General features: G+C 49.5%; 52 protein-coding genes, 2 tRNA genes and 1 other RNA gene (2 of these 55 cut by a window edge). 12 read left to right on the top strand and 43 right to left on the bottom strand.

All coding sequences use genetic code 11. The features are described 5' to 3' along the window. Positions 1-318: the 5' end (the start) of a M48 family metallopeptidase gene (locus FT643_RS00525; protein ID WP_156868738.1), read on the bottom strand. It extends 375 nt beyond the left edge of the window; the window shows 318 of its 693 coding nt (coding positions 1-318); the start codon lies at positions 316-318; its stop codon lies beyond the left edge, outside the window. Between the two features lie 188 nt (positions 319-506). Here FT643_RS00525 and FT643_RS00530 point away from each other — a divergent pair, with 188 nt between their 5' ends. Together FT643_RS00530 and FT643_RS00535 are read left to right on the top strand one after the other, a co-directional pair. After that, positions 507-1,466 carry a hypothetical protein gene (locus tag FT643_RS00530; RefSeq protein ID WP_198043224.1) on the top strand — a complete coding sequence of 320 codons (960 nt, stop codon included), beginning with the start codon at positions 507-509 and terminating at the stop codon, positions 1,464-1,466. A gap of 5 nt (positions 1,467-1,471) precedes the next feature. Next, the gene (locus FT643_RS00535; protein WP_156868740.1) at positions 1,472-1,879 is read left to right on the top strand and encodes a YbaN family protein; all 408 of its coding nucleotides are present in this window, start codon (positions 1,472-1,474) and stop codon (positions 1,877-1,879) included. Between the two features lie 12 nt (positions 1,880-1,891). On the opposite strand, the gene FT643_RS00540 is transcribed toward FT643_RS00535, so the two are convergent. After that, positions 1,892-2,227, bottom strand: a complete 336-nt coding sequence (locus tag FT643_RS00540) for a BolA family protein (RefSeq protein WP_156868741.1) — start codon at positions 2,225-2,227, stop codon at positions 1,892-1,894. A 47-nt stretch (positions 2,228-2,274) separates the two neighbouring features. Next, on the bottom strand, positions 2,275-4,878 hold the full coding sequence (locus tag FT643_RS00545) for an EAL domain-containing protein (RefSeq protein WP_156868742.1): 2,604 nt from the start codon (positions 4,876-4,878) through the stop codon (positions 2,275-2,277). 370 nt (positions 4,879-5,248) lie between these two features. On the opposite strand from FT643_RS00545, the gene FT643_RS00550 reads away from it, so the two are divergent. Both FT643_RS00550 and FT643_RS00555 read left to right on the top strand, forming a co-directional pair. Then, entirely contained in the window at positions 5,249-5,560 is a 312-nt protein-coding gene (locus FT643_RS00550) for a hypothetical protein (protein WP_156868743.1), read from the top strand. A 158-nt stretch (positions 5,561-5,718) separates the two neighbouring features. After that, positions 5,719-6,699 (top strand): malate dehydrogenase, encoded by a 981-nt coding sequence (locus FT643_RS00555; RefSeq protein ID WP_156868744.1) that lies wholly within the window; start codon positions 5,719-5,721, stop codon positions 6,697-6,699. 125 nt (positions 6,700-6,824) lie between these two features. Here FT643_RS00555 and rraA read toward each other — a convergent pair whose 3' ends face one another. From rraA to gltX, 9 genes are all read right to left on the bottom strand, one after another. After that, positions 6,825-7,310, bottom strand: a complete 486-nt coding sequence (gene rraA / locus FT643_RS00560; RefSeq protein WP_317621900.1) for a ribonuclease E activity regulator RraA — start codon at positions 7,308-7,310, stop codon at positions 6,825-6,827. A gap of 26 nt (positions 7,311-7,336) precedes the next feature. After that, positions 7,337-8,008: an NAD-dependent epimerase/dehydratase family protein gene (locus FT643_RS00565; RefSeq protein WP_156868746.1), complete on the bottom strand. Its 672-nt coding sequence runs from the start codon at positions 8,006-8,008 to the stop codon at positions 7,337-7,339. Positions 8,009-8,021: 13 nt separating this feature from the next. After that, positions 8,022-10,259, bottom strand: a complete 2,238-nt coding sequence (locus FT643_RS00570) for a response regulator (protein ID WP_156868747.1) — start codon at positions 10,257-10,259, stop codon at positions 8,022-8,024. 169 nt (positions 10,260-10,428) lie between these two features. Continuing rightward, positions 10,429-11,832: a hypothetical protein gene (locus FT643_RS00575; RefSeq protein ID WP_156868748.1), complete on the bottom strand. Its 1,404-nt coding sequence runs from the start codon at positions 11,830-11,832 to the stop codon at positions 10,429-10,431. Between the two features lie 103 nt (positions 11,833-11,935). Further along, positions 11,936-12,736 carry an outer membrane lipoprotein-sorting protein gene (locus tag FT643_RS00580; RefSeq protein WP_156868749.1) on the bottom strand — a complete coding sequence of 267 codons (801 nt, stop codon included), beginning with the start codon at positions 12,734-12,736 and terminating at the stop codon, positions 11,936-11,938. A 144-nt stretch (positions 12,737-12,880) separates the two neighbouring features. Beyond that, a complete protein-coding gene (locus FT643_RS00585) occupies positions 12,881-13,078 on the bottom strand; it encodes a hypothetical protein (protein ID WP_156868750.1) in 198 nt (65 codons plus the stop codon). A 642-nt stretch (positions 13,079-13,720) separates the two neighbouring features. Next, positions 13,721-13,796, bottom strand: a tRNA-Glu gene (locus FT643_RS00590). 25 nt (positions 13,797-13,821) lie between these two features. Continuing rightward, a tRNA-Ala gene (locus tag FT643_RS00595) sits at positions 13,822-13,897 on the bottom strand. Positions 13,898-14,051: 154 nt separating this feature from the next. Next, positions 14,052-15,536 (bottom strand): glutamate--tRNA ligase, encoded by a 1,485-nt coding sequence (gene gltX / locus FT643_RS00600; RefSeq protein WP_156868751.1) that lies wholly within the window; start codon positions 15,534-15,536, stop codon positions 14,052-14,054. Positions 15,537-16,170: 634 nt separating this feature from the next. Between gltX and FT643_RS00605 the strand changes: the two genes are divergently transcribed. From FT643_RS00605 to tal, 3 genes are all read left to right on the top strand, one after another. Beyond that, positions 16,171-16,515, top strand: a complete 345-nt coding sequence (locus FT643_RS00605) for a hypothetical protein (protein WP_156868752.1) — start codon at positions 16,171-16,173, stop codon at positions 16,513-16,515. 327 nt (positions 16,516-16,842) lie between these two features. Beyond that, complete coding sequence (gene dusA / locus FT643_RS00610; RefSeq protein WP_156868753.1) at positions 16,843-17,844, top strand: tRNA dihydrouridine(20/20a) synthase DusA; 1,002 nt, start codon at positions 16,843-16,845, stop codon at positions 17,842-17,844. Between the two features lie 62 nt (positions 17,845-17,906). Next, on the top strand, positions 17,907-18,848 hold the full coding sequence (tal, locus tag FT643_RS00615) for a transaldolase (RefSeq protein ID WP_156868754.1): 942 nt from the start codon (positions 17,907-17,909) through the stop codon (positions 18,846-18,848). On the opposite strand, the gene FT643_RS00620 is transcribed toward tal, so the two are convergent. Continuing rightward, entirely contained in the window at positions 18,841-19,401 is a 561-nt protein-coding gene (locus tag FT643_RS00620) for an STAS domain-containing protein (protein ID WP_232339804.1), read from the bottom strand. The genes tal and FT643_RS00620 overlap by 8 nt on opposite strands. Before the next feature lie 51 nt (positions 19,402-19,452). Next, on the bottom strand, positions 19,453-20,658 hold the full coding sequence (locus tag FT643_RS00625) for a SpoIIE family protein phosphatase (RefSeq protein WP_156868755.1): 1,206 nt from the start codon (positions 20,656-20,658) through the stop codon (positions 19,453-19,455). Between the two features lie 247 nt (positions 20,659-20,905). On the opposite strand from FT643_RS00625, the gene FT643_RS00630 reads away from it, so the two are divergent. Continuing rightward, positions 20,906-21,211: a PilZ domain-containing protein gene (locus FT643_RS00630; RefSeq protein ID WP_198043225.1), complete on the top strand. Its 306-nt coding sequence runs from the start codon at positions 20,906-20,908 to the stop codon at positions 21,209-21,211. 59 nt (positions 21,212-21,270) lie between these two features. Here the strand turns inward: FT643_RS00630 and FT643_RS00635 are convergent, their stop codons facing one another. From FT643_RS00635 to FT643_RS00685, 11 genes are all read right to left on the bottom strand, one after another. After that, the gene (locus FT643_RS00635) at positions 21,271-22,839 is read right to left on the bottom strand and encodes a hypothetical protein (RefSeq protein WP_156868757.1); all 1,569 of its coding nucleotides are present in this window, start codon (positions 22,837-22,839) and stop codon (positions 21,271-21,273) included. A 148-nt stretch (positions 22,840-22,987) separates the two neighbouring features. Beyond that, complete coding sequence (locus tag FT643_RS00640) at positions 22,988-23,752, bottom strand: MlaA family lipoprotein (RefSeq protein WP_156868758.1); 765 nt, start codon at positions 23,750-23,752, stop codon at positions 22,988-22,990. A gap of 71 nt (positions 23,753-23,823) precedes the next feature. Then, on the bottom strand, positions 23,824-24,477 hold the full coding sequence (locus tag FT643_RS00645) for an HvfX family Cu-binding RiPP maturation protein (protein ID WP_156868759.1): 654 nt from the start codon (positions 24,475-24,477) through the stop codon (positions 23,824-23,826). Between the two features lie 99 nt (positions 24,478-24,576). Beyond that, a complete protein-coding gene (locus tag FT643_RS00650) occupies positions 24,577-25,356 on the bottom strand; it encodes an HvfC family RiPP maturation protein (RefSeq protein ID WP_156868760.1) in 780 nt (259 codons plus the stop codon). 19 nt (positions 25,357-25,375) lie between these two features. Continuing rightward, positions 25,376-26,260: an HvfB family MNIO-type RiPP peptide maturase gene (locus FT643_RS00655; protein WP_156868761.1), complete on the bottom strand. Its 885-nt coding sequence runs from the start codon at positions 26,258-26,260 to the stop codon at positions 25,376-25,378. A gap of 3 nt (positions 26,261-26,263) precedes the next feature. Then, a complete protein-coding gene (locus FT643_RS00660) occupies positions 26,264-26,632 on the bottom strand; it encodes an HvfA family oxazolone/thioamide-modified RiPP metallophore (protein ID WP_156868762.1) in 369 nt (122 codons plus the stop codon). Positions 26,633-26,945: 313 nt separating this feature from the next. Next, positions 26,946-28,085: a beta-ketoacyl-ACP synthase III gene (locus tag FT643_RS00665; protein WP_156868763.1), complete on the bottom strand. Its 1,140-nt coding sequence runs from the start codon at positions 28,083-28,085 to the stop codon at positions 26,946-26,948. Positions 28,086-28,126: 41 nt separating this feature from the next. Beyond that, the gene (locus FT643_RS00670) at positions 28,127-29,110 is read right to left on the bottom strand and encodes an alpha/beta fold hydrolase (protein WP_156868764.1); all 984 of its coding nucleotides are present in this window, start codon (positions 29,108-29,110) and stop codon (positions 28,127-28,129) included. Between the two features lie 41 nt (positions 29,111-29,151). After that, positions 29,152-33,078, bottom strand: a complete 3,927-nt coding sequence (gene hrpA, locus FT643_RS00675; RefSeq protein ID WP_198043226.1) for an ATP-dependent RNA helicase HrpA — start codon at positions 33,076-33,078, stop codon at positions 29,152-29,154. Positions 33,079-33,188: 110 nt separating this feature from the next. Next, positions 33,189-34,853 carry an AMP-binding protein gene (locus FT643_RS00680; protein WP_156868765.1) on the bottom strand — a complete coding sequence of 555 codons (1,665 nt, stop codon included), beginning with the start codon at positions 34,851-34,853 and terminating at the stop codon, positions 33,189-33,191. 223 nt (positions 34,854-35,076) lie between these two features. Further along, positions 35,077-35,904, bottom strand: coding sequence for a DUF547 domain-containing protein (locus FT643_RS00685; RefSeq protein ID WP_156868766.1), 828 nt, complete (start codon positions 35,902-35,904; stop codon positions 35,077-35,079). 197 nt (positions 35,905-36,101) lie between these two features. On the opposite strand from FT643_RS00685, the gene FT643_RS00690 reads away from it, so the two are divergent. Further along, positions 36,102-37,076 carry an alpha/beta hydrolase gene (locus FT643_RS00690; protein ID WP_198043227.1) on the top strand — a complete coding sequence of 325 codons (975 nt, stop codon included), beginning with the start codon at positions 36,102-36,104 and terminating at the stop codon, positions 37,074-37,076. A gap of 94 nt (positions 37,077-37,170) precedes the next feature. Beyond that, the gene (locus tag FT643_RS00695; RefSeq protein WP_156868768.1) at positions 37,171-37,647 is read left to right on the top strand and encodes a MaoC/PaaZ C-terminal domain-containing protein; all 477 of its coding nucleotides are present in this window, start codon (positions 37,171-37,173) and stop codon (positions 37,645-37,647) included. A 104-nt stretch (positions 37,648-37,751) separates the two neighbouring features. On the opposite strand, the gene FT643_RS00700 is transcribed toward FT643_RS00695, so the two are convergent. The 3 genes from FT643_RS00700 to FT643_RS00710 all read right to left on the bottom strand — a co-directional run bounded on the left by FT643_RS00700 (position 37,752) and on the right by FT643_RS00710 (position 41,003). Further along, positions 37,752-38,927 carry a vWA domain-containing protein gene (locus FT643_RS00700; protein WP_156868769.1) on the bottom strand — a complete coding sequence of 392 codons (1,176 nt, stop codon included), beginning with the start codon at positions 38,925-38,927 and terminating at the stop codon, positions 37,752-37,754. Positions 38,928-38,929: 2 nt separating this feature from the next. After that, entirely contained in the window at positions 38,930-39,772 is an 843-nt protein-coding gene (locus FT643_RS00705) for an AAA family ATPase (RefSeq protein ID WP_156868770.1), read from the bottom strand. A 220-nt stretch (positions 39,773-39,992) separates the two neighbouring features. Next, on the bottom strand, positions 39,993-41,003 hold the full coding sequence (locus FT643_RS00710; protein WP_156868771.1) for a hypothetical protein: 1,011 nt from the start codon (positions 41,001-41,003) through the stop codon (positions 39,993-39,995). Between the two features lie 263 nt (positions 41,004-41,266). Between FT643_RS00710 and cysK the strand changes: the two genes are divergently transcribed. Further along, positions 41,267-42,235, top strand: a complete 969-nt coding sequence (cysK, locus tag FT643_RS00715) for a cysteine synthase A (protein ID WP_156868772.1) — start codon at positions 41,267-41,269, stop codon at positions 42,233-42,235. A gap of 59 nt (positions 42,236-42,294) precedes the next feature. Here the strand turns inward: cysK and FT643_RS00720 are convergent, their stop codons facing one another. The 14 genes from FT643_RS00720 to ffs form a co-directional block, all read right to left on the bottom strand. Next, positions 42,295-42,666, bottom strand: coding sequence for a PilZ domain-containing protein (locus tag FT643_RS00720; RefSeq protein ID WP_156868773.1), 372 nt, complete (start codon positions 42,664-42,666; stop codon positions 42,295-42,297). An 8-nt stretch (positions 42,667-42,674) separates the two neighbouring features. Then, positions 42,675-44,627 (bottom strand): DUF1631 family protein, encoded by a 1,953-nt coding sequence (locus tag FT643_RS00725; RefSeq protein ID WP_156868774.1) that lies wholly within the window; start codon positions 44,625-44,627, stop codon positions 42,675-42,677. Positions 44,628-44,643: 16 nt separating this feature from the next. Continuing rightward, positions 44,644-45,435, bottom strand: coding sequence for a class II glutamine amidotransferase (locus FT643_RS00730; protein ID WP_156868775.1), 792 nt, complete (start codon positions 45,433-45,435; stop codon positions 44,644-44,646). Between the two features lie 46 nt (positions 45,436-45,481). Next, complete coding sequence (locus tag FT643_RS00735; protein ID WP_156868776.1) at positions 45,482-47,743, bottom strand: VWA domain-containing protein; 2,262 nt, start codon at positions 47,741-47,743, stop codon at positions 45,482-45,484. 121 nt (positions 47,744-47,864) lie between these two features. Continuing rightward, positions 47,865-48,260 carry a hypothetical protein gene (locus FT643_RS00740; RefSeq protein ID WP_156868777.1) on the bottom strand — a complete coding sequence of 132 codons (396 nt, stop codon included), beginning with the start codon at positions 48,258-48,260 and terminating at the stop codon, positions 47,865-47,867. Between the two features lie 15 nt (positions 48,261-48,275). Beyond that, positions 48,276-48,719 carry a YcgN family cysteine cluster protein gene (locus tag FT643_RS00745; protein WP_156868778.1) on the bottom strand — a complete coding sequence of 148 codons (444 nt, stop codon included), beginning with the start codon at positions 48,717-48,719 and terminating at the stop codon, positions 48,276-48,278. A 26-nt stretch (positions 48,720-48,745) separates the two neighbouring features. Continuing rightward, positions 48,746-49,009: a YcgL domain-containing protein gene (locus FT643_RS00750; protein ID WP_156868779.1), complete on the bottom strand. Its 264-nt coding sequence runs from the start codon at positions 49,007-49,009 to the stop codon at positions 48,746-48,748. Next, positions 49,002-50,150, bottom strand: coding sequence for a ribonuclease D (locus FT643_RS00755; RefSeq protein WP_156868780.1), 1,149 nt, complete (start codon positions 50,148-50,150; stop codon positions 49,002-49,004). Before FT643_RS00755 ends, FT643_RS00750 begins: the two co-directional genes overlap by 8 nt. Positions 50,151-50,225: 75 nt before the next feature. After that, positions 50,226-51,371 (bottom strand): acyl-CoA dehydrogenase family protein, encoded by a 1,146-nt coding sequence (locus tag FT643_RS00760; protein WP_156868781.1) that lies wholly within the window; start codon positions 51,369-51,371, stop codon positions 50,226-50,228. Positions 51,372-51,488: 117 nt separating this feature from the next. Beyond that, complete coding sequence (locus FT643_RS00765) at positions 51,489-52,202, bottom strand: ZIP family metal transporter (protein ID WP_156868782.1); 714 nt, start codon at positions 52,200-52,202, stop codon at positions 51,489-51,491. 7 nt (positions 52,203-52,209) lie between these two features. After that, entirely contained in the window at positions 52,210-52,809 is a 600-nt protein-coding gene (gene recR, locus FT643_RS00770) for a recombination mediator RecR (RefSeq protein WP_156868783.1), read from the bottom strand. Between the two features lie 10 nt (positions 52,810-52,819). After that, positions 52,820-53,143 carry a YbaB/EbfC family nucleoid-associated protein gene (locus FT643_RS00775; protein WP_156868784.1) on the bottom strand — a complete coding sequence of 108 codons (324 nt, stop codon included), beginning with the start codon at positions 53,141-53,143 and terminating at the stop codon, positions 52,820-52,822. A gap of 32 nt (positions 53,144-53,175) precedes the next feature. After that, positions 53,176-55,074, bottom strand: coding sequence for a DNA polymerase III subunit gamma/tau (gene dnaX, locus FT643_RS00780; protein WP_156868785.1), 1,899 nt, complete (start codon positions 55,072-55,074; stop codon positions 53,176-53,178). Positions 55,075-55,208: 134 nt separating this feature from the next. Continuing rightward, positions 55,209-55,305: signal recognition particle sRNA small type (ffs, locus tag FT643_RS00785), an RNA gene on the bottom strand. Positions 55,306-55,476: 171 nt separating this feature from the next. On the opposite strand from ffs, the gene FT643_RS00790 reads away from it, so the two are divergent. Further along, on the top strand, positions 55,477-55,977 hold the full coding sequence (locus FT643_RS00790; RefSeq protein ID WP_156868786.1) for a hypothetical protein: 501 nt from the start codon (positions 55,477-55,479) through the stop codon (positions 55,975-55,977). A gap of 43 nt (positions 55,978-56,020) precedes the next feature. Here the strand turns inward: FT643_RS00790 and FT643_RS00795 are convergent, their stop codons facing one another. Beyond that, positions 56,021-57,671, bottom strand: partial view of a hypothetical protein gene (locus FT643_RS00795; RefSeq protein WP_156868787.1) — the 3' portion only. Its footprint extends 230 nt past the window's final position; only the last 1,651 of its 1,881 coding nucleotides appear in the window; its start codon lies beyond the right edge, outside the window; the stop codon is at positions 56,021-56,023.

Below are 57,671 nucleotides of genomic sequence, written 5' to 3' on the forward strand. Positions count from 1 at the left end.
GCCGGGCACCACATATTCCACTGCGGGGGCCGTATCATAGCCGATTACCTGCTTTTCTCCCAGGAAGTAAAACTGATTCCCCCACTGAAGTTGTGGTTCATAGGGTTTCGGACGGCGCTCTAACTCTGCGAGTTGTTTCTCAATCCAAACGCGCTTGGAATAGACGAAGCTCATTGCTTCCTTGCGCGACACGAAATAAGGCACCCGCACTTCGATACCATGCTCAGCACTGACATAAATACCGATACTTTTCCGTTTGCCATAGGTGAGTTGAAATTCCGTGTCATTCCCACTGGCTAAATCACTTTGATGCGCCAACTTATTGTCACCCTGAGTAAGAAAATTAATTTGAAATGTAAGCCATTGAAGAGGCTGATGTTATGCATTCATCCTGGTTACATATCTTTACATTTTGAATTTTCGACTAGTCTGAAAGTAATACCGGGCCGCTTTACGGGCAGTCCGGCGGTCAATCTCCCGAATTATATATTGCTGGTCGCTGCTACATGGATACACATACCCTGACGAAGTTCTTGCGCATAGTAAGCTGCTCATTGCTTTCAATCTGCACATTACCTGCGTGGGCATTTGGCCCAGACACAGCGCCTGCTGAAGTAAAATTTAACACTAGTTATGGCAATACCCAAGGCACTCTTAACTGGCAGATTGCAGGCGGCAACGGAGGCCCGAACATACTGTCTGAATTGACCTACCGGAATGTACAATTCAAACAATTCCAGATGTCGGGTAGCACCCTATTCAAACGCGGGCCACTGACCAACGCCGAGTTGTTTGTGGATTATAAAACCGGAATTGCGAGCGACGGTAGTGTGCAGGATTCTGACTACCAGACCGATAACCGAGGCCAGGAGTACAGTCGCAGTCACTCTTCAGCAAACGGCTCTCGGATGCAGGATATTACCCTGGGAGCCGCTTACCACTTTCAGATCAATACCTATCAATCATTGATACCGATGCTGGCTTACACCCGCAAGACTCAAAAAATGCTAATGACCGAAGGACTTCAGGTCGTGGACATATACAACCCCTATAATCTGGGGCCCTTCCGTAACACGCTGAACAGCTCCTATATCACAAGCTGGGATTCCATAGTTATGGGAATGGGCTGGAAAATGGAAACCCAAAACCATGAATTACTGCTGAACGCAAAATTTCATTTACTGGATTATCATGCTGAAGCGGACTGGAACCTGCGCAGTGATTTCGCCCATCCTAAGAGTTTCGAGCACTGGGCCGGTGGCAACGGATTTGGGCTGCAACTTTCTTACGCATACCGCTTTTCAGAATTATTCAGCTTGTGGCTTAACTGGTATCGAGAAGATTGGCGCACCAATCCGGGTACCGACGTTGTCTATCTGGCGGATGGGTCACGTGGTACAACTACGTTAAATGAGGTAACCTGGGAAGCGACTGGATTTGCAACAGGGCTGCTTTTTCGCTTCTAAACTCAATGGACCCACAAAATCTTCATAACCCGGTGATTCGATACGTTCTGATTGCCATAGGCTGGCTGGCTGTGGTTTTGGGCGTGATCGGCATCTTCCTGCCTCTGATACCCACCACCCCGTTTCTGTTACTGGCGGCCAGCTGCTTTGCGAAAAGCTCTACCCGCTTTCATGATTGGCTGCTGAATCAACCCCACCTCGGCCCCTATATTCAAATGTATCTCAATGGCAAGGGGATTCCGACGCGAGCGAAGATTAGCATACTGGTAGTAATGTGGTTATCTATGACCGTGTCAGCCCTGCTTTTCGGCAAGTATCTGGCGGTGAGGATAATCATGTTTATCATTGCCTGCGGGGTAACCATTTATATCGTGAGGCTGCCCACTCTCACCCTTGTTGAAAAAACCGACTAGATTCAGCGCATGCTAAAGTCGATCGGCTTTGCTACCGCCCAGACACTGCGGCGATGCAGGTGCACTCGCGTTCGCTTGGTTCCATTCGGCAGGCGTGTACGTATGTAAAGCAAGAGCGTGCACAGGCCCGGCCAAATCATCTGCCAGAATTTTGTATACAATCTGATGACGAGCGACTGAACGCTTCCCTTCAAATGCATCGGTAACCACCACTAATTTAAAGTGGGTTTCCGAATTGGGCGGTACGCTGTGCATATGACTTTCGTTAATCACCTCAAGATGTGAAAGCACAAGCTGGGCATTCATTTTAGTTTCAATCGAAGTCTGAACCGGATGGCTGACGGACATAATTCTTTTCCTGTTCTCTATAACCCATAAATATACCACTATACAGTTTAATGCTGAACCTGCTTCTTATTTCGGTACCGAGGCAAACGAAAATCAGCTGCTTTCACCGGCGCTGCCAGATAATGGCCCTGAGCAAAGCAACAGCCTAACTTCTCAAGTTTGGTGAATGCAGTTTCATCTTCGATCCCATGCACTACCAATTTAATATCCTGTGCCCGACACAAGGTCACTATTTCAGTCAAGGATTCCCGGTCATAGTGGCTATCCAGATTGCCGATCAACCGTTGATCCAGCTTAACCTCGGTAACCGGCAAATTGCTCATATACGAGGGCTTACCGTAGGACACTCCAAACTCATCAATGGTTAGCCCAATACCCGTGGCGCGGATACGGTTTAGCACTTCCCGGGTGATATTGGGATCTTCAATGATAGCCGCTTCCTTGATCTCAAAAGAAAGCACCTGCGCTGGAATGTGATTCTTTTGCAGTAGGAAACCCACCTCTTCAATAAAGCCGGACTCCCGCAAACACTTGGGCGACAAACTAATAGATAATTTAAGCGGGGTTTGGTGGGGATCAACCGCGACCAAATAATGGTGAATGGCTTTATCGATCATTTTCAACGTCAGTTCGGAAACAAAGCCTCCCACCTCTGCCAGATAAAAAATCTCGCTGGGGTTCACACTGTGTTCCAGGGCGCTGTTCCAGCGAACGAGCACCTCTATACCGCACACTTTATTACTGCGCAAATCGTAAATAGCCTGGAAGTACAATGCAAGTTGATCATCCTGAATACTGGCACGCAGTTCGTTGATCAGGCTGATATTACGCGGGTTATATTGATTTACCGTTTCCAGGTGATAACCTTTACTCAGGTTTTTGGTTTTATCGGCAGAAAGTGCCGTCAGGCTTTGCTCCAAAAGGCCGTTAAATTGAGTCACTACTTCGCTTAATTTTGAGACTCCGAACGAAACGCCCGGCTGCAATGCGACACCCTGATAGAAGAATGGTCGCTGCATAGCGGACTCGACCTCCTCTACTGCGATATTAACCGCACAGTCATCCATTGACTGCAATAAAAACGCGTATTCGCCGTTACCCATTACCGCCATAGGGGCATATTGATCCTTAAACTCCGATAGCGGAACGACCCCGGCAATGCTGCGCAAAATAATGCTTAAACGCTTGGTTGCACGAGTAAGCAGTTCATTTTTTGCCGCGTGTCCCAGATGGTTTTCTACCTGGATAAGGTGATGCAGTTCCACTAAAACCAGAGTAACGGACTCTTCGTCCGAGGCCCGTGATGCAATCATTTTCTGAGCCACACCCGCTAATACATCCAGTTCCGGAAAATGGTGCAACGTATCCCGCAATACTTTTTTCTGTAATTGCTCTTCTGCATACTTGAGTTCCAGCATCGTGTCATTTTGCAAACTGACATCCTTCCTTTTCTCAAATCGCTCACGCTGGATCCGGGCAGCTATACCTAAGGACAGGGTGATGCCTAAAAAGCAAAGTGCAACTTCCTTGAATCGAATAGTGAAGCCATTCACTGGAATTATACCGATCTCGCTTAACTGGAAAATAACATAGCCAAGCATGAATACAGACCACCCAGCCAGGAAGTAACGTGTCGCGCGTTGCGACACATTCAGACACGCAACAATGGCCGGCACAAAGAACAACGCGCTACACGCAATAAACAACAATACAAACAAAGGCTGATTCAACACACCGACCGCGACAAAAAGCGCCAATAATAAAGCACCTAATGCTGCACCTAACAGCATTCTATCCATCAAGGGGTAATCAATTTTGGTACCGAGATAACTGCGCGTAAACGCTACCGCACAAACCAGGGCCAGACACTGAATATAAGCGCTGAAATTGAAGGTCTGCATAAACGCAAATTCAAAACTATAGCGACTGAAAAAGCCTTCACCGGAAGCGGCCACCAATGTGCTGCTAACTAAAAATGCCGCCAAATAAAAATAAGTACCTTCAGATAGGGAAACACTAAGGAACAGGTTATAGAGTATGAGCGCAAGTAAACCGCCAAAAAACAACCCCCAGGCGGGCAGCGTTTTACGCTTATATAACTGGTAGGCTTCAGCATTCCACAAGGTCACCGGCAGGTTGAATGCGCCAATCACCTTTGTTTTAAAATACACTTCAGTGGCTTTGTCAGGATCGATGGGGACCGAGTATTCCAAATGGCGCCCGTCGCCGGCGATGATGCGTTGAAAACCCGACTCATCCTTAAAATACAGCTCCGACCCCCTCAGTTCGGTCGATTCAACCACCAACTTCCATTTTTGGGCAAGGAGCGCAACTGCGGCACTTTCGCGTAACCTGACTCGCATCCAGAAAGTATGCTCTCCTAGCGGGAGGAGGTGCCTGTACTCATCCGCCGGACGAAAGGAATCATCAGCCTGTGTGGTTATTTCCTCAAGAGTAAGAGCATCACTCTCGTCCAGAAACAGCTCGATATGGCTGGAAAGATCCAATTTAACTAAATTCACATTATTGATCAGAATAGACAGCTGGGCGTCGGATGCGAAAGCACTGACATTCAACATTAAGCCAAGGCAAAGCACCACTCGGAACCGAAGTGGCTGCATATTGTGCAGTAAAAAAAAGAAGCGCTTCATAAACCGGGCGGCTTAATCGGGCGTTCGGGACAATATTGAAGTGGCTATCCAGAAATTCGGACGGTCGAAAGGGGCTTTCAACTTGTTGTTCATTGCGAACCTCAGTAAATCTGGCCGCCCGCTCCCTGGGTTATGATTGGTTTCTGGTGAACCTAACTAAGTCCTTGTTAAAACTGAAAATAGACCCGACACAGCGATTTGTCTAACAATTTCCTGCATTTAATTCAACAACTTAGCAAAATTGATTGATTACTGATCAGGCCGGAGTGATCTTGAGCGCATTAACGTTTCCCTAAAGCACTCCCCAAATTGGCCGATATTATAAATATAAGGTAATTTACTGAGTATAAACGTCAAAAAAGAGTCAGCCATGTTGTTAATGCCGATGATACATAACCGTCAAATTGAGCGATTAAAATCAAATCGCTCGATTCGGGTGTATTCCTCTGAAGCGACCAAACAGTCCGACCCCCAACAGCTCCCTAAATTTTCTGAACGCCGCGCCCGCAGTAAGGACCGGCGAAAAAATTCTGTTCCGGTGAGCCTGGACCGACGGCGGGGAGATCGGCGCAACGCCCATCAAGCACTGCGCCCTGAATTGAAGACGCTACTTCAAAACGCCGGTAGCAATAATCCGGCAACGGTACGCCGAGAAGGGGTCTATATTAACGAAGACGTTTAGCCTTCTCTGGCTAACTTCCACTCTCCCGCCCCCAATCAGTCCCAAAATGGTTCGGAAATGAACCAGATTGTCTGCCGCCCTCAAATAAATTGGTATTTAGTTCTTCAGATGAATAGAATTGTGCCGTCTTAAAACAGGATGACAGGAGATCAAAACCAATGAAACAACCTGTACGCGTAGTCGTTACCGGTGCCGCCGGTCAAATCAGCTATTCATTATTGTTCCGTATTGCAGCAGGCGAAATGTTAGGCCCGGATCAACCGGTCATTTTGCAGATGCTGGAAATCACCCCTGCCTTGGGCGCCCTGCAAGGGGTAGCGATGGAGTTGGACGATTGTGCTTTTCCGCTTCTGCACAGCATGGTGATCACCGACGATCCTAACGTTGCTTACAAAGATGCTGATTATGCTCTTCTGGTTGGTGCCCGCCCCCGCGGACCCGGCATGGAGCGCAAGGATCTTCTGGAAGCCAACGCCGCCATCTTTTCCGTTCAGGGCAAAGCGATCAACGATCATGCCAGCCGCGATATCAAAGTATTGGTAGTTGGGAACCCTGCAAATACCAATGCGCTGATTGCTCAACGCAACGCTCCGGATATTAACCCCCGTCAGTTCACCGCTATGACCCGCCTGGACCACAATCGCGCCCTCACGCAACTGGCTCAGAAAACCGGTAGCTCGATCAACGACATCACCAAGATGACCATCTGGGGCAACCACTCTTCTACTCAGTATCCTGATATTTCGAAAGCTTTGATCTCTGGCGAAGCGGCCGAACCCAAAATTGAGCAAGACTGGTACCGCAACGAGTTTATCCCTGTCGTGCAACAACGTGGCGCAGCCATCATTAAAGCTCGTGGCGCATCCAGTGCCGCTTCCGCTGCCAACGCGGCTATCTTCCATGTACGAGACTGGGCACTCGGCACTGCCGAAGGTGACTGGGCCAGCATGGGCGTTTATAGCGACGGTAGCTACGGCATAGCGGAAGGATTGATTTACTCTTTCCCTTGCGTGTGCAAAAACGGTGACTGGGAAATTGTTCAAGGCCTGGACATCAGTGACTTCAGCCGTGAAAAAATGCAAGCTACAGAAACCGAACTAGCAGAAGAACGTGATGCGGTCTCACACTTGCTGCCATAACATCGGCACACCAGCGTCAGTATTTTGGTAAAAACAGGCAGTAGCTAAAAATTATTGTTCTGAAAAAGCCCGCGGTGCTTCCTGAGCATCGCGGGCTTTTTAATGATCGGGAAAATTAATAAATGTCAGGGCATCTCGAGCGCTTTCTGGGACACAATCACACCATTATTATCGGCATAGACAAACTCACCGGGTAAGAAAGTTACACCGCCGAAGCTCACTGGGATATCAAGATCCCCTCTTCCCTGCCGGTTGCTTTTTATAGGAATAGTGCGCAACGCCTGAACCCCCAGGTCGGTTTTTCCAATCTCGTCCACGTCACGAATACATCCGTAAATAATCAAACCTGCCCAGCCGTTTACCGCTGCTTTTTCTGCCAGCATATCGCCGAGCAGCGCACACCGCAATGAGCCTCCGCCATCCACTACCAATACCCTGCCGTTGCCGGATGTACCCACCTGCTCTTTCACAACCGAATTATCTTCATGGCATTTGATCGTCACGATAGGGCCGCCAAATGCGACTTTACCACCATAATTGGTAAATATGGGCTCCACAATACGAACACTTTCGGGATGGGCGTCACACAAATCAGGGGTAAGAATCTGCACAGTAGTTACCTCGTAAATGTTGAGAATCAGACGTCTGCCAGTTTAACAATCTGTTGATGGGTGTACAGGTTTACCTTGGCCATTTTCGGACTAGGATCCAACTGCACACATTCATTAACCATCGCACGGGCGACGGTGTCCGCCGATATAGACCGATACCGGGTCATAGAGCCGACCATCAAAGGATTCAGGAGCGACATCACCTTCGCACCCAGCTCTTCCCCTAGTCGATTTTGTTGACGGTCGCCCAATAGTAACGAAGGCCGGTAAATTGACAACACCGGATACTCTAACGCACGCAGGTAGGTTTCCAGCTTCCCTTTCACGCGAGAATAAAACACCATGGATTGAGCAGATGCACCCACCGCAGAAACCAGCAGGAATGCCTTCGCACAACGAGCCCGCCCAAGTTCAGCAGCTTCTATGCAATATTCGTAATCCACCTTCTTAAACTGGGCACGACTACCTGCTTGTTTAATAGTGGTCCCCAGGCAACATAAAATAACATCCGCATCGAACAATTCCGGATATTCATCCAAACGCTCAAAATCCACCAACACATTGTAAAGCTTGCGATCCCTTACTGGCAGTGAACGGCGTGTCGGGGCAATCACCTCATTTACAACGGAGGAACTCAGCAAATGAGTAAGACAAGACTGGCCCACTAAGCCGGTCGCCCCCAACAGCAGCACTTTCATTCTGATTCCTTTTTTATGCGGTTTTTCTATCGGATTCGGTCGGACTCGAGACGTCGTCTTTTGCACCCAGCCATTGCCGGATTTTAGCACTGAGCTCCTCGACATTAACAGGCTTGGAAAGATAATCATCCATACCGCAGGACAGGCAACGCTGCTGCTCACCCTCTACCACGCTGGCGGTCATTGCAATAATCGGCACCCGATTGCCCGATGCCACTTCCGTTTCACGCCAGGCCTGTGTTGTTTCATAACCATCCAGCACCGGCATAACGCAATCCATTAGAATGAGATCGAACACTTTTTCTTCCAGTATACCGAGCGCTTCCTTGCCGTTCACTACCGAAGTCACGGCGTAACCCAGCTTATTTAGCATGCCCTTGGCGACCAACTGACTAACGGCATTATCTTCCACCAGCAATATACGACGTCCATCTACTTCGGTTTCACCTGGTTCGTTACGTTCACTTGTTTCCGGCAGCGGCTGATCCAGTCCGAAACTTTCGATTAAAGCCCTGCAAAGCTTTTCCTGCGTTACCGGCTTGCTTAACCAATGCAGATGATGGCTATGCTCAATATCAATTCTGAGCGCATCCGCCCGTTGCGCCAATGACGACAGCACCACTAGATGTACGCTGTCTAATTCCGGTTCATGGCGTATTTGTTCAACAAGCTGCAAATCAATAGCCTGAGTCACAGGAAGGTCTATTAAAACCAGATGGTAACCCCTATCGGCCTGTTGATCAGCTTTCAACAATTTGACTACGGAATCTCGGTCGATAACGGATTCCACAACCATTTCCCAATCTACCAACTGAGAAACCAACGAATCCAACACGCCCTCGCCGGCGCCTACAATCAACACCCGCTTACCTACCAGCTCTCTGACCGCGGCGGGTTTTTGGGCTTGCTGAGTGGAGAGTTGTAAATGGGCAGTAAACCAGAACTCCGAGCCGGTCTCCGGCTTCGATTCAAATCCGATCTGGCCATGCATGCATTCTGCCAACCCTTTACTGATCGCCAAACCCAGGCCAGTTCCACCCTGAGCATAATTTACCTTTTTCGAAAATGCATCAAATAGGCGATCCTGCAGCTCTGCATCAATGCCCTTGCCGTTATCTTTTACCAGCACTTTGAGCTCGGCTTCTGCTTCAGACAACTTTGTAAGGTCAACATGTAATGTAATCTCGGTGCCGGCACTGTATTTAATCGCGTTGGATACCAGATTATTTACCAGTTGCATCAAACGATTCTGGTCGCCCTTAACACGCACCGGAATATCCGCTTGATAGGCACAACTAATCTCCATTCCTTGCTCGTGTGCTCTTGGTCCCAGCAGCTCCAATGTATGATCTATACAGCGTTTAACATTGAACACGTCCTCATTTAACTGAATCTGGCCTGAACTAATACGGGAAAAATCCACAATATCATCGATCAAGCTTAATAATGCTTCACCGGAATGTACGGCCACCTTTTGCAGCTCTCGCTGCTGCTGACTCAGCTCCGTATCATCCAGAAGCGCCAGCATTCCCAATACATTATTCATGGGCGTACGGATCTCATGAGTAATATTGGAAAGAAATTCAGTCTTGAACTGGCTCGCATCGTTTGCCTCGTGGACCGCATGAGACAAATCTCGAGCCTTGGTATGCAATTCATGATGCACTCTGACATTATCCCAATGGCGAATTGTCATCAGGCGCGACTGTCTTACCAGCATGGTTAATACCACCAATAACCCTACCGCAATGGAGAGCCCGTTAATATTGGCAATGGCAAAGTAGGCCACTATCGTTGGCAAAAACAACGCCAGTAGGCGAATCACGTTAAATTTATGGTAAGGCGACCACTCCACATTGTTGGTTGCTGAGTAACCAACAATATAAAGCGTGATGAGAAAGGAATTGACGCTGATCTGATCAAGCAAAATCAATGAGGCACAAAAGGTACCCAGGTAAACGGACGTGGCAATCATCAGCCCGATATAGACCTGACGCCAGCGCGCTGGTCCAGCTCCGTAGGTGCTTTCGAAACGCAGCCCCAAATACATGGTGCCCATGCTGAGCAGCAACAGGGCTAAAGCTGCCAACACGGTAGTCCTGGCGTGAACAACGTAGTATCCACCTACCGTCGCTATAAACACGAACACCAAAATGTTGGCTGCCACAAGATAACGGCTGTGGCTGGCAAGATTCGAGTCGATCTTGCGCAAAATCTTTCTATCCTTCTGGAGCTTTTCTTCCCTTACCATAACCTGAGCTGCACTCTGAACCACATTCAGTCAGTATAGACCTTAATAGCCGTAATTCGTTGATTCCGTGACAACAGATTCTGTAAGGGGGGCGTTGCAGAGATGGAATGTAGAACACCTAACACAGGCAATCCATAGCCTGAATCAAGTACAAAGGGAGCCAATAATCTCAATAATAATAGGTCAGCCTGAATTGGATATAATCATCGCTTTCGATGATACTCAGCTTTCTACCGGTATCAGAAAGACGCTGAAACTCCTGAATGACGTCCAACCCAAAGGCAGGATCAAAAATAAAATCATAGCCATTTTCGTCAACCAGATCCGACAGGAAATCGACAATTTCCCGGTAATCAAAATCATCCGGGTTTATAACCGTTGAGTTGATGAGAGAGCTAATAGCCTGAGCAGTCGTCTGATTCCTCGGAACACGTTGCGCGCGCTCCAATACGGTGACAGCCTGAATTTCGAGCAGCACATCGCTAAAGATACGTCGCTCATACTCAAATGAAATCACTTTTTCTTCGCTGTCCGGATCCCACAAGATACCACCGAGCATCGCCGTACCAAATTCATCGTTAAAGTTGAATCTTCCACCAATACCCACATCATGCTCCAGGAAACCCGGCGTCGCATCATCACGTGAATCATACATATATTCAGTGATCAGGGTCATATCAATATTGCTGCCGAACAGACCGTAAAATCCGTATTCCACACCTGCGACCATTGCGTGATAATTTTCCCGCGAGCTGCGCACACCAATACCTTCGAACTTAACAGCCCACCCCTCGTAAATGTATTCCAGCTCCAAGCCAAACTGGTCTTTGTGCTGGTAATTCGGCACCAACATGGGATTATTTAAATTGAAGTTCCAGGAATACCAGGGCTCCCGGTCAACACCGGAAAAAACCGAGAACGCCGCCTCCACGTAATCGTTAAGGGGCCGCTGCCAACGAAAAGCGAAATCCACGTCTTGTGGGCTGGTATCCGCGGAATACCTGGCGTTATCCGTATCAACCGGTATAGGGGTTCTCAAGCGCCCGTCCAAACCAGGGTAGGTTCGTTCCCGAAACCCCAACAACAGATAGAAATCAAAAATGCCCCAGTCATCGACGACGGACAAATTAATCATTGGCTGACCCAGTTTCTCATCATCGCCATCCACCAAATCCAACTGGTTAATGGAATCCACCAGATGGTTAAACTCTGTTCTTCCCCAGAAAACCCGGGTAATCCCTGAACGCAGCTCCCAATCATCGGCAACGTGAACCCAAAGTAATTCACGGATATCCGCATGGGTCCGTTCCTCATCCTGGCCATCCAGAATCAGATAAGGGGTGAAGGTCAACAAATCCTGATCGTCGTTCCATGACGTGTAATATTCAGCAGAGAGCCGTAATGCAATGGCATTCTGCCCTTGACCAGAATCCCCTGGGTCTTTGAAATATCGGTACTCGGCTCCGGTCTGAGCGCTCCACTCCCCATTTTCAAATAGCGGTTCGAACACCGCCATTGCAGAATTGCAGAACAGAAAAACCAGCGCCGATGCTATTAACTGTGTTAACCGCATAACAGCTCTTATTATTGTACTACCTTTTGCCTGGCCAGCTTGCAGCCAAACGCCCTCTGTTTAAAAGCCGTACCCGATTAAACTGATACGGCTTCTACATGACTTATCTGGCTCGTTTTAAACTGTTTTTATTAAAATCCGAATCGGACAAGCCGGTATCGAACTTGGTGTTTTTCTGCTGCAACACAGTGCTTCTGCCGGTCTGGTGATTCACCATCAAAAGCTCGTCAGGACGCCAGAATTTATCCAGATACAGTTTGAATCCCGATGAGGTCATGGTTTTCAAATGACTGTTCTTGCGGTCATAAAATTCTGCTTTCAAGGTTCGATAATGCTCTTTATCCACCCAGGTTACGACGCGAGTGTACCCTGAGTTTTTGTCTTTCGGATAACTCTCAACGACAAAGCAATCCTGACCGTCATACTTTTCGTCTTTTAAATATTTATAGGTGTAATCTTCCAGAGATTGCCCGCCAATATCCTCGAAAGAGAACTCACTACCCATAAACGGCCCGGACTTTTTACTGGAGGCGATTTTTTTGACCCGCTTCAACGCGGGAAGGTAGAGCCATTGGTCGTCATCCCGCCCGTCGTGTTGATGAGTCAACAGCGCCGTCCCTTTTTGGTCCCGGGGAGTTAAAAACACCATCAACGTTTTATCACCTTCATCGCCGCTGCCTTCCATGCCTTTTACCGACATTTCACGCTCACTGGTCGCTTCCTGCTTGTTCTTCAGAATCATTACCATGTCGGACTGGCTATCGACATAGCCATCGCCACGCACCTCCGCTTCGTTAAAAATCGCGTAGCCTTTCTCTTCCGGAGTCTCTGCCTGAACGGAACCGGCAATCAGGATCATTGCCGCCATGGACATAGGAAATAATGTTTTTATTTTCAGATTCATACCGCCGATTTCCCTCTTTATTGTTTGGTCAAGCAGAATAGTAACACAGGGCTACACAAGTACATCAGCCTTAAGGACTAAACTGAGGGGTCATCGAGCCAAGAGCAACGTTAAACATCAATCTAGGCTACTGTATAACCTGATTTACAGGGTTTCATCAGCGATTTCGTCTCTTTCTGCAGCCCCGATGGGCCCTTCATCGACAATCAGCTCTATGGTGGTATAGCGTCGCTGTGTTACCTGGTCCTTTCTGTACCGCACACAGACTAATTTATCCCCATAACGTTTGGTCAGTTTTTTAGTGCCACTATCCCCGGGGCGAAGAGTCTTGATTACATCCATATAACCACTCCATTTGACGACTTTTATATCTATAAAGACAGACCACACGCAAGTTAAACAGGAATTTAGAAGAATTATGGAAACATCTGAATTTAAAGGAAAAACAAAACAAATTAGGTGTAGAGAAGAAGCCTCAGCTTCCGGCAGAAATTGCTTACACGGCAGTATAAAGCGCCCCATTGATCCGTTGATCCTTGTCGTGTATGTGCTTTGCAGACGTTTTCTCTACTGACTAATAACTTCCGACAGTGCCCGAATTGCAAAACGTCTGAATACACCAATCCTTATCTTCAATAGCCTAAAACTCAACAAGCCCAGCTCCTAAAAAAGTTGGATCTGCTCGCAAAGTTTCCCCCCCAAGGCGGCCTGCGACAATGATTCCTATCGTAGTGTAATTAATATAGACACTACAGGGTAAAAGAAACAATCGTCTTTATTAGGGCAGTGACAAGTTTTAACATGCTGCGGCACAAAGCAAAACGGAGAAAGAGAAGACATTGAGTGGAGTGGGATGTAGACGGATTCGAATACCGGAAGGTTTATATGGCCGAACTGCGGGAACAGATACAATCTCCATATAAACCGCAAAATTCACATTCTGATTATATATTACTGTTAAATCAGACGCTTATAACAAGAAAATGGCGTCCCCTAGGGGGTTCGAACCCCTGTTACCGCCGTGAAAGGGCGGTGTCCTAGGCCACTAGACGAAGGGGACGCAACACGAGAGCTGCGTCAAAATTTGGTGGAGCTAGGCGGGATCGAACCGCCGACCTCTACAATGCCATTGTAGCGCTCTCCCAGCTGAGCTATAGCCCCAATTTTTCCGCCTCTACCAAATCAAAAAACTTGCTAAGCCGTTGTTTTTGCGCATTTAAATACGAAAAAAGGGCCCTTAACGATCTGGAGAGGCTGCGAATTCTAGGGAGAATTCCGTTGGGTGTCAACCACTTTTGTGCTCTCGGGGATCGGTCTAAAATTCAATGACCCGATACTGTTTATCCCAGGCTTTGGTTTCTTTTTTGCTTGCACCACCAAGCAGCTCGAGCGCGAAACGTAAGCGTGCGCGCGTCATATCCGAGCCCAATATTGCCATAGCATCCATGATCGACGGCGCCGTGGTGCGCCCGGAAACAGCCACGAACAACGGCATCATAAAGTCTTTTAGTTTCAACCCCATCGCCACTGATAACACTGTCAGCGAGTGGTGGATCACCTCTTTATCCCAATCCGGCTGAGTTTCAAAGCGCCAAACACAGAATTGCAGCACCTTTCTCACCTGCTCGGGCTCGAGTTTGGTAAATTCGAATTGCTCCGGCTGCACTGGCAATAATCCCGCAACGAAAAAATCCGCCAATTTAGCCACGTCGGAGAGCACTTCCAGGCGAGAATGAATCTGCGGCAGAATTTGCATCAAATAGTCTTCGTTAAATGCCCACTCGCGGAATTTCGTAGCCAACTGTTGAACCGTCAGAGACTCCCTTATCCACAACCCGTTTAGCCAACTCAGTTTCACTGTGTCGAAAACTGGACCACCCAAAGACACTCGCTGAATATCAAATTGCTCGGTCATTTCCTGCAGGGTAAATTTCTCCTGTTCAGCGGGCATGGACCACCCCATGCGCCCAAGATAATTCACCACGGCTTCCGGTAAAAACCCCATGCGTTTGTAGTAATTTATACTGGTGGGGTTCTTGCGTTTACTGAGCTTACTTTTGTCGGGGTTACGCAATAAAGGCATATGACACAACACCGGCATTTCCCACCCAAAAAACTGGTATAACAATTTGTGTTTCGGCGCCGAGTTAATCCATTCCTCGCCTCTAATCACATGCGTAATCTGCATCAGATGATCGTCTACCACATTTGCCAGGTGATAGGTTGGCATACCATCGCTTTTCATTAGTATCTGCGCATCCACCTGCCCCCAATCAAGCTCAATGGTCCCTCGCAGCAAATCCTCCACTTCGCAACGACCCTCTTCCGGTACCTCCATGCGAATGACATAAGGAGCATTAGCGGCTTTGCGGCGCTCGATTTCATCGGCTTCCAGCTTTAGGTCAGAGGGTTTTAAAGCGGAGTGTTTGCCTGCAGCTTTACGGGCGTTTCTCAACTCATCCAGCTCTTCAGGGGTTCGATAGCAGTGAAAAGCATGGCCGCTTGCCACCAGTCGCTCTGCATGCTCTTTATAAAGATGGCTACGCTCACTTTGGCGATAGGGACCGAAATCACCACCAATATCCGGGCCCTCATCCCACTCCAACCCCAGCCAGCGAAGTGAATCCAGAATCATGGCTTCCGACTGAGCAGTGCTGCGCACCTGATCCGTATCTTCAATCCGCAGAATAAACTGACCACCGTGCTGGCTTGCAAAAACCCGGTTGAATAAAGCGATATACGCGGTTCCCACATGGGGATCACCGGTGGGTGACGGGGCAACACGGGTTCTGACAGTCATAACAAAGTTTCCTGTGATTGAGGTGAGGGGGCGCAATTATATCCAGTAGTGTGCAGAGTAAAAAGGACTTACCCGAATGGGTGTTAGAAATGCCGGGTTATCGAACAGAACCCGCTCACATTAAAAAGGCCGACAAATCCTAAAGCTGAACATTGATAAGCACAATATCTGATTGATTAATAATACTTTATTGACCCAATTGAGCAGGCCTAAAAAACGATTACTGACAAAGTTATCGTGCGTGTTTGGCCATAGCCAGATTGCGTGAGTCCGTGTGAAGATCACTGAACCCAAGCCCCCTAAACTTGGAAATAACTTGAAATTTGATAGAGACCACGCTAGAAAAATCTGATTTAATAAAACTGGGGCAACAACAAGTCGCAACAAAACACCGTGCTATTTGGTTTATGTAATACAGCCCTGAACGAACGCCGCCTGAATTGCTGAGAGCGACCGGCGTGTAGGCAGACGTTTTGTTACCACACGACCTAACAGGCGTGAGCACAATTAATACAGTACCTTTAAAAGCCAATTGAACCGACTAATTTGAACTGCAGTAAATCGACGACCGGTAGCGAGTATTGCGGCGTCATCATTTTAATTTATTCAAAGAAAACAAATTTAGGGCATGGCAATGAACGGACTCCAGAGCGCGATAAAAAACCCGATAACTCGTAAAAAAGCACCTTTAAGCCCGATTAACGATCTGGCAACTCGTATGCATACAACAATACAACGGCATGGGGATTATTATGTTGTAAAGGCACCGGATGGGCGCTTTGTTGATACATTAGGTGAGGACGTCCTTTACGACGCCAACCTGTGTAGACTGACCAGCAAATCCGACGCAGAACGCCTTAGAAATATGTACATTAACGGCGAATTAGTGGCTAAACCGGATCGTGATAACTGGGTCTGCTTCATAACGTATTTGCTAATCGGTATCCTGCTTGCCATGGCTGTAGGGATTCTGAGCTAAGAGCTACAGCCGTGAAGCACTGCGCATCAAAGCAATAAACCGGTAATACGAGACATCACCCGATCCTAGGCGGATCGCTCACGACCTGAGCCAATACCCGCTTTACTGGGGGGGCAAGATACGTCTTTATATGGGCATGGAGTTTCCTGCTTACTGTCAAATTTCTGCATTTCCGTGTATCTTCCCTCCCCTTAGCTGAACCGCTTCCGCATTACGTCGCACATACCCGCCGGCCTTTGTGCGAAGTCTCAGTTAACATTAATTTCGCGAGTTTGTAGCACACCACCCGTTGCCAGATTGCTACAAAGCAGTAGCAGCCAGAGCCCTATGCAAAACATTGAATTAGAACGTAAATCACTGAACAGAGCGTTTTCGGTCGCGCCCATGCTGGATTGGACAGACTCGATTTGTCGCGGCTTTCACCGCATTCTCACTAAGCAGTCATTGCTTTATACGGAGATGGTAACCACCGGCGCCTTAGTACATGGCGATCAGGAACGGCATCTGGCGTTTAGACCCTGCGAGCATCCAATTGCCTTGCAGTTGGGTGGCAGCGATCCTGAACAGCTGGCCTTTTGTGCACGACTGGCCCAGGATTACGGCTACGATGAGGTGAACCTGAACATTGGCTGCCCTAGTGACCGGGTTCAATCCGGCCGGTTCGGCGCTTGCCTGATGGCCGATCCCGAATTGGTAGCTCAATGCACCGCGACCATGATCAGCGCCGTATCCATTCCGGTAACCGTTAAGTGCCGGATCGGGATTGATGAGCAAGACGATTATGAAGACCTGCAGCGTTTTGTTTCATTAGTCGCAGAATCCGGAGTGCGCACCTTTATCGTTCACGCTCGTAAAGCCTGGCTGAAAGGTCTAAGCCCAAAACAAAACCGCGACGTTCCGCCTCTGAATTACGATCGGGTTTATCTGTTGAAAGCCGAGTTTCCCCATTTAGAAATCATCATCAACGGGGGCATCGAGAACCTGCAGCAAAGTCGCCTGCATTTGCAACGGATTGACGGAGTGATGATGGGGCGCGCTGCGTATCAAAGCCCGATGCAACTACGTACGGTGGATCAGGAAATATTCGGCCGCAACACCCCGACTTTAAATGAAAATGAAATTATTGCTCAGCTTTGCGATTATACCGAAACCCTGATGCAGCAAGGGGTACATCTGAAGTATATTAGTCGTCATATTGTCGGCTTGTTTCAAAACCGCCCGGGCGCAAGACAATGGCGGCGCTACCTGAGTGAAAACGCGCATAAGCCCGGGGCCGACGTTGAAGTGATCCGCAGGGCTGCGGCGTTTCTTCCTGAACTGGACGGCTGAGCACGGCAACTACCGATTATTCCAGGCAGTGATGCCCAGTCCAAAAGCTACAAGGCTGTAAAATGACTAACAAACTAAAGCAATTGAGATCAATGACCACCGTGGTAGCAGACACCGGTGATGTAGACGCTATACGTCGTTACACGCCCATCGATGCCACCACCAACCCATCCTTGCTTTTAAAGGCAGCGGAACTCGAAGAATACCAGCCATTGATTGATCGCAGTATTCGTCAAAGCTCAACCGGGGAAGTAGATGAAATCTGCGAACGCCTCGCAGTTAACATCGGCAATGAGATCCTGAACGTCGTTCCGGGCAGGATTTCCACCGAGGTCGATGCCAGGCTGTCTTTCGATACTGCAGCCACCATTAACAAAGCGCGACGCATTGTCTCGCTGTATCGCGACCTGGGCATAGAAAAAGACCGGATACTAATAAAAATCGCGTCAACCTGGGAAGGCATTAAGGCCGCTGAGCAGCTCGAACAGGAAGGCATAAACTGCAACCTCACCTTACTGTTCAGTTTCTGCCAAGCTGTAGCCTGTGCGGAAGCCGGCATTACCCTGATCTCCCCTTTTGTCGGCCGTATTCTGGATTGGTATAAATCCAGTACCGGCACGACTGAGTACGCGCCCTTCGACGATCCTGGCGTACAATCCGTTACCCGCATCTACCGGTATTACAAGCAATACGGCTACGCCACCATCGTGATGGGGGCGAGCTTCCGTAACACCGGAGAAATTGAAGCGCTGGCAGGATGTGATCGCCTGACTATCAGCCCTCAACTCATGGGTGAGCTGGAACAGGATTCGGCAATTCTGACACGAAGCCTGAGCCCCGACATGACCTCTTCGGACCCGCGACACAAACGCCTGGATGAACAAAGCTTCCGATGGCAGTTGAATGAGGATGCTATGGCTACCGAAAAGCTGGCGGAAGGGATCCGTAACTTCGCCAAGGATCAGGCTAAGCTGGAAACATTACTAAAACAGAGAATTAATTGATCCGGTGTAATTTGGTGGTGGAATCTTGATGTCTTGAGGCTTCGGATGTGACCGGTTCCGCTGCCCTGCTTTCCAGTGCGGCAACCACATCCTTAAAGGTTTCCCGGTTGTTGTCGTTCATGTCCATTAACACCCGGTGCGCTTCCAAAACCTTATCGAATGCGCTGTTTTCGTCGCACGGCACTTTGGGTATTTCTGTTAATTCCGGGCTGCGCACCGGCCTTTCGTACACAATATTAAAAACCTTCTCAAACCCCATTGTATCCAGGATCCGCGTAACATCATCTTGGGTACTGATAATAAGCGGTTTTTGCTGGAATTGCTTACGGGTCCGGACAGCAATCTTAGCCAATAAGCCCAGCGCTGTGCTATCAATCACCGATGTTTCACTAAGATCGATCAACACCGATGACAGGCGTCGATCGGTAAACATTCGCTCAATGAACGCGTCCAATGTAGAGCAGATTGGCACACGTATTTCGCCTATGAGTTTCACCACATAAGTGCCCTGATGGACCGCGTACATTGCTTTTCCGAAATTGGATTCAGCCATAGAATTACTACTACCTGCCCCTATTACTGATTCTTGACACGGGCCATGAACTCAAGCGGATTCCGCTCCGGAACAAGATACCGTCATCAACGCTATGTCATCCGGTACCACCTCTTTGGTGTGTAGCCCGAGATGATCTGCAAGCTCACCTACATTATGGATGCCCTTGCTTATGATTTCCATAAGGTACTGTTCTTTTTCAGCGACCGAGTTCTGCGGCATAACCTCCAGAATACCATCAGAAAGAATCACCAAGTGAAACTCCTTTCCGATATTAACCTGTTGATTTTCATAATTAACCTCATCAAAAATGCCGACTGGCAAACCCTTCCCGTGCAAAGCAATTGATTTACCTTCTGTTACCAAAATTGGGGGAGGAAAATGTGCAGCGCAACTATAAATAAGTTTACCCGAGTTGCAATCGATATAACCACAAAATACAGCGAGATGCTTACCTAAACCTAAAGGTAATAAGTCCTGATTGGCCTTTTTAAGAATCTGGGCTGGTAACAGACCGTCGCGCTCAGAATTACGGTGCTGTTGCTTGACCCGGTTCGCCATGGTTTTCAGCAATATCGTGACAAAAGCAGAAGAAGCGCCATGACCCGAAACATCCGCCAGATAAAAGCCGATGCGACCGGGCCCCAGGCTAAAATAATCGATGAAGTCGCCGCTTAGATACAGTGACGGTATAATCTCATACTCAATTTGAATGTTGCCGTATTTCTTGCTGGTCGGGGGCAACATCTTAAGCTGCACCGCTCGAGCAGCCTCTTGATCTTCCTTAAGCAAACGTAAACTGTTTTTCAGCTCTCGATTGGTTTCTTCCAACTGTTCCCGGTAACGTTTATTCTGCAAAATCAACTCATATTCTTCGAGCGCGCGTTTGACTGCGTGAAGCAAAACTTCGGGATCGGAAACAGGATCAACCAGAAAGTCGGTAGCACCCAATCGCAATGCTTTTACCACTTCCTCCATTCCGCCTGCACCGGAAATCATAATCACCTGAGTATCAGTATCCCCGGCTTTGATATCCCGCAGTAATTCCAGCCCATCTACATCCGGCGCTGATGCACCACAGATGACCACTTCAGGCTGCTTTTGTTGCCAGTACGACCGCCCTTCTTCTACGTCTCCGGTAACATGAACGTCATAGCCATGATCACGTAAGCACCCTGCCACATGAGACTGTAGCACTTCGCACTGATCAATAAGCAAAATGGAATGATCGGATTTGTCGGTGTCCGTGGACTTCATATAGGAAATAATCAACCCTGATAAAACCCTGCCCAAACAAAGTGGCAAGATTAAAAATTACTCTCAATGAGTGGGTTTTGCAACCGACTCCAGGCACTAATACCTTTTTACCACAGCTAAATCATTTTGCAGCCTAAAACCATAGCGATATTCAATTGCTCTGATATACTGATTTTGACTTGCGCGATCTTAGTGCCATCGAACTTCAGAATAATAAATCCGAATTAGCGAGAGAGGACACATGGCTTTGTCAGAAAGATCCTACGAAGAAAAACGCGGTTTTATCCGTATGAAGGTAGACACGATGGTCACCTTCACAAAGCTAAATGGCAAAGAGCGATACGAAGGTCGCTGCAGAAATCTGAGTGGTGCCGGCATGCTACTTGAGACTGAGAAAAAGCTGATGATGGGCGACAGGCTTAAGGTAACCATTCCTTCGGAAGGTCCCGATTTCACGCCACTGGATGCCGTGGTTGAAGTTGTACGCGTGACACCGTTACCGAATTTGCATTTCTTCCGGTTGGGCGTCGTCATCAAGCAGATTTGCGATTAACCCGTTTGAAAAGAGCGAAGCATGCTGAATGCTTCGCTCTTTTCTTCGTACCGCAAAGGCTATTCGACGGCCCTAAGCGCCACCTGTTTTTCAGGGGCGATCTTCGTGACAATGCTTTCGAATGCTTTCAAATCTTCTGCAAATGCGGCTTGTGCGTCGAACACGAATTGTCTTACTTCTTCAGACACTTTAGGATCCGGCAACACCCGGTCATTAACGATGCCCATGCCGATTCGCATAAAAAAGTTATCCAGGCCTTCAAATGCCGACTTCAAAATCAGCTGGGATGACTGGCCCGGCGGCGATTGTTGAAACTGAACCCCCAGCAAAAAACCTTTACCCTCGTTCCCGTGACAAACCACACCGATGAACTCCTGAATAATTTCGGCAAGGCTTTTCGGCATAACCACATCAATCATCGCTGTCGGCATGAAACCCAGCGCTTTGCCCTGAACCCGGATATCCGGCACATCAGAAAGCTGCCCCACTAACTTAAAGCCATCTTTCTTCGAAAGAAATTGCACTTTCGCCCTGGCATTGTCGATATGGGTGACGACACCCAGGATAGACATCGTACTGTTCATATGAGCAGTCAAGTTCCAGGGTTTGTCATCAGCAATGGGATTTGCATCCAGCATCACCTCACCGCCTTTGACCGGAACAATCTTACCGTCTGCCACAAAAGCCTGAAAATTACCGCGCAACTTCTTACTGTCTAATTCAGCCGTCAACAGCTCCCCTCTTTCGTCGGTGAGACGAAAAGTTCCATTGAACAAGCGATCCATGCTCAACAGGTGCTTACCTATATGGGGATAGCTTTTCTTCATCTTCTCGGGATCTATCACAAATGAGGCTTTTAACTGACGATAGGGTTTATCGAGGTTGTGATAGACAACATCTTCTATTCTGCCGACTTTGGATAGTAGTTCCCACATTGCCGGAAAGGATGCCCATAGCGGAGCAATGATATCCACATCCTCAACGCCCAGATCAGGATTCATGGACAGCGCTTTATCACGATACTGCTGCGCCACAAATTGCTGGCCCTCACTCTGAAATTCAGGAGCGCCATTTACCATCACCTTTAAAGCTTCAACTGTAGCCATCTGCATCGCCGGCCACTGAATTTCACCTACACCCAGTTGCATTTCGTTTTGTAGGAGGTAATGATCACCCAAACTGCCCTTTATTTTTTTTGCCTGAACCCGGACCGACATGTCTCCCAGATTTGCTGTCTCACCCGTGGGATTGAGTCCGATGGCAGCAGCATCCGGGCCGACTTGGTACTGATTGCCTTTTCTGGCACCGTACACACGCAACTGGCGCCACTCCCCATCCGCCTCCGGTAACTGCTTATAAAAATCACCGAGGTTAAAGCTTTCCAGATTGCCCCACATGTCATCGATGAACGTTTGTGTCTGCGGATGGAATTCCAGACCGTTAAAGACTGTGTTCTGAAAGTCAGCCAGCTCCTTCATGCGTACCAATGCAAGCGCGCGGTCGCCGTTCCCGGCCAGCTCTACCTGAGCTTTCCAGCCACGATCAACCACTTCGGGCGGCGCTGCCCACGCGACCGTCACCACGAGTCCGATGATTGCGAAGGAGAATAGCTTGATGGCTAAATTCATAGAGATTCCCTTACTGTATTTATTATTGTGGGGAAGAAAAAGTGTACCGAAACCCTTCACAGGACAGAAGTAATCGCATCACCCAAGACGATTGCCCGGATGCAGCAGATAATGAGCAAACGCACCTCGCCAGGATAAGGGTTACCGGTCAGAACGTCTCATCCTCATTGCTATCTGCAGGGTCGTCTTCAAAATCATCAAACAGGAGATCGTCTTCCAGGAAATCGTCGGCTAAAGCCCCGTCGCTCACCAGAAAATCCCGACGCTGCAAGTACGCATCGCGGAAAAAAGTATACCGATCGCCCGCTACCAGCTTTTCTATATCGAGCAAACTTGCGCGTAAGTCCAATACATCCAGCGCAGTAATACTATATCCGGTAAGATCGTGATGGACAGCGCGATACGGCGACACATAATAATCCGGAACCATGCCGGACGTATCACGCACTGTATTAGGGCCGAATAACGGTAACACCAGATAAGGTCCGGACGGAACTCCCCAATACCCCAGCGTTTGGCCAAAGTCTTCATCATGCTTTTCCAGGCCGATACGCGAGCCAATATCGATGAACCCGAACAACCCCACCGTGGAATTCACCAAGAAACGGGTAGTATCCAGCCCTGCCTGTTTCAACTTAAGCTGCAATACACTGTTCGCTATGGTTTTTATTTCGCCCAGATTACTGAAAAAATTGGAGACCCCGTTTTGAAGCGGGTTAGGCATAATACGATCGTAGCCAGTGGCAGCCGGACGAAGGACATAAAAATCGAGGGTGTCATTGAAGGTAAAAACGGCCCGGTTATAGCCTTCCCACGGATCGCGGTCTTCCAGGCTCGCCGCCCAGACAGAACCACCGGCCACACTACAGAAGAACCACCCCAGAACCAATAAGCCTTTGTTTATTAAGCTCATTCTATAAACCCAACCTGACATGACAATTACGGATTCTAACCATTACTTATGTGAAGTGCAAAATCAAGATCTTAATCATCAGACCCCGCGCGAAACCGGTTACCAATCCAGTAGTCCAGGCTCACGAAGCGCCCCGCGCCGGTGAAAAACAAGCTCATCAGCATTATGAAGTAGGTAACCGAAAACTCGATACCATTATTCAAAACAACAAATGCCCCCTTTTCAGTCAACCAGTCATAATTACCATGCTCCCCGAGAATACCGCGAGCCGCTTCCAGCCTGTTAGACACTTCCATGCTGTTTTGCAGACTTTGCTCCGCGCCGGGAAAGCCGATCACCGCAAACACATTCGCAATACTGGAATCCGCATCGGAAGGTGCAATCGCAAACCAGCCATTATCCCAATGGGCAGACACAGCCGCCACCAGCATGGTAATCATTAACGGGATTACCGCCCACCGCACGGCAACTCCCGCCAGTAGCGCAAGCCCCCCGAGCAGCTCTGCAGACGTTGCCAGAAATGCCATTAGTTCGGGCATCGGTAATTCCAGCGAATAACGGAACCAATCGACGATATCACTAAAATGGTTCAGCTTATGCCATCCGACAGCGATAAAAATAGGAGCCAAATACAATCTGAAAGCCAGGGGCGCCAGAAAATCGAATACGTTGAAATGCTGCAAGCCGTCCTGCGCTTTATTAATCCAATTTACTGCCCGCGACATAACTTTTCCTATGCTGATTTACTTTTGAAGATAACGTTCGTGGCAATCTGAATACGCTATCTGGATGCGTTATCCGGCTTTATTTTTTGACGATATTGACTATCCGGTTACGGTCATCAACTCAGTACCCAACACAATTCCGCTTTGATACAGCTGACCAAGCGCCTCGCGCCCGCCATCCAAAACCAGCTGCTCATCCGGGTGTTGCATTTCTTCAATGATCTGCCGGACAGCCTGCTCGCCGGTAAACGTTTTCTGCTCCTCAAGCACCATCAACAGACGCGCAGTGACGCCGTTGACTTCCATGAAGCGTACTTCGCATTGCTGGTCGCGATACACTATTAAAAACGTGCCTGGGGGCACAGGCTCGAGTGGTACATATTGCGGACCGATGCGATGAACCGGAAACTGATAATGCAGGACATGGGCTAACGGCGAAACAAACGGGCGAGCGTGCATCAGGTTACCACCTGGATTAAAGCCGGTACTGGGGAATTCTGTAACATCCACATCAACCGCGAGTTCAATCCACTCATAATGTGCCAGCTCAAACATAAACGGCAAATCGTCAGCGGCTGGTGCTCTTTGCTCTTGCAAATACGTCAAAAATTCCTGGCTGATTTCAAGAAAATACGGGGACTGGCAATAATATCCGGATATGAAGCCTCGCACCAAACAGTGCCACTTTTCATCATTGGTTAGGCTACGTAGTACCGGAAATGCACCGCTGATAAAGCTTTCAATATTGTTATAGACCAACTCCCGGTAGACCTTCATGCGGCGATCCTCGACATCCGTAGGCGCTGGCGTACGTTCAGGATCACGAAGGTGAGCTGCAAATTTTGTTTGCAGGTTAAACAATGAGTCTGGTCTGGTCATGGTAATACTATTTCGTTGATTAAGTAGTGCGTACTGGTACGCGTTGTTCCCTAGGAATAGCTTGTGGATTATCGGCTTGGTGCTGTGATTGAATACTGCGTATTCGCTCTACTTCCCTGACCAGCACGTCCATTGCAGGAATGTTAAAATCCCTTTCCAGCAGCGTCGGCTTCACACCAAAAATTTGATACGCCTTTTCCAGAAGATTCCAGACCGGATCAATAACATCCGCCCCGTGCGTATCCACAATCAGATCGTCAGCTTCATTGTAATGTCCGGCCACATGCATATAAACAATGTGTTCACCCGGCATTTGATGAAGAAAAGATTCTGCGTCGTAACCGTGATTGATGCTGTTTACATAAATATTATTCACGTCCAACAATAAACCACAGCCGGAACGACTTATCACCGATTTCAAAAACTCGAACTCCTGCATCTCCTGCCCTGGAGCCGCATAATAGGATACGTTTTCGATAACCAGTGGCCGTTTCAGAATATCCTGAACCTGATGAATTCGCGACACCACATGAGTCACCGCTTGCTCAGTAAACGGTATTGGCATCAAGTCGTAAAGGTGCCCTTGATCGCTGCAATAACTGAGGTGCTCACTGTATGTATCGATATTATAACGATCCAGAAACGTCTTGATATTAGAAACCAGATTAGTATCGATTGGTGACGGACCACCCAGCGACAATGACAGTCCGTGGGTAACAAAGGGAACTGCTTCGGCTATCAAACCAAATTGCTTTCCAAAGCGCCCGCCAACATCTATCCAGTTTTCCGGTGCCACTTCCATGAAATCCACAGCAGCGAGAGTTTCGTCGTTCAATGCATTGAGCATTGAACGACGCAGCCCTAACCCTGCACCTTGAACGGATGGTGGGGTTACAGTTGACATACCTTATTTACCACACTTGCCTTCGCCGCACTTGCCTTCGCCTTTGGCCTTACTTTCTCCACAGCTTCCTTCTTTCATACCTTTATCTTTTTTGTCGCCGCACTTACCTTCGCCGCATTTGCCTTCATGTTTGGCTTTCTTGTCGCCGCATTTGCCTTCGCCACACTTACCTTCGCCCTTTGCTTTTTCACCTTCCTCATGGTGAGCTGCCAGCATGTAGCCCGACGGAAGCTCGGATGTCGCAAACGGGTTTTGCGCTGCACTAACCGGAGTCGATACCAATGCAGATGCCACTAAAGCTGCACCAACACCGGCGGTTAGCGAATTTAATGAATTGAACTTAGAGTTGAACTTAGAGTTGAACTTGGCCATGTAATTTTCTCCTTGCCTTTCTATTCAGGTTTTATAAATCCGGGTAACTACCCGGGAAATCAGCGTAAAACTGGCTTGAACATCAGCTACTGCTGTTTAGTGTGACTAAGCTGAACGGTTAATGTTTCAGCCATGGTTCATCTTTTTCACTTAACTGGTCTGCTTTGTAACAATATTGCTGAACCCACAGTACCGCGCAATCTTAACAGAATTATCACAGCCGCCCCGGTCTACGCTGCTAAACGCAAAAAGCCGCAACCTGAGTTGCGGCTTTCACGGTATTCCAGGAGCGGCCCGAACCCCATGTTTTAGATCAAAGCCTTTTTACAATTACACTTCCCGCCGAGTAACCCGCGCCGAAAGAGCAGATGACACCGATAGCGCCCACTGCCATATCCTGGCGATGTTTGTGGAAGGCAATCACGGAGCCTGCAGAGCTGGTGTTGGCATACTCATTGAGAATGACCGGTGCTTCTTCGATACTCGCGTCGCGACCCAATACTTTCTTGGAAATCAGCAAGTTCATGCTCAAGTTGGCTTGATGTAACCACATCCGTTTGAGCTCATTCACCTCAATTGACTCGTCTGCTAGGTGACTGACAATCATTTCCGCCACCATGGGTACGACTTCTTTAAACACTTTACGCCCGTTCTGTCGAAACAGTTTATCACGCGCCCCCACCCCGGTTTCGTCACACCGGTTAAGGAAACCAAAATTATTGCGGATGTTATTGGAAAACTGGGTTTGCAGGCGACTACCGAGAATTTCCCAGTTTTGCTCACTTTTACTTGTTTCCAGACTTTCTACGACAATCGCAGTACACACATCACCGAAAATAAAATGGCAGTCCCGATCTTCCCAGGCCAAATGCCCTGAGCAGATTTCCGGATTCACCACCAAGACGGCCCGTGCAGAACCGGATAGAACCGCGTCCTTGGCCGTCTGCATACCGAATGTGGCTGACGAGCAAGCCACATTCATATCAAAGCCAAACCCCTTGATACCCAGTGCATCTTGAACTTCAATTGCCATCGCCGGATACGCACGCTGCATATTGGAACACGCCACAATAACCGCATCAATTTCATCAGCGGATTTATTGGCCTGCGCCAATGCCTCTTTGCAGGCAGCAATCGCGATCTCACACTGAACGGATTGCTCCTCGTCACTGCGCTCGGCAATACGGGGATGCAGCCGGGCCGGGTCCAACACACCGGATTTATTCATTACATAACGACTTTCAATACCCGACGCCTTATAAATAAATTCTTCGCTGGAATAGGTTAATGGCTCCAGCTCCCCGGCTTCGATCGCATGCTGATTCTCTGAATTAAAGAGATCTACGTATTGATTGAAGGAAGCGACTAACTCGCGGTTAGAAATGGTTTCCTCTGGTGTGTATAACCCGGTTCCACTAACCACAACCACTTGTGATGGTATTGATTTTGTCATTTTTATTAGCCTACATAGTATTTTTTTGGTCAATATATCAGTTATTTACCACTTGCGGCAGATTGATCTGAGTTTTGAGGATTTGAATTGCTGCCAATCTGCGCTTCCTGGCGTAATCGGTCCATTTCGGACATCCAGTTTACCATGAACGGAAAGTGATCATGCACTGCATCCGGGTGTGTGAGCATTCCGACGTGTGAATAATCGTGTTTATTTCCGTTGCCCTCACCTAATACAACTAGACGACCATTGTGCTGGCCCACCTCCAGCATAAACCCCTTCACGTCGTCCGGACTCGAAAATGCCAGATCACTGGCCGATGCAAAATACAAAGCGGGCGGGTAGTCTAGGCCCTCACTCAGCGCTTTGCCGTAATCAAAATCATCTGACGGATCGACCCAAGGCTGCCCGTTAAGCCAACTCATACTTTCCTGCTGCATATCGTTGAATTCGTTTTCAGCGCCAATTCGCAGACTTCGTCCGGGTATATAGCCCTTGAACCGGGCAAACATTCCCCCCAGCCAACCCCACAATCCGTCCACCCAGATCAGGCGCGACCAATTACGGTCGACGGCTACCCGCCGTGTGCCAAAATAAACTAGCCCATTGATGGACGAGCGATAGGAAGGATAGCGGGCAAGAAAGCTACTGGCTAAGACACCACCCCAGGCGTGGCCAACCCAATACGATGGAAAGGCTCCCTTTAGGTTGAAGATGGTTTCTACGATAGCAGGTATGTCCTGGCTGACAGCATCCTTTACGCGGTACCGAGCCCAGCCGCTCACCGGAGGCCAGGAACGGCCTTTCCCCCTCAGATCAGGAATAAAGACGTCGTATCCCTGCTCCGCTAGAAAGTGCGCCAAACCCCGGCCCTGGCGCGAATAAAACACGGTGCCGTCCTCAAGCAAGCCATGCAGCAATAAAATGGCGGGGGCATCCGGACTGTCCGAAAGGCGTCGCAGATGCAGCTGCTGTCCACCGGATAAAGGCACCATCAGAGATTGTTCTATTTGTCGTGAAGACATGGGAGGCTCCTTTTTGGCGTCCTGATTCCCTGGTTCTTTCCTCAAAGGGCGACTTTCTGCCACATCTTTTGTAGTCGCTTATAAGATACAGGATAAGAGGTCTTTACGCCCTGGGCAAATACTGAAACGCGATATTCTTCCAATGCCCAGCGCCATTCTTCCAGTGCCGCGTCGACAACTGACTCCTTGCGGTGTTTCTGCTGCCGCTCTTCGTACTGTTCCCACAGGCTTTCAATTTCGTCAATTAGCTGCCGGTCTCGCTCGATTTTACCTTGCAAACGCTTCCAGCGGACCTGGATAGCCTCAAGATAACGCGGATACTGTTGCAAAGGATCCAGCCCTCTATTTTGTATCCAGTTCTGGGGAAAGAGCTGAGATAATTGAAATTCAATATCCCGCTTGGTGGCTACCCGGGCCGGTGAGGAATCACCGGACAGCATAGTCACAACAATATGGTGCTGCTCCAGTATCAGCGCGATCAGGTCACTCATTTCGGTGGCGGCAGAAGCCAATAGCGTGTTGCCACTCTGTAGACGTGCCTTAAAATCCGATTCGGTACGTGGCAACGGTTTGTGGGCAACAAATGCTTGAAAAAATGACGCTTCGACCAAACCCTCGGTGAGTGATTTTTTATCACCGAAAGCACTGTATTTGATGACTGCGGATTCTGCCAATCCATGCTGCTTCTTTAAATATCGAACTTGCTTGGGCAACGCCAGCAAACATAATCTCAATATTCCTTTTTTCATGGTCAGCTCGGCGGCATATTGGGTATCAAGCAATTCGAGACTGACACCATCCTGACGATCCGTTAAAGCAGGATACGCCTTTACAACACTGCTGCCTTGCTTTAGCTCATAGACTTCGGGAATATCGCCAAAGGCCCAATGATCATAATGTTGCTGATCAATAGAGGATTGTGTCAACAGCTTCAAAGACTGGTGGAACTGCCCCTGAAGTTCCATTTTAATCTGACGAATATCGCGCCCTTCACGCAGCAGCTCGCCTTGTTCGTTCACCACCTGCAGGTTGGCCCGGAGATGCAACGGTAGTGCATTTTCATCCCAGCTGGTTATACTGATATCGATCGCTTTTCTTTGGCGAAGATAATCCGCTAACTGCAACAGCAAGGAGCGCCCCCTGTCCGGCTGTGTTGCAAGAAAAGCATCTGCAAAATCGGGGGCCGGAACAAAATGTTTGCGCAGGGTTTTTGGTAAACTTTTGATTAACGCTATACATTTTTCTTTTTCGAGCCCCGGTACTAACCACTCGAGTTTTTCATCTTCGATCTGGTTAATCAGCGTGACCGGAACCAGGATGTTAAGCCCGTCCTGATTTCTCCCCGGCTCGAACTGATAATCAATTTCAATTTTTCCACCTTCCACATCTACTTCATCAGGGAACTCAAGCTCGGACACATCATCGTTATTGGATGCGAGCAATTGAGCCCGATCCAGATATAGCACGCGGGGATTTTCGTGCTCCGCTTTTTTACGCCATTTTTCAAAACTTTTTCCATTGACGATGTGGGCAGGCACTATCTGGTCGAATAGCGCATAAAGGCTCAGCTCGTCGATCAGAATATCCCTGCGCCGGGACTTTTGCTCCAGGTATTCCAGATCGTTTATCAACGCCTGATTATGGCGGGCATAGGGAGCGCGGGTTTCGTAGTCCCCCGCCACCAACGCATTCTGAATAAAGAGTTCGCGGCTGAGCAGAGGGTCGATGGCTGCGTAATTCACCGCTTTCCGGGGCGTCAGGATCAAACCGAACAAACTGGTTTGTTCATACGCTATCGCTGATCCACGCTTCTTCTCCCAATGGGGCTCGAAATAGCTTTTCTTAAGCAACCCGGCACCGATTTGTTCGGCCCACTCGGGTTCTATTTTTGCCACGGTACGGCCGTATACTTTTTGCGTCTCGACAATTTCGGCGCACATTATCCACTTTGGTTTACGCCGGCTTAATCCCGAGCCCGGAAAAATACTCAGCGAGCGGTTACGGGTAGCCATGTAGCCTTTTTGGTCATCTTTCACTGCTATATGGCTCAATAGGCCGGTCAGGATCGCCTTATGAATTTCTTCGTAGCGTGCGCCTTCTTTATTTTCAGTCCAGCCTAGCTGATTGCAGGCTTGCTTCAGCTGGCGATACACATCCTGCCATTCCCGCATCCGTAAATAACTCAAAAAACGCGTCATCAGCCACTTCCGATAACGGGCATTGGTTAATGCCGCTTTTTGTTCTTCACATTCCCGCCAGATTTGGTTAAAAGTAAGAAAATCGGAATCCGGCTGTCGAAAACGATTGAGTGATTCGTCCGCTGCAGCCTGCCGCTCGTGGGGCCGCTGCCACGGCTCCTGCACGCTCATTCCACTGGCGATCACCAAAACTTCCTGCAGACAGTGCAAATCGTTAGCGGCCACCAGCATACGGGCAATACGCGGGTCCACCGGAAACTTCAGCAGATCAAACCCGAGAGCGGTAATGCGACGATTGCGATCGACGGCACCCAACTCGTCCAGCAAACGGTAACCATCATTAATGAGTCGCTGATCCGGGGGGTCGATAAAAGGAAAGCGGGCAAGTTCTCCCAGCTTTAGCCCCTGCATTTGCAAAATCACCGAGGACAGATTGGTGCGCAGCACTTCTGCTTCCGTAAACTCAGGGCGGTTCAGAAAATCCTGCTCCGAGTAGAGCCGGTAACAAACACCCGCAGCAACCCGCCCGCACCGACCCGCACGCTGGTTCGCACTGGCCTGAGAAATGGGTTCGATCGGCAGTCGCTGTACCTTGGTACGAAAACTGTATCGGCTAATGCGGGCAACGCCGGTGTCAATCACATAACCAATGCCCGGTACTGTTACCGATGTTTCCGCCACATTGGTCGATAAAACAATTCTCCGGCCGGAATGGGATTGGAATACGCGATTTTGCTCTGCGTTACTGAGGCGGGAATACAACGGCATGATTTCCAGAAAACTGCCAACGTGCCGCCGCAAATAGTCTGCCACCTGGCGAATGTCGCGTTCACTGGCCAGAAACACCAGAATATCCCCACAACCGAGAGTCTTAGGCTGTTCGCGTTGCCGTTGCAGAATGTCTTTAACCGCCTGCAAAATCCCGCTTTCCATCCGGCTTTCTTCATCAGCAACCGTGTCCTCGTCCGTCTCTTCAACGTTATCCAGCGGCCGATACACCAATTCCACCGGATAGGTACGCCCGGACACTTCGATTACCGGCGCATTATGGAAATACGATGCAAAACGCATGTGGTCGATCGTGGCGGAGGTGATCACCACTTTCAGATCCGGTCGTTTGGGAAGGAGCTGCTTCAAATAACCCAGCAGAAAATCAATATTCAGCGTACGTTCGTGGGCTTCATCTATAATAATTGCACTGTATTGACTCAGAAAACGGTCATGGTTGATTTCAGCCAGCAAAATACCGTCGGTCATCAATTTGATGATACTGGTATCGGCAACCCGATCCTGGAAACGGATTTTAAAACCAACTGCTTCACCCAAAGGTGAGCTCAGTTCGTCTGCGATGCGCTGGGATACGGTTCTCGCTGCCAGACGACGAGGTTGGGTATGGCCGATAAAACCATATTGACCCAACCCGGCCTGCATACACAGTTTGGGAATTTGTGTGGTTTTACCGGAGCCGGTCTCGCCGGCGATAATGACTACCTGATTGTCGCGGATGGCGGTGACTATCTCTTCGGCCCTGGCCGACACCGGCAGGCTTTCCGGATAGGACCACGGTGGAACCGATTGTTTTCTTTTTTTCGCGAGGGAGACCGATGCGGCCACTTGGCCTGTGAGACGTTGCCATTGCCCCGCCACATCCTGCCCTCGGGATAGGCTCTGCTCTATTTTTCTGACATGGCGCAATAAGTGATGACGATCCCGGAGCATGCAGTGATCAAGCTGCTTGCGGAGATCTTGCAATTGAGTGGGCGTCGTCACGCTAAGAACCTCAGAACCTCTTTACTTTGCAGACGGTATTCTGCAATTGGAATAAAAAAGGGGCCGTTGTAGCTGGGCCCCTTACTCTGGATCTGAATGTTACGCTGAGATTATTGTCCGCGCAATTCCCGACGCAATATTTTGCCTACATTGGTTTTCGGTAAATCGGTACGAAATTCAACGTAACGCGGAATTTTGTACCCCGTCAGATGTTTACGACAATGGGCTATGACGTCTTCTGATGTAAGATTAGGATCGCTTTTCACCACGAACAGTTTCACCGCCTCGCCACTCTTATCGTCCGGCACGCCCACGGCTGCACACTCGACCACCGCTGGATGTTTGCTTGCCTCATCCTCTACTTCATTAGGGTATACATTAAATCCGGACACCAGGATCATGTCTTTTTTACGATCCACTATGCGCAGATAACCATCTTCCTGTAGGAGGGCGATATCCCCCGTTTTCAGCCATTCACCATCTTCAGTCATGGTTTCCTTGGTGGCTTCTTCGCGCTGCCAATACCCCTTCATTACCTGGGGACCGCGAACGCAAAGCTCACCACTTTCGCCCAATGGCAATTCGTTTTCTTCTTCATCTACGATTTTCACATCGGTTCCCGGTACAGGAATTCCGATTGTGCCAACCTGAATCGCATAGGGTGGGTTCAATGAAACCACCGGCGACGTTTCTGTCATTCCAAAGCCTTCAGCAACGGTGCATCCCGTCATCTGCTCCCACTTTTCGGCTACACTACGCTGCATTGCCATACCACCGGCAATGGTGAGTTTTAATGAACTGAAATCCAGTTTCTTGAATTCGGCATTATTCATTAACCCCACAAATAAGGTGTTAAGTCCGGACAAAGTCGTGAAGCGGTGTTGCCCCATTTCTTTCACGAATCCGGGAATATCACGAGGATTGGTAATCAGGACGTTGAGGGCACCGTACGTCATCAATCCCAAACAATTAACAGTGAAGGAAAAAATATGGTAAAGCGGTAGCGGCGTGATAGCGACTTCCTGACCCGGCCGCAGCGTACGCAGGGAAAGATCCATTTGCAGCATATTCGCAACCAGGTTTCTATGGGTCAGCATTGCGCCTTTTGCTACTCCCGTGGTGCCCCCCGTATATTGCAATACAGCCACATCATCCAAGGATGGATTGGCATCTTCTTTGTAGGTCGCAGAGCCACCGAGGCTCATGGCTTTGGTAAATGAAACCGCCCCTTTGATTTTGAAATCCGGCACCATTTTCTTGATGTGCTTAATCACAAAATTCATCAATACCCGCTTTATCATCGGCTGCATATCAGCAACCTGGGTAATAATGACATGCTTGATACCGGTCTTTGGTAATACATCGGCAACCGCATCACCAAAGTTCGCCAATACCACTAACGCCTTGCATCCGGCGTCATTGAACTGGTGCTCCATTTCCCGGGTGGTGTACATCGGGTTGGTATTCACCACAATGAGACCGGCTCGCATAGCGCCAAAAGTCACAATGGGATATTGAATCAGATTCGGCATCTGCACTGCAATGCGATCGCCTGGCTTCAGATCCGTATGATTCTGCAGGTAGGCTGCGAAATCCGCGCTAAGCTTATCCAGCTCGCCGTAGGTAATGGTAACGCCCATGTTATGGAAAGCCGGTCGGTCTGCGTATTTCTTACAGGCCGAATCAAACACATCCAACACACTTTCATAGTCGCCAAAATCGATTTCAGAAGAAACACCTTGGGGATAAATATCTAACCAAATTCTATCAACCATTGTAGTTACCCAATCCGGATGAATTTTTTTGTGAATGATTATTCTTGCTGAAGCACCTGAACACCGGACCGTTACTGCAAATCCACTTTGCTGTTAAGACGATGGCCGGGGGAAATAACGCCATTGCTTTTCAGAATGAAACCCTGCACTTATTGCAAGCGCGCAGAAGGTTACCAGTTTTGCTGCTTAGAGACCAGTCAATACAAGGCCTGTCAGGGTTTAATCAGGGCGAGTTTAAGCGCCAATCGTAATGGTATGTCACAGATGACTCATGACTGTCCAGTCTGGCTCTAAGTCCTGAATTTGCATAGCGCCTGAGATGATTTTTTAACGCGCTCAGGGAGCCGCCAAAATCAGTTTGGTACCAATCGTAAATGGAAGATAGCACCAAACTGTCGCCCTCAAAGCGGACCCCCCTGGGGTGATTTATATAGTGCCGACTGCCCTGCTCCAGCAATTGCTCCATATTATCTGCCGTGTAAGCCTGCGGAGCCAGATTGGGGCAGCCTAAACTGGCACAATTAACCGCATAATGAATGCGCGGATCTTTCCAGATTGGCCGCAGTATGCGGTGCTCTATATCATTGAGGCTGATCCGATCGCCATCCACCTCAATCAGCTTTTCATCCCAGGGGCCAAAAGAAAACCAGCCGAAACGGATCTTACGTATACTCTCCACCGGGTAATGGTCCAACACCAATTTTACTGTCAGAGCATTATATAAGTTTATCCAATAGGCCTTTTGCACCGCTCGACTATAGGTGGCCGGCGTCCGTGTCACCAGATATTCAATGTATTCCTGTAGCTGTTGTTGATCCTGTTTACGGACCGACTGATAGTCAAAAAGCGTGACCAACGGATTTCCTGACTGCTTGAGATAACGATCCAGTAACACTTGCCAGCGGGAATGATCGATCGTCGCCGATGATTGCGGGTCGCTGCTTTGCCATTTTTTCCACAGCTTGGCGTCGGGTGCCGCCAGGCATCCGTTCGCAATACACCATATGAACAGTACCACTACGCCATACCGGACGGTGTGAATTCGAGTCATTCCTTGGTTCCTATCGTCTATTATAAATATTAACCCCGAGGCGCACTTGTTATAACCAGTAGGACGATCCGGTAGTCCCCTGCATGAGCAGCCTGTAGCGGACCTCCCTTTCCGGCGCGCATCAGTATACAATGGCACCTGCACGGGCTAACGACCAAGCCTTTACCCGCACTCCAGTACTTGACCCGGAGATATTCATGATTGCCGAGAAGCACCTTCTCACCGCCACAGACAGTCATAAAATATTTGTTCGCAAATGGAGCAATCCAGACCAGCCCCCAGTTGCAGCGATCCATATCAATCACGGTATGGCAGAACACAGCCAACGTTATCAGCCCATCGCAGAGATTCTGCTGGAGGCCGGCTTTGTTGTCTATGCCCATGATCACCGGGGTCACGGGCATTCTATCCCGCCAGGGGGGCTAGTTGGACATTATGCTGACCGCAATGGCTGGGATCTGGTGGTATCGGATGTCCACACGGTGAATCAATTCATCCGCCAAGAAAATCCCGAAATTCCGACCATCTTGCTCGGGCACAGCATGGGATCCTTCATTGCTCAAGCCTATTGCCTGAAACACGGTGACACAGTGGATGCCGTGATATTATCCGGTTCCGCTTACTCAACTCCCCGCTCGTTACAGCCACCCAAGTTACTCATCAAATTGGAGAAATTACGCGGAGGCGATAAAGGCCGCAGCGAGCTGATTGACCGGCAAGCATTTTCCAAATTTAACCGGCAATTCGGCAAACCCCGAACCGACGCAGATTGGCTGACACGGGACGTTGAAGAAGTGGATAGATATATGCTGGACCCCCTGTGCGGCTTTCTGTGTACCAATAAAATGTGGGAAGATTTTGTGGGCGGTCTGGAAACCATAAGCCGTTCCAGCAGCCTGCGTCGAATCCCTAATCACTTGCCCTTCTACCTTACATCCGGTGAGCGCGACCCCATCAGCTTCCGCACGACTCAGCATGGAGTAGCGAAACTAGCAAACCACCTTAAAAGTGGCGGCCAGACCGATGTGACATTTAAGCTTTACAAGGACGGCCGCCATGAAATTCTGAATGAAATAAACCGGCGGGAAGTAGTGCAAGACATCATATACTGGATAAATTCAAGGTTAAGGGAATCCATTCATTCAAAAAAGCCTGAAGCAGCATTGGCATAGGCCACGCTCTCTTAAACTCAGTTACATTTAAACGCTATCTACCGAATCCTTAGCTCGATAAACTTTTTGATCGCTGGATAAGGGAGAGCATGCCATGCCTATTTTAGAAAACATTCCATTCGATCAGCTCGAAATCGGAATGACTGCCGAATATACAAAACAAATACTCGAAGAAGACATCAAACTATTTGCCATTCTCTCGGGTGATACCAATCCTCTGCACCTTGATCCTGAATACGCAAAAACCACGCAATTTGGTGGCTGCATTGCCCATGGCGCTATATGTGCCGTCATCATTAGTGCCGCCGTTGCCACCACCATTCCCGGCCCCGGCAGCATCTATTTCGGCCAGGAAATGCGTTTTAAAAAACCGGTTCGGCCTGGGGATACGTTGACAGCTCACCTCACCTTGACTGAGAAAAAGCGTCGCGGAAACTTTGTGTTGATTGCCAATGAAATTAAAAATCAGCACGGTGAAACGGTATTCGTAGGCGTATCCACTGTGGTGGCCCCCACTGAGAAACTCGTCATTGAACAAGCCGTACTGCCTGAAATAGAAATCAAAGAATAACGGTTTAGACACTAAAAACGAAAAAAAGCAGACCTATGTATCATAGAGCTGCTTCTTTCGGCTTCGCGTTCTACAGAATTTACCAGCAGGCCAGGCTGTATTAATCACTTAGCCAGATAACGCATACTTTCTTCCAGCCCTTTCAATGTCAACGGATACATCCTGTCTTCCATAAGGCGTTTTGTCCAGGTAACCGACGTGGTGTATTCCCAGGTATTTTCCGGCTCCGGATTCAACCAAATCACTTTTTCAAAGTAATCCGTCAAGCGGGTTAGCCATTTTTCCCCGGCTTCCTCATTCCAGTGCTCCACACTGCCCCCAACAGAACTGATTTCGTAGGGAGACATGGTTGCATCCCCGACAAAAATCACCCGGTAATCGCTGCTGTATTTATGCAGAATATCCCAGGTCGATGTGCGGTCGGTCCAGCGCCTTGCGTTATCTTTCCAAACCCCTTCATATATAAAGTTATGGAAATAAAAATACTCCATGTGTTTGAACTCAGTGCGAGCAGCGGAGAACAACTCCTCACAGGAGCGAACATAGGGGTCCATTGATCCGCCCACATCGAAAAAGAGTAAAACCTTCACTCCGTTTCGGCGCTCGGGCACCATTTTAATATCAAGAAATCCGGCGTTACGGGCTGTACTGTCGATGGTATCGTCAATATCCAGCTGATCAGGCATCCCACTACGGGTAAACTTACGTAAGCGACGTAAAGCCATCTTAATGTTACGCACGCCCAAATCAACCGAATCGTCCAGATTACGATACTGGCGTTTTTCCCAGACTTTTATCGCTTTGCCAGTCCGTCCCGGTCCCGCCATGCGGAATCCAGCCGGATTCTGACCATACGCGCCAAACGGGGATGTTCCGCCGGTGCCAATCATTTTATTACCGCCCTGATGACGCTTTTTCTGCTCTTCCAGGCGCTTCTTGAACTCCTCCATGAGCTTATCAAGATCGCCTAACTCCTTGAGCTTTTCGTACTCTTCTTTGCTCAGGTTTTTTTCAATTTCTTTGCGCAGCCAATCGTCCGGTATCAAGTTTTCAAACAATTCATCCAGCACTTCCAGCCCTTCAAAATACTTTTTGAAAGCCTGGTCGAATTTATCAAAGTGCTTTTCGTCCTTGACCAATACCGTTCGGGACAGGTAATAAAACTGATCCATGTCTGCATAAATGACACCTTGTTCCAGCGCCGACAACAAGTCCAGGTATTCCCGAATACTGACCGGGACTTTGCCTTCATGCAGTTCAAAGAAAAAATCGATTAACATGCTTAGCTCTCACGACGGTGCATGAATGCCAAACGCTCCAGCAAATGAACATCCTGCTCGTTTTTGACCAAGGCGCCATAAAGTGGCGGTATCGCACTTTTGGTGTCACGGTTACGCAATATGTCTTCGGGGATATCGTCGGCCAACAATAATTTCAGCCAATCGATCAATTCTGACGTGGATGGTTTCTTTTTCAGGCCCGGCACCTTGCGCACGTCAAAAAACACCTCCATCGCTTCTTTTAGCAACGTTTTTTTAATGCCGGGAAAATGCACTTCCACGATCTGTTCCATGGTCGGCTTATCGGGGAAATCAATATAATGGAAAAAACAGCGACGCAAGAAAGCATCCGGCAGTTCTTTTTCGTTGTTACTGGTGATGATGACGATAGGCCGTATAGTGGCTTTTATGGTTTCTTGCGTTTCATACACATAGAATTCCATCTTATCCAGTTCTTGCAGCAAATCATTGGGGAACTCGATATCTGCCTTGTCCACCTCATCGATTAGCAATACAACCTGTTCACCGGATTCAAAGGCTTCCCACAATTTACCTTTTTTAATGTAATTTTTGATGTCATGGACTTTATCATTGCCCAACTGAGAATCGCGTAACCGGGATACTGCATCGTATTCGTATAAACCCTGGTGTGCTTTGGTGGTGGATTTAATGTGCCACTGCAGCAGCCGCATGCCCAACCCTTCCGCGACTTGTTCTGCCAGCATGGTTTTACCGGTGCCGGGTTCACCTTTAATCAATAATGGGCGCTGTAACTGGATCGCTGCATTCACCGCTAGTTTAAGATCGTCGGTGGCAACGTACTGATCGGTACCTTGAAATTGCATAGTCTTCGCCTTGAACCATTTTAATTTGGCGACATTATAAACCAAATCCACTTCTCTTGTAGACGTCATGAAGGCCATTAATGTGCCCCGGAGTCTTACCCCGGAAGTCTGATTCCCACTCTATCCACAGAGGAAGGGGTTGAAAATGGCCATACCGGACACATAGGCGGCACAATCGATCAACCCTGGCTGACTATATTTTCAATATATTGAATTCTGATCAGAATTCAGGAGTGCCTAACTGAACCACCCCTCCGATGACCGAAACCTCTTCCGGATTTTTCGGCTTGGCGGCATAGGGACTAACCTCTTCCTGAACGAGTACAGCAGCAGATGCTGCGACCGGCTCTGGCTGTTCTACCGTGGCAACGTGTTGCTGCAACCCCGCTTGTTGCACCTGATGGCGGATTGCGGATACCTGCGAGAGCAGATTCTGCCGACAAGCCGACGCGTTATACTGGGCATCCGTCACCTGCTGTTCATAGGCCACGCCACTGGCAACGGCAGACCTTACTAATTCGGCTGCCTGACGATCAGCGAGCTGCAGCTGTTCACTCACCTGCTCCAGAACCCGTTTGGTGGCCTGCAACTTTCCGCTATCCTCCATCGGGCTCTGCAGTAGCTTTTCAGCTACAGAACAGCTGTCCATAACGCGCTTGAAGCCCGCTAGCGTGCGCTCCGTTTCCAGAGCCACACGGCTTCGTTTTACTTTCGCTAACGAAATTTTCTCCACCAGCTGGTCGCAACGCCGAAACTGCACACCGAGCGAACCTACCCGCAAAACCGTGGGGGTTACTGCAAGTGCCTGCTGGCTCATGGTTTCATACTCATTGAATTTTGTCTGGGCCTGGGTCAGCGCGCCTTGGTCCAAGGCCATGCGGACCTCCCCGCAGCGATCCAGACTCGCTTGGGCCAACGTCATAGCTTCCAGTCTGGCAATATTATCCTCTACCAGACTGCAGCGCCGGGCTTCCCGCTGGATGTAACTATTGTCCTGAACCACCTGCGCCGCGATCGTCTTGGCGCGCTCCAGATGCGATAAATATTGTGCAAAATGCTCGCGCGCAGCAGACGCGTCCGTTCTACTCACTTTCGATGCCTGATTGCAATACTCCAGGCCCGCTCTGAACACCTGATCAGCTACCACATCCGCGGCGTCATTCTGTCCAGCAGTGACGGTGGTTGCCGCACACAGACCACTGCAAAAAGCGGCCAACATCCAATATTTCATAAGTCCCTCACATCCCGACGGTCATTTAACATCTTTATAAAAGGCTAGCAGTGAACCTCCTCGGCAGTGGGATGAAAGTTTGAACAGCCCCACAATAAAACGGGCACTAAGTGGCACTTCCGGGCAATAAATTGGTCAATGTGAACACTGCCACAATGGCTCTGTGAACTGGGTTGCCGCATTGAAAATGCATAACAAGGGAGTAGAATCCTTCACTGCACAACCTTTTCGCGTTGGGATTTTTCATTAACTGGATATTTACAATGACTAAAATATACGAAGACAATTCTTTCACCATTGGTAATACCCCCTTAGTTCGATTGAAAAATCTAACGCCACATACGGTGTTAGCGAAAATTGAAAGCCGTAATCCGGCGTTTTCTGTCAAGTGCCGCATCGGCGCTAATATGGTTTGGCAAGCAGAAAGTGACGGCTTGTTAAAACCAGGCATGGAGTTGGTCGAACCCACCAGCGGAAATACCGGTATCGCTTTGGCCTATGTCTGCGCCGCACGCGGCTATAAATTAACGCTGACCATGCCGCAGACAATGAGTCTGGAACGGCGCAAGGTACTCAAGGCGCTGGGCGCTAATCTGGTGCTAACAGAAGGTCCGAAAGGCATGAAAGGAGCGATCGCCAAAGCGGCCGAAATTGTGGAACAAAGCGGCGGTAAAACGATTATGCTGCAACAATTCGAAAATCCGGCAAATCCCGGTATCCATGAAAAAACCACCGGCCCCGAAATCTGGGAAGACACGGACGGCGCAGTGGATATTTTCGTAGCCGGTGTCGGCACCGGAGGCACACTCACCGGCGTTAGCCGATATATAAAACACACCAAACAGAAACCCATTCAATCCATCGCAGTAGAGCCAGTGGATTCTCCGGTAATAAGCCAGACATTGGCGGGGGAAGAATTGAATTTCGGGCCTCATAAAATACAAGGTATCGGTGCCGGGTTTGTGCCCGAGAATCTGGACCTGAAAATGGTAGACGGGGTTGAACAGGTGAGCAATGACGATGCCATCAAATACGCCCGCCTGCTGATGGAAAAGGAAGGCATACTTGCGGGTATTTCCTGCGGTGCTGCCGTTTGTGCCGCCATCCGGAGAGCAGACAGACCCGAAAATAAAGGCAAAACCACTGTGGTCATTCTGCCGGATTCCGGCGAACGCTACTTAACGTCGGTGTTATTCGAAGGTGTATTCAGCGACAACGAGAGCGTGCAATAGTAAACGCGCGATGCCCCCTCTGGCGAAAATGATCGGAGGGGATTGGGATTGACCCTGAGCTACGGCTCTTTACGCTCTCGTTCCGCACGCTGATCCACCATTCTAGACCAGGATTCAAAGTCGGTATTTTCGGCATCGAAAATTTCAAAGCCCGCAAAGTACCATCCATCATCACCGGTAGGACTGATCCATTTTACTTCCGTGGTGAGAAAAAACCGCCCCTGTTCCCCGGATATTTCAACCAGAATTTCTGAGATAAGGCCTTGTTCAACAGGCTCACTCATATAAATTTTTAAACCCCGCTGAGAAAGATCAACCGTCTCACAGGCGATAACCTTCTGAATGTACCCACCTTCAGCGTCATCTATGGTTACTTCCAGATAAGCATCTTCTTTGCGGCTTTGTCGTTTATGACTGCGTTGATCTGCCATATTTTATCCTATCGTTTTTCTTTCTGAATACTTCTGACTACCCGTTCCAAGGTACTATCAAAAGCCGACCCTGTATCCAGAATTGAAACTGCGCCGTAGACCATCAAACGCGCCAATTCCTGCTTATCTATTTCCAAAATCTTGATACCGACGCGATTCACGAACACCAATTTATCGCGACCCCGGATTTTTACGGCCAGCTTACACCTTAGTTCGCCCTCAGACGTTTGCTGCGCGATCCACCCGCCCACCTGAATCTGCTCGATTGCTTGCATAGCGGCAGTCATTTCGTGTTCGCTAATAGTTCTGGGGGCTATAAAGTCACCCACCTCATCAGCTTCCGTTTCCGTTTTCTCTAAAGCCAGAGCGGAGTTCTGTAGTATTTCTTCGGTGCGGGATTCGGTTGCGTCAACGCGGTCTACCTTATCCTCTTGCGGCTCTAACAGTAGCGCTGCTTTTCTGGCTTCTTCTTCCTTGGCAGCGCGCAAGCGGGCTTCCGCTTCTGCCTGTCGTTTGCGGGCCGCTTCGCGTTTTTGTTCTTCGTTGGCCTGTAGCCACTTGGCATGTAATTGATTTAACGCGCTTTCAAGTCCCTTATCCCAATAAAGCGTATTCTTAACGACATCGACAACACCGCCTTCGATACCCTGGGCCAGCTGAACCGAATTTTTCTTAGCCACCGTTTTACCACTTTGACTGACTAAAACCCAGGGGGCCTGATCCACCCCTTTCAGAGTTACCCTGCATAATTCATGGGTTCCTTCTGAGGTTTTCATGCGCAACCAGTCACCTTCACTAAGGCCTTCAATTTGATTGAGCGCCTGCTGGCCCACCCGTTTTACTTCCACACTGGACACATGCGTATTAGCATGCCGTAGTGCAGGCGTGTCAGTGAGCGGTGGAATGGCCCCGTTCAGCATCGCGGTTAGTGCCAACTCCAGCGGCTCCAACGTCGCTTCCAATGCCTCTTGATCGTCTGCAACACTTTCCAACAAGGCTTTTATATTTTTTAATAGTACCGGATAGAAACTGCGGTATTTTTCCTGTTCGCCACCGTCATTGGCGACACAATCCAGGCAGAATTCGACTATCGACTCAGTGATCCGTATCTGCCGCTTCCAGGTGGAGCCACTTTCCCCTTCACGCATTGACACGTGAAGCATTGATCGTCGCCATTCACCGTGCAGAAACTCCGTCACCATTTTCGGCAACTGCTTACCGGATGCAATCCGATTTAGCTCATCCACGACTCGGGGTTCAGCGACATTTTCTTTACGACGGGCAGATTCCAGCACCTTCAGCTGCTCTTCGATCTTTTCTACTTTTTCATTCTGACCTGCAAACCAAGCCTGCGCCTCAATACAAATGCTGTTCATATCCCCCGCATCGTCCACAAATTCGTTCAGGATACGCTTTATATAAACATCGAGTTTTTCCCGATAAACCCGACGACTTTTTTCAGTGCTGCTCAACAGGATCAAATACGCTTGATTGAGAAAGCGGCGAACCAGGTTTTGCGGAGTGAAAAAAAAGGAATAGTCCAGAAGGGCGTAGCGCAGAATGGGCAAGCGCAATTTTTCGATCCAGCCACGGGCTTCCTGATCCAGCCCTTGTTCTGTCAGCAACTGATCAAACAACTGATCCAGCAAGCCCACCGCGCCCCAATCCGGTTCGGCAATAGGCAACGCGATCTCCATTCCGCTGCAGCTTTCCGCCAGTATTTGAGTAACCGAACAGTGAACATCGTTTTTGGTTGCGTGCCGTTGCACTTCGATCAGCTTCTGTTTAAGCACCGCCAGAGCGTGCTTCGTCCGGTTCGGGGTCAGCCTGATATTGTCAGTAGGAGGGTCTTCTGCCTGTATTCGCAACAGTTCGATCACCAGCCGCGCCCCGATCCGCACAGGCGCGCTGTTTTCTGCTTCTAAGGCCTTATTTCCGTTCCCGGTGCTGTTATTGTACATCGTTGCTCTTCAAGAATTACTGGGTGCTGGCGGCACTTATCTTTCCGCTGACTACCCCCTTGTGGAAAACCAGAAGCTCACCTGGCTGAATCGGAGTCCAATCCTCGTTATCCGTTAATGGCTCAGTGGCAATAACGGTGACAACATCGTCGGGCGTGGTTTGGTCGCTGAAATTCACCACCATATCATGGTCTTTGAGTCTGGCCTGGCCAAAAGGGCTTCGGCGGCAGATCCAGCCTAATTTGGTCGTACAGTAACAGTATAGATACTTTGAATCACTCAGCAGAATATTAAAAACCCCGAATTTACTAAGGTATAGACAATGTTCATGCAATGCACTGAAAAGTGCACCCTTCGCCGGATAGCGGGTAAACTGCTTTTGTAGCTGGTCCAGAATATAGCAAAGAGCAAATTCGCTGTCCGTGCTTCCCACCGGGCGATAACGGCTTAATTTCTGCTTGCGGACCCCGTTTTTAAGTTGGCCGTTGTGCGCAAAAACCCAGGTTTTTCCCCACAGCTCACGCTGAAAGGGGTGGGTATTTTCCAATGCCACAGGGCCACTATTGGCTTGTCGAATGTGACTGATAACGACGTGGCTTTTTATAGGAAAGCGCCTCACAAAATGAGCCAATTCTGACGTGCTGCTGGCGTCCACATCTTTGAATTCACGCACGCCTTTACCCTCGTAAAAAGCGATCCCCCAGCCGTCCTTGTGCGGCCCTGTTTCACCGCCCCGTTTTATCAGCCCGGCAAAACTAAAACAGATATCAGTCGGCACATTGGCGCTCATTCCCATCAGTTCACACATCCGGCCTTTACTCCGCAACGAATTGATTTACCAACTCTAACAGACCTTAATCTTTTTTGGGGTCATCCAGCTGAAACTCATCGTCGGTCATGTCGACGTCGGGGTATTGTTCGTCCGGGACGCCGTCACTGTCATCACCCACCTCAACGGTTTCGTCGTCTTCGAGCTCGAGCACTGAAGTCTCATTCTGATAGCTTTGCTCCGGTAAAGGCGGCTCCGGCACCGGGTTTACAACGTCCTTCGCAACCACATCAGGTTTCACAGCAGATTCTGCATCCGCGTTTACCTTAGTTTCGGATTTTGGTACAAGCGCCGCATCCTGCTCACTATTTTCAGCCTCGGCTTTGGATTGTTTCTGCTTCTTCTGTTGCTGGACCGCTTCGATTTCCTGCACAACTTTGCTCTGCTCTTCATCGGTTTTGCGCAGAAATTTCATATAGATAAAGATCCCGCCCCCAATGACCACCAGGTTACCCAAAACCACCAATATCCAGGTGGGGTCAAAACCCGTTGGGGATGCGTCGCTTGAATCTGTATTCTCTGCTATCGAATCCGGTTCCGAAACATCCTGCAATTCTTCGCCTTCAGGGGGTTCGTAAAGCTCATCTGCCCCCCCCTCCGGTGGCAGCTCCTCTACTTCCAATGTCGGAATCTCCAATGCACCTTCATCGAAGGTCTCAATCGTCCCCGGTTCACCGGCCGCGAGCTGGTCTCCAGCATCACTATTGGTGATTTCAATGGGCGTGTAATCGACCGTATAGGGACCTTGTACCAATTCAAACGGGTGTCCGTTCAGTGACGTTCCGGACACCCGGACCAGAACTTCATACGCGCCTTTCGAGTCGGTCGCGGGTACATCCAGCGTGTATTTACCGTCACCCAGTTCCACTGCATTTTGTATACTCTTTTCACCTTGTGGGTCGGTAATCTGGGCAACGATCTGGATGTCTTCTGGATTCACCAGGCCCGTTACGGTTTGCAGGTTAAGATATTGCAGGAGGTCACCCTGATTATCACGGTAAGCAGGCGTTACCTCCAACACCTGCTGATGTACCATGACAACCTGTGATTTCTTACGTTTGAAGGTTTTGCCGTCCAGCACAATAGAAAAGGTATGGGTGCCATCCGTGATCGTGCGCCCCAGCTTTGCGCTATAAATACCGTCCGCAGGCACTTTCGGTTCTCCGTCGCTTGACTCAGACAACTTGCCCTCGAAGGTTTCACCGCCCGCCGCGTCCTGACGAAACGTGATCTCCATTAACTTCAGGAAATTGGGATTGGTAATAGTGCGGCCTTTTTCAGACAGGGTCATTTTCATTACCAGGTTTTCACCTTCAAGCACATTTTCAGGCAACCCTTCCATATTCACCTGTAAATTGGACACCACGGTCACTCGGTTATCAGGATCGATATCCGCAACCACTTCCCAATCACCCGGCATCGGGTTATAGACCGTGATTAGGTCGAATTCCTGATCTGCAAACCAACTGACGTTGTGCGACCCCTGCTTGAGACTGTATTGGCTGCCATCCGGCGCCACCAGTTTGGTTTCTGCCATTCCGGATTTTCGGAACACCAACGCGGTAAACTCTTCAATTGAATCGTCAATGGCAAAGTGATTCCCTTCCAGCGGCACCTGATCTGGCACGTTGGCACGATCTGCAGCGGCGACAAAGACGTTCAGCAATTCATCGGCGCTACCGGCGCGGGAAAACGACCCACCCGTGCGGATCGATAATTCTTTTAGGAAGCCAAGGTCAGCATTGTCCGATAACGCAACACTGTGAATGTGAAATCCGGCCTGTTGCAAACGCGGCACGACCTTCTCAAGTATCCTTTGTTTTTCTGCCGCATTACGCTGGGGGTCCTTGGAAATATCCACCTTTCCATCTGACAATAAAACCAGAGTCCGCTCCCATTCGGGGTCAGGCTTGGTTTGCCCCATCGAGGCTTTCTCGAGTGCCAAACCAATATTGGTATACAAACCGGCGGAGTTAATCAGATTCACTTTGCTGACGACACTGGATTTCCATTGCGCCGAGGCCGCCGCTGACGGCACCAGGTTATTCACCATCTGGCCAAAGCTCCAGATTCCGAAGCGGCTGTTGTCCGGCGCCAGATTCAACAAGAGTTTTACTGCGGGAATACGCAAGTTCTGTGGATCTGATTGCTTCATACTGCCTGAAATATCAATGAGTACGCGCATATCCGATTTCGGCTGCTCGGCTGCCTGGCTATTCTGTACCGCATAGAATAGCGTCCACAAAAGTGTGATGAAAACGAGTCCGGATAAAGGGGGTAGCTTCACGCTCACTCCGTCAAGAATTGGTTGGCATTACCACTAAGTTATAGCAGCTATACCGGCAATTTCCTGACAGAGCGGTGACATTTGAACTGTAAACTACTGATTAGATTGAATGAGAACGAAATCAGACGGGGTCTGGTGTGCCGTCGTCCTCAGCAACAGGCTGAGTTTTCCGGTTTTGTTCTCGTTTACTGCGCCAGAAGCGGTATCCCATATCGGCTAGAAACAGCAGCAAAGCGACGACCGCTCCATAACTCAAAAAAGGCACAGCTCTCAGGGGGTTACCCTCTTCCTGCAATGTGATGTCGAATAGCAAAACGAATAGCGCGGGCGCCCAATCCAATCCGCCATCGGTGACCGGTGCAGGCACCAGCAGTGGCGCCACTACGATCAGTCTGAGTGCATTTCGAATGGTTACCCAGGGAATAAACAGGGTCACCCGCCACCAGAACAGTAAAACACCCAGCACAGCTAACAAATACGCTCCCCACGTAGCGGCGTACTCCATACTATCTAACATTCGTATTCCTTCCGGTTAACATTTAACCCAATGAACAATATGGTCTTCCCAATCCTGTTGCTGCACCAGAGAATCCGGAATCGCCCTGCCCCGCGCAGATATTCCAGCTTCATGCACAGATTCACGGCGTCCGGAAATCAGCGGATGCCAATCTGCCAGTGACCGCCCCTCCGCCAGACGGCGATAAGCGCAACTATTGGGTAGCCAATGGAACTCATCGATAGCATCCAGGGTAATTTTGAGGCAATCGGGCACCAGCTTTAATCGGTTCTTGTAATTCTTACAGCTGCACTTATCAATATTCAACAAGTGACACGCAAGGTCCGTATAATAAATCCGGCCACTGTCAGCATCTTCCAGCTTTTGCAAACAGCATAATGCACAACCATCGCATAACGATTCCCATTCCGAATCCGTCATTTGTTCCAGTGATTTATTTTCCCAAAAGCGTTCAGTCATGGCCGCTGCTCGACGTAAGTAGGTTGCTATTCTGAACCGTGAATAGACGGTGGCATCTGCAAATAATAGCCTTTTTCTTTCAGTCCGTTGATCACATCCAACACATTGACTCTTGCCAGTTTGCGGTCCTTGTCCAACACCAGATCCATCACATGACCCGGTTCCCCAAACTGCTTCATCAGATCTTCCGGTAATTCCTCAAACGGCTGCTCTATTTTCAATACATAGATATACATTCCGTCTTTTTTCGGGCTTCTATAAACTGAGCACCGGATACTGCTTTCAGTCATGTGCGGCTGAATCCTCGTGTTGATTAGCTTCGTGATCGGACGATTCGCAATACGCGTCCAGACAAGGTTGTACGGCCTGTTCCCGCCAACCACCGGCATAAGGGCTGGCAGCGGACGTTCCCCTGGACAGCAGATAATCCACCAGATTCGCTTTACTGGATAATAGATCGGCGGGAATTTGCAGTTTTTCGGCCTGGTCAGAAACGACTTTACGCAGTTCTTTATAAAACCGTTGCTGGGATTTGCTTAACGGGCGCGGAATCAAAGGATCGGGAATCGGTTGCTGATAACCTATTTCCACCTGCTCTATCAACTGGTCTCCATATTTGCGGATCTGACTACTCTGCAGACCTATTTCCGCCAACTGGCCTTTTGATTTCGGGCGGTTTTCCACCAAACCATATAGGTTCGCGTCTTTGGCAATAAAGGTTTTGGGCGTATTGATTTCCCGTGCGGTACGTTCACGCCACCCTGCCAGGTAACGCAATGCGGCTTGCTGTTGGGGTTTTAGCTTCCAACCTGCGCCAAACCCCAGATACAACTGATCATCCGCAGGACGGTTTTCATAACGGGTGATCAGCGCGCGGCTCTCCTGTTGAAACCAATCCATTCTGTCCAGAGTGATCAATTTGTCTTCCAGCACATCCGCCAGTTTATGCAGATAGCGCACATCTTCAGCCGCATAGTGAAGCTGACTCTCACTTAGCGGCCGTTTCAGCCAATCGGAGCGGGTTTCTTCTTTTGCAAGGTCGATATCCAGCGCATTTTTAAGCAGGCGTTGCAAACCGGATTGGCGGTCAAAGCCCACAAAACTGGCGGCAATCTGGGTATCAAATAGGTTGACCGGTAACCGGTTCCACAGTCCCCGGAACACGTCCAGGTCCTCCCCTGCGCTGTGCATTAGCAATTGCACATCGGCTGCAAATAGGCGGTCACCCAAAGGGGCAATATCAGCCCGCCTCAAGCCAGTAGGATCGATTAAATAAATAGTCGAATCGGTGGCGACCTGGATCAATCCAGGTTGGGAAAAGTAAGTGTTGGTGCGGACAAATTCGGTGTCCACTGCCAGGCGGGATTGGCCCTGAAGCTGCTCGCAAAGCTTCAACACCAGAGTGTGACTATCGATCCACTGTACATTCACAAGTAAGAATATCTCAGCCTTCAGGCTTTTGGAGTGTCAAAAACTGTGCATTATATAGGGCATAGCCGCGAATGACTATAAACCCAACTGCTTGGCTATGACTTCGTTCATGATTTCGAAGGTACCGCCGCCAATGGCAAGAATGCGATTATCGCGATACAGTCGCTCCACGAGCGTCTCACGCATGTAGCCCATACCACCAAATACCTGAACAGCGTCGTAGGTTGCGCGGTCGCTTACACTGGTAGCAAAGTTTTTCGCCATCGATACTTCTTTAATAACCGAGTCACCCGCCGCGATTCTGGCTGCAACCCGATAGGTGAACTCCCTTGACGCTTCCAGCTGGGTAGCGACCTCTGCCAGTTTATGCCGCAGTGTCTGAAAACCGGACAATGGCTTGCCAAACGCCTTGCGTTCCTTGACGTAACCCAGACACGCGTCCAGAGCCAGTTGCGAGGTGCAATTTGCCATAATCGCCAGATTCAGGCGCTCCATCTGGAAATTCGTCATGATCACATAGAAACCGGCATTTTCCTGACCGATAAGATTCGATTTAGGCACCGCACAATCTTCAAAAAAAAGTTCGGCAGTATCGCTCGCCCACCAGCCCATTTTTTTTAGCTTCCTGCCTACGCTAAATCCGGGAGTGCCTTTCTCGATCAGTAGCAAACTGATGCCACCATAACCCGGCTCACCCGTACGCACCGCTACGGTGTAATAATCGGCGTTGACGCCACTGGTAATGAACGTTTTGGAGCCGGTAACCCGATAGTAGTCCCCGTCTTTGACCGCGCGTGTTTTGAGATTGGCTACATCTGAACCGCCGCTGGGCTCGGTTATTGCCAGACATTGAATTTTCTCTCCAGCAATCACGGGTGCAACTACACGACGCTTTAACTCGTCACTGCCCCAGTTGACAACCGGTGGCAATCCGATATCGATAGACCCCAGACCGGCCGCAACACCGCCAGCGCCACACGCCATTATTTCCTCTGAGGCCGCAATTTTACTGAACACATCCAGCCCCGTGCCACCGTATTGCTCGGGATAACCGATACCCAATATGCCCGCTTGGCCTGCTTTGCGGTACAAGGTACGCGGCAATTCGCCAGCCTCCTCCCATTGCTCTACGTGGGGATTGATTTCCTGCTCGACGAATTTTTTCACCGAGTGGCGGATGAGTTGCTGAGTTTCCCCAAAATAGACTGGGTACGAAGACATGGCGATTCCCTGAGCCCGGAAGTGGATGAGGCTCGAATATACCAAGCGCTTGCTTGGTTCGCAATTTTCGTTTATTCACGTCACGTGGTTTTGCGGGACGAGCCTTTCACCACCGGATCAGCCATGCACCAGCATATGCCCGATCACACCCAGTAGAAAACCCAACACCGCACCAAAAGGGGGGCTCCAATGTCCTCTCATCGCTGATTGCGGCGCTATGTCCTGAAAGATAAGGTACAGTATTCCGCCACTGGCAAAGGTCATAATCCCCGCAGTGAGTTCCGCCTGCTCGCGCAAAAACACATGGCCAATGACGGCGGCAACCGGGCCCAATAGCGAAGCGAAAAAGAGCAGCCGCAGCACGGTCTTGGCACTCACCTTGTTTTGCACCATCTCCCGGTAAGCATTAAATCCCTCAGGAAAATTCTGGATAGCAATAAAGCCCGCCAACAGCATGCCTAACGCGCTGTTACTTGCAAACACAGCGCCCAGCGCCATGGCCTCCGGTATAAAATCCATTAACATCGCCAGAAACTGGGAGACCGCACCACCCCGCTTTGTCAGAAATTGATCCAAAAAGCAGAATACGGCGCTGCCGGCCAGAAAAATCAGGCTCAAATTTAGTACCGAAAGGTTTTGAATACCGGACGGCAGCAGGGCGTAAGCTACGGCGGAAATCAACGTGCCACCGCCAAATGCGACCACACCGTGTATGACCTTGTCTTTTATTTCTGTTTCGGGAGTACGTTCATAGCGGGCCAGCAATCCCCCGACATACGCAGTGATGCCGGCAAACCAGGTAATTGCAGCCACCGTATAAATGGTATTCATACCGGCGTTACTCCAGTCGTTTCCTGCCCTTTAGCGCAAGACTGAGGGTATTGCTATCGACGTATTCCAGATCACCCCCCATTGGCACACCGTGCGCGATTCGTGAGGCGACCACTCCATGCCTGCGCGCCATTTCAGAAAGGTAATGCGCAGTGGCTTCGCCTTCCACTGTTGTGCCAGTGGCAATCACCATTTCTTTCACTTCGCCTTCCGCCAGGCGTTGATCCAGCAACGGAGCACCGATCTCTTCCGGGCCAATGCCATCGATCGGCGACAGGTGCCCCAACAGAAGAAAATAGTAACCGCGGAAACCACCGGATTGATCCAACGCGATCACATCCGCGGGGGTCTCTACCACGCACAACAGACTGGCATCACGACTGGTTTGAGTACAGGTCTGGCATACCTCACTCTCCGAGAAATTGCGGCAACGCTGACAACGACCGATGTTATCCATCGCCAATTGCAGCGTTTGCGCCAGCTTTTCACCGCCATTTCGATCGCGATCCAGCAAATGGAGCGCCATTCTCTGAGCGGATTTAGGTCCAACGCCGGGCAGGCAGGTGAGAGCCTCAATCAAGCGGCTGGTTAACGGGCTAAAGCTCATGGTTCAGCTGTCAAAAAGGCAGTTTAAAGCCGGGCGGCAAATTAATACCCGACGCGAGGCCGCCCATTTTATCTTTATTATTCTGCTCAACCCTGCGTACCGCATCGTTCACCGCAGCCGCCAGCAAATCTTCAAGCACCTCTTTATCCTCACTCAGCAGGCTGTCGTCAATTTGTACCCGACGCACGTCATGGCGCCCGGTCATTAGCACTTTCACCATGCCTGCACCGGATTCACCGGTCACTTCGGTATTTGCCAATTCTTCCTGCATTTTTTGCATGCGCTCCTGCATTTCCTGCGCCTGCTTCATTAAATCACCTAATTGTCCTTTCATGCTCTTACCTATCTTATCGCCCGAGGGCTTCGCTAATCGTCCAGTGGTATCACCGAATTCACATCTAAAGTTGCACCGAAGCTGGATTGTAATGCTTGTACGAAAGGATCAGCCTGCATTAGCTCGATCGCTTCATTTTTTCGTGCCTGTTTATATTGCGCCAGCAACTGGTCGGGGGTTGGCTTAGTTGGCTCCTGAACCAGGATGTCCAGTGTAATCGGTTTGCCCTGGTTTTCCGATATCGCCGTTTCAAGCAACTCCCGGTTTTCCTCCTTATAGAGCGCTTCAAACCGCGGGCTGATAGCCAATACCCAACGCTGTTCGCCTCGCTCCTCCAAAGTGCAATTGCGGGCAAAATTTCGCACCGGGCCGGCCAACTCCAACAGGCCCGTCATATCCGCCCATTCGTCACCCAGCCGGATAACGTTGGTCTTGATCTTAGGCTTGGGCTCTGCAACTGGGTCCGCCTGGGGCTTGTTATTATCGCTAGCTTTACCTTCAGGAGCACTGCGATCTGCACCCTGACTCGCGGTATCCGGTTGAGGAGGTGCACCCGCTTGCGCATTCCTGAAATCCGGATTTTTGACTCCATCTTCTTTTCGCGGCACCGGCTGCCGCGGTTTGGTTGCCACCGGCGTCACGGTGGGTCCCTTTTTGGCTACCTCAGGTGAAGGCTCGGCGCTTCCCAGCACTTGTTTCATTTTCGAAAGATGGTCGTTGGCATTGCCCGACGGGCGGGCCGGAATCTCGCCGGGCTGCCCTGCCGTAACAGGGCTAAGGGGCTTTCCCGGGGGAGTTGCTCCCTGGCCGGACGCCCCTGAGTGAGCACCCGGTGCTGAGATCAAACCCTGAGGCTTGAATAACACCATGCGCAGCAACGCCATTTCAAAGCCACTGCGGGCCTCCGGTGCCAAAGGCAGATCACGCCGGCCCAGCAACCCCGTCTGATAATATAACTGCAATTCCTCGGGGGCAAAGCGCTTCGCGTATTCCAGCACCCGCTCACGGTCGCCGTCACTATCATCAACCGCATCGGGAGCAAGCTGAGCTACCGCCAGGCGATGCAACATGCTGATCAATTCGGCCAGCACTCCGGCGTAATCCGGGCTTTGCTCGGCCATGTGGATGACCGTTGACATCAGCATTTCTGCACTGTGTTCCGCCAGACCATCGATCAGAGTAAATACAAATTCGCGATCAATGCTACCCAGCATTGATCGCACATCGTGTTCAATGACTTTCCCGTTACCGAATGCGATAGCCTGATCGGTCAGACTGAGAGCGTCCCGCATACTGCCGTCAGCGGCCCGCCCTAACTGCCATAGAGCGGGGTCTTCAAATTCAACCAATTCGGCTTCGAGCACTTTCTTCAGGTGACCGACGATGCGCTCAGGGGTCATGGCTTTGAGACTGAACTGCAAGCAACGGGAAAGAATGGTGATCGGCAGCTTTTGCGGATCGGTGGTTGCCAACAGGAACTTAACGTGGGGTGGCGGTTCTTCCAGTGTTTTCAGCAATGCATTAAAACTGTGCCCCGATAACATATGAACTTCATCAATTAAATAAACTTTGAAGCGGCCTCGGGTTGGCGCGTACTGAACATTTTCCAACAATTCACGAGTGTCTTCGACCTTGGTTCGTGAAGCCGCGTCCACTTCAATCAGATCCACAAAACGGCCGTCATTGATTTCCTGGCATGCACTGCACAAGCCGCAAGGTTCAGAACTGATACCGGTTTCACAATTCAGGGATTTTGCCAATATGCGTGCAATGGTGGTCTTACCCACCCCACGGGTGCCCGTAAACAGATAGGCATGATGTAAACGGCCATGGTCAAGGGCATTGATCAATGCTTTAAGCACGTGCTCCTGCCCCACCATTTCACGGAAAGACTTGGGACGCCACTTGCGTGCAAGAACCTGATAACTCATGAATTTTTAATTCTAATCTGTGATGGAGGAACGAACTGAGAATCCAGTTTAATACGCTGGCCTCTATTGATAAACCAATGAATTAAAAAAGAATTGCGAATGCAGGAGAAATACAAAGGAAGTTAGAGAGGCGACTCTATCAGCCGCACCCCGGCACACGAGTCGCTTGCTACCGTTGCTCCCTTCCGGGCCTGGCGGGGTTCACAAGTTATCGTTGCGGGGGGACCAATAGAGCCACCATTACGATCTCATTCTTACTACTGCCAAAATGAGGGGGCCGATTATTCCTCATTTTGTGTTGTATTTCAAGGCAAGCGATTGAAGGAAAAAGTATTTTGCCGTTATGGTCTATGATTAAGTGAAAGTAGATACCGATCCGGCGAAGGAAAGTTGAAACGAAGTATGAAAGGCAATCACGGCACCCAAACACCCCGTATTCTGAATGTCATTATGTTCAGCACGGTTTTACTACTCAGCAACCTGGTCTTTAGCGGTTTGTCCCTGGCCGGAGACAGCTGGACCAACGCCATTGTCAAAGGCGAACCGATTGCCGTCACCCCCAAATATCGACTGCACATTTATATGGCCAAACACCCCACCGAACCGGTCTGGGGTAAACTCGATATTCCGATTAAAGCTGAACAGCTACCGGAGTTAAATAATCATCTGAAATCCCCTAATTTTCCCTTTATAGACGTCGCCATCGAAGTAGATAAATACTATCGGGTCATGCAGGGTAGGATTTATAAAGACGAGCTCATCGTCTCGGTAGATTTGGACTTACGGCAATGGGACGGCCTGAAAAAAGGCGACGAGCTTGAAATCGTTTTACCGGGCGGCACCGAATTCAAAGAGAGTTTGCGTGGCTCCGGTACGGCTTTGCGAAAAATCGAAAGGCGCTAGAAAAGCGCCTTCCCTATCCAGCATCCGGCTTCACGCAACCTCGTTATCGGGTATTACTGAATATAAAATCCAACAGGTTATTTTCAACCTGGTTGTCATGCAGCTGCGGCAAGTTTGCAGTGGCGAACATCGGGTCCAAATGCGCTTGCCCTTCCAGCCACACCACTTCCAATAAACGATTATCGCTATTGGACTGGGCAAATGCTTCCGACAAGCCACCCTTGGCCAGCAGTAACAGCGTGGGGATCTTACGAAAGCTGTCGGGATTTAGAGTATTAATACCGTACTCCGGGGCATAACCGGTGCCGCCCGCGGAGGCATCAATCAAAATTCGCAGAGGGAAATACCATTCAGTCAGATTGGTAGGCCCGATGTACAGGGCACGGGCAAAATCTTCCAACCGGACCATTTCTTCTTCCACACGGGTGTACTCATATTCACCTGTTTCATCTGTGTAAACCAAATCGTCCGGCGACCCGATCTCATCCATTTTGGCCCAACTGTATAATGGGCCCTGACCGAGATGCTTGAAATCCGGTCCGGCATCCGCCGCAATATGCTGCTGCAATGGCCCGGATGCCATGTTCACAATATCTTTTAATACCGGCAGATTGCGGGCAAAACTGATCAGCGGTGATTTGGGGACCACCGCACCACCATGCAAATGACCCAAACTGGTTTGCAGAAATGCCAATATGGAAAAGTGGTCGTCAAACATCAAGCCCACCATTGCTTCGTTGGTATAACGAAATTGTTCGATATGGGGGCCAAAGGTGTAATTAGGGCCATTGCGCGTATGAAAAAAGCGGAACAAATTACTGATCACCGGGGACTTGGGCACCCGCGCAATGATCGTGCTTTCCTGGTCAGGCCCTTTTGAAGCAAGGATGCCCACAGCCTCCGGTAACGCAATGGCTTCGGCGCTGAAGAGCAAAGGAATATCCACGTTCTTGGGTAATATGCCGTTACGCATCCAGCCAATCATTCGTTTGTAAGCGGCATCGTCATCTGTTTCCCCTTCTGCAATGCTTTCAGCGACAGCCTGTTTTTCAATGGAGGCGACGTCCACCATAGCGACCGTACTCGACATTCCCGGTAAACCGTCCAAAACCGAGCCGATTGAAGTATCAAAACCGATAGCCCCGGCGACCAGGTTGGCTCCCTGATCCTGCGTGGTGGTGGGGTCTCCATCCAGATCCCAAGCCAGGAACATCGAGCTATGCGCGCCACCCAAGGAATGTCCGCCTACAAACACTTTTTGCTTGCTGAGCGCGGGGTCAGGGATCATTTGTTGGAGTATGGCGTACATATCTTCGGTGCTTTGCTGCATTCCGAATTCAAGTAAAAAGGGCATGTCTTTGCTTTTCAGAAAGCCCGGGAATCTTTTACCGTTCACTTCCAGACCTTCATAGTAATACCCGAGAATTAAATCTTCGGCTTCACCCGCTGTTGCTGCGTGTTCGGCAGCCTGAAATCCGGTTAAATCCTCAAGGCAATTTGAGCGGCGGTCCATCGCCCAAATTTCGATGTCTTTGTTGCGCTGGGTTTTCGCCATATATACCAGCTGGCGCCCAATATACTCAAACGCATTGGCCCCCTCCAACACCCCGGGAACCAGTAACACCGCAGCGTCGGCCTCAGCTGCATTGTGGCTGCTGGTGCGGGTTTTAAAACGCAGAAATTTAACCGTCCGA

The sequence above is a fragment of the Ketobacter sp. MCCC 1A13808 genome (assembly GCF_009746715.1).
In the GTDB taxonomy this organism is placed as follows: Bacteria; Pseudomonadota; Gammaproteobacteria; order Pseudomonadales; family Ketobacteraceae; genus Ketobacter.

What these genes read in the sequence shown, in the direction of transcription:
- FT643_RS00530 (WP_198043224.1), top strand. Translation starts at nt 507, where the DNA reads ATGGATACACATACCCTGACGAAGTTCTTGCGCATAGTAAGCTGCTCA.
- FT643_RS00535 (WP_156868740.1), top strand. Translation starts at nt 1,472, where the DNA reads ATGGACCCACAAAATCTTCATAACCCGGTGATTCGATACGTTCTGATT.
- FT643_RS00540 (WP_156868741.1), bottom strand. Translation starts at nt 2,227, where the DNA reads ATGTCCGTCAGCCATCCGGTTCAGACTTCGATTGAAACTAAAATGAAT.
- FT643_RS00545 (WP_156868742.1), bottom strand. Translation starts at nt 4,878, where the DNA reads ATGAAGCGCTTCTTTTTTTTACTGCACAATATGCAGCCACTTCGGTTC.
- FT643_RS00550 (WP_156868743.1), top strand. Translation starts at nt 5,249, where the DNA reads ATGTTGTTAATGCCGATGATACATAACCGTCAAATTGAGCGATTAAAA.
- FT643_RS00555 (WP_156868744.1), top strand. Translation starts at nt 5,719, where the DNA reads ATGAAACAACCTGTACGCGTAGTCGTTACCGGTGCCGCCGGTCAAATC.
- FT643_RS00565 (WP_156868746.1), bottom strand. Translation starts at nt 8,008, where the DNA reads ATGAAAGTGCTGCTGTTGGGGGCGACCGGCTTAGTGGGCCAGTCTTGT.
- FT643_RS00570 (WP_156868747.1), bottom strand. Translation starts at nt 10,259, where the DNA reads ATGGTAAGGGAAGAAAAGCTCCAGAAGGATAGAAAGATTTTGCGCAAG.
- FT643_RS00575 (WP_156868748.1), bottom strand. Translation starts at nt 11,832, where the DNA reads ATGCGGTTAACACAGTTAATAGCATCGGCGCTGGTTTTTCTGTTCTGC.
- FT643_RS00580 (WP_156868749.1), bottom strand. Translation starts at nt 12,736, where the DNA reads ATGAATCTGAAAATAAAAACATTATTTCCTATGTCCATGGCGGCAATG.
- FT643_RS00585 (WP_156868750.1), bottom strand. Translation starts at nt 13,078, where the DNA reads ATGGATGTAATCAAGACTCTTCGCCCCGGGGATAGTGGCACTAAAAAA.
- gltX (WP_156868751.1), bottom strand. Translation starts at nt 15,536, where the DNA reads ATGACTGTCAGAACCCGTGTTGCCCCGTCACCCACCGGTGATCCCCAT.
- FT643_RS00605 (WP_156868752.1), top strand. Translation starts at nt 16,171, where the DNA reads ATGAACGGACTCCAGAGCGCGATAAAAAACCCGATAACTCGTAAAAAA.
- dusA (WP_156868753.1), top strand. Translation starts at nt 16,843, where the DNA reads ATGCAAAACATTGAATTAGAACGTAAATCACTGAACAGAGCGTTTTCG.
- tal (WP_156868754.1), top strand. Translation starts at nt 17,907, where the DNA reads ATGACTAACAAACTAAAGCAATTGAGATCAATGACCACCGTGGTAGCA.
- FT643_RS00620 (WP_232339804.1), bottom strand. Translation starts at nt 19,401, where the DNA reads ATGGCTGAATCCAATTTCGGAAAAGCAATGTACGCGGTCCATCAGGGC.
- FT643_RS00625 (WP_156868755.1), bottom strand. Translation starts at nt 20,658, where the DNA reads ATGAAGTCCACGGACACCGACAAATCCGATCATTCCATTTTGCTTATT.
- FT643_RS00635 (WP_156868757.1), bottom strand. Translation starts at nt 22,839, where the DNA reads ATGAATTTAGCCATCAAGCTATTCTCCTTCGCAATCATCGGACTCGTG.
- FT643_RS00640 (WP_156868758.1), bottom strand. Translation starts at nt 23,752, where the DNA reads ATGAGCTTAATAAACAAAGGCTTATTGGTTCTGGGGTGGTTCTTCTGT.
- FT643_RS00645 (WP_156868759.1), bottom strand. Translation starts at nt 24,477, where the DNA reads ATGTCGCGGGCAGTAAATTGGATTAATAAAGCGCAGGACGGCTTGCAG.
- FT643_RS00650 (WP_156868760.1), bottom strand. Translation starts at nt 25,356, where the DNA reads ATGACCAGACCAGACTCATTGTTTAACCTGCAAACAAAATTTGCAGCT.
- FT643_RS00655 (WP_156868761.1), bottom strand. Translation starts at nt 26,260, where the DNA reads ATGTCAACTGTAACCCCACCATCCGTTCAAGGTGCAGGGTTAGGGCTG.
- FT643_RS00660 (WP_156868762.1), bottom strand. Translation starts at nt 26,632, where the DNA reads ATGGCCAAGTTCAACTCTAAGTTCAACTCTAAGTTCAATTCATTAAAT.
- FT643_RS00665 (WP_156868763.1), bottom strand. Translation starts at nt 28,085, where the DNA reads ATGACAAAATCAATACCATCACAAGTGGTTGTGGTTAGTGGAACCGGG.
- FT643_RS00670 (WP_156868764.1), bottom strand. Translation starts at nt 29,110, where the DNA reads ATGTCTTCACGACAAATAGAACAATCTCTGATGGTGCCTTTATCCGGT.
- FT643_RS00680 (WP_156868765.1), bottom strand. Translation starts at nt 34,853, where the DNA reads ATGGTTGATAGAATTTGGTTAGATATTTATCCCCAAGGTGTTTCTTCT.
- FT643_RS00685 (WP_156868766.1), bottom strand. Translation starts at nt 35,904, where the DNA reads ATGACTCGAATTCACACCGTCCGGTATGGCGTAGTGGTACTGTTCATA.
- FT643_RS00690 (WP_198043227.1), top strand. Translation starts at nt 36,102, where the DNA reads ATGATTGCCGAGAAGCACCTTCTCACCGCCACAGACAGTCATAAAATA.
- FT643_RS00695 (WP_156868768.1), top strand. Translation starts at nt 37,171, where the DNA reads ATGCCTATTTTAGAAAACATTCCATTCGATCAGCTCGAAATCGGAATG.
- FT643_RS00700 (WP_156868769.1), bottom strand. Translation starts at nt 38,927, where the DNA reads ATGTTAATCGATTTTTTCTTTGAACTGCATGAAGGCAAAGTCCCGGTC.
- FT643_RS00705 (WP_156868770.1), bottom strand. Translation starts at nt 39,772, where the DNA reads ATGCAATTTCAAGGTACCGATCAGTACGTTGCCACCGACGATCTTAAA.
- FT643_RS00710 (WP_156868771.1), bottom strand. Translation starts at nt 41,003, where the DNA reads ATGAAATATTGGATGTTGGCCGCTTTTTGCAGTGGTCTGTGTGCGGCA.
- cysK (WP_156868772.1), top strand. Translation starts at nt 41,267, where the DNA reads ATGACTAAAATATACGAAGACAATTCTTTCACCATTGGTAATACCCCC.
- FT643_RS00720 (WP_156868773.1), bottom strand. Translation starts at nt 42,666, where the DNA reads ATGGCAGATCAACGCAGTCATAAACGACAAAGCCGCAAAGAAGATGCT.
- FT643_RS00725 (WP_156868774.1), bottom strand. Translation starts at nt 44,627, where the DNA reads ATGTACAATAACAGCACCGGGAACGGAAATAAGGCCTTAGAAGCAGAA.
- FT643_RS00730 (WP_156868775.1), bottom strand. Translation starts at nt 45,435, where the DNA reads ATGTGTGAACTGATGGGAATGAGCGCCAATGTGCCGACTGATATCTGT.
- FT643_RS00740 (WP_156868777.1), bottom strand. Translation starts at nt 48,260, where the DNA reads ATGTTAGATAGTATGGAGTACGCCGCTACGTGGGGAGCGTATTTGTTA.
- FT643_RS00745 (WP_156868778.1), bottom strand. Translation starts at nt 48,719, where the DNA reads ATGACTGAACGCTTTTGGGAAAATAAATCACTGGAACAAATGACGGAT.
- FT643_RS00750 (WP_156868779.1), bottom strand. Translation starts at nt 49,009, where the DNA reads ATGACTGAAAGCAGTATCCGGTGCTCAGTTTATAGAAGCCCGAAAAAA.
- FT643_RS00760 (WP_156868781.1), bottom strand. Translation starts at nt 51,371, where the DNA reads ATGTCTTCGTACCCAGTCTATTTTGGGGAAACTCAGCAACTCATCCGC.
- FT643_RS00765 (WP_156868782.1), bottom strand. Translation starts at nt 52,202, where the DNA reads ATGAATACCATTTATACGGTGGCTGCAATTACCTGGTTTGCCGGCATC.
- recR (WP_156868783.1), bottom strand. Translation starts at nt 52,809, where the DNA reads ATGAGCTTTAGCCCGTTAACCAGCCGCTTGATTGAGGCTCTCACCTGC.
- FT643_RS00775 (WP_156868784.1), bottom strand. Translation starts at nt 53,143, where the DNA reads ATGAAAGGACAATTAGGTGATTTAATGAAGCAGGCGCAGGAAATGCAG.
- dnaX (WP_156868785.1), bottom strand. Translation starts at nt 55,074, where the DNA reads ATGAGTTATCAGGTTCTTGCACGCAAGTGGCGTCCCAAGTCTTTCCGT.
- FT643_RS00790 (WP_156868786.1), top strand. Translation starts at nt 55,477, where the DNA reads ATGAAAGGCAATCACGGCACCCAAACACCCCGTATTCTGAATGTCATT.